Here is a 57,671-nt window from a genome sequence, read left to right as displayed (position 1 = left end):
AGGTTCCGACGATGATCCTCCGGTGACGATAGCTTGTGACAGTTGTGGTTTGTGTGAATGTTGATGCAACTGTTACGTGCGGCAATGGACGCGGGCGGGGTTCCGCAGCGGCCGTCTACGCTGTGCGGGACCGTTTCGGGATCGGCTGAGATATATCCACACACACCTCACGGGAGAGCGCCAGACTGTGTCCGACCAAGCAGCGTCCGACCGAGCAGCGTCCGACCGAGCAGCGTCCGACCGAGCAGCGTCCGACCGAGCAGCGTCCGACCGAGCAGCGTCCGACCGAGCAGCGTCCGACCGAGCAGCGTCCGACCGAGCAGCGTCCGACCGAGCAGCGTCCGACCGAGCAGCGTCCGACCGAGCAGCGTCCGACCGAGCAGCGTCCGGGGACCCCTCGATCAAGCGTTCTCGAATTCCGTCTCCAGCCGCGTCCGCTCTGAACGCCCTGTTGCGCTATGCACCTGTGCTTCTCCTGTTGTCGGTGCTCGGGCGCCTGGCCTGGACGCTGTTGAGCCCCAACGGGATGAATCTCGTCGACTTGCACGTCTACGCCGACGGTTCCGAGGCACTCCGCAGTGGCAGTCTCTACTCGTTCACGTATTCGGAAGTGACACCGGACTTTCCGTTGCCGTTCACCTATCCTCCCTTCGCCGCGCTCGTCTTCTTTCCCCTGCACTTCTTGCCGTTCCCAGTGGTCGGAGTGGGTTGGCAACTGCTCACGATCCTCGCGTTGTACGCGCTGGTCCGAATGAGCTTGGGGCTGGTGCTCGGTGACGCCGCGCGACAACCGCACTGGCGCGCGGTTGCGGTGCTGTGGACCGCGGTCGGCGTGTGGGTGGAACCAGTGCGCACCACTCTCGACTACGGGCAGATCAATGTTTTCCTCGCGTTACTCGTGATGACCGCGATCCGGAGTTCGCGGTGGTGGCTGTCCGGCCTGCTCGTCGGTGTCGCGGCCGGGATCAAACTGACTCCGGCGATCACGGGCCTCTACTTCCTGCTTCAGCGCCGATGGAAAGCCGCGGTCTTCTCGGGTGTCGCCTTCGCCGGGACGGTCGGAGTCAGTTACCTGCTGATCGGTGCGGAAGCGCGCCAGTACTTCACCCACCTGCTGGGCGATGCCGACCGGATCGGCCCGGTCGGTTCGGTATGGAATCAGTCCTTGCGCGGCGCGTTGTCCCGACTGCTGGGGTATGACGTGGAGACCGGCGGGGTCTGGTTGGTGGCCGTGGTGATTACGGTGGTTCTCGCATTCCTTGCCTGGCGGGCGATAGCCCGGGACGATCGGCTCGGCACCCTCGTCATCGTCGAGTTGCTGGGTTTGCTCGTCTCACCGATCTCGTGGTCGCACCACTGGGTGTGGGTGATCCCGATGCTGATCTGGTTGCTGCACGGACCCTTCGGGGCAATGCTCGGAAGTCGTATCCTCGCCGGCTACTGGCTGTGCACCACGCTCATCGGTGCGCCGTGGGTCCTGAGCTTCCTCCAACCCTCAATCTGGCAGATCTCTCGGCCCGGGGTGCTCTCATGGCTGGGCACCGTCAATGTCGTCGGCGCATTCGGCGTCTTTGCCTATGTGGCCTACGCCGGGCGCCGCACCAAGCGTGAGGCAGGTGCCGGCGCAGGTGCCGTCGTCATCCCGCCAGTGCGTCGATCTGAGCGGCAAGATCCAGATCCAACTGCGTGAGCCCTCCGGCGGAATGCGTGGACAGGGTGTAGGTCACCTTGCGCCACCGGATGTCGATATCGGGATGGTGGTTGGCGGCCTCGGCAGCTTCCGCGACCTTTCGGACGAGTTCGACGGCCGCAGGGAAACTTGGCGACTCGATGGTGCGGGCGAGGGAATCGCCGGTTCGCTGCCACCCGGGCAGCCCTGTGAGCGCGGCGTCTATACGTCCGTCTGACAGCAACTCGGTCATACCTCATGATGGTGCGATGCCAGTGCAACGTGCAAGGCCCGTCGGCGAAGCAGCCGAGGTGGTGGCCGCCGCGATCATTGTCGGGGGCCGGTTGTTGCTCGCCCAGCGAACTCGGCCCCCGGAACTTGCGGGACTGTGGGAACTGCCCGGCGGGAAGGCGGAGGCAGGGGAGACGGCCCGGGACGCACTGCGTCGAGAGTTACGGGAAGAACTCGGGGTGGAGGTGTCGGGTGGCGAACGGATCGGTGATGATGTGCCCCTGCCCGACGGCCGAGTGCTCCGCGCTTACCGGGTGGAGTTGGTGTCGGGAACACCTGTCGCGCTCGATCACGCAGAGCTTCGGTGGGTGGACGCCCGCGAATTGGGGGACATCGACCTCGTCGGCAACGATCGCGGGTGGGTTCCGCACCTGCTGGGGCACCTGACCGGCGCGAGTTGATTCTCAGGCGGCGCGGGCCCTCTTCAACCCCTTCTTCAGTTCTTTCTTGGACGCACCCTCGTCTTCGAGCTTCTTCATCCGCATGATCACCACCGGGCATCGGATGCAGCGCGTCTTCTTGCGGCAACACTTCTTCTTCGGGGCGAGACCAGAAACCTTGCCGGCCTTCACCTTGCCCATACTCAGCTCGACCTTCCTGACTTGGCGAAACGGCGGGATGCATCGGTTCAAACCCAGGTCGGTGTTCCCTCTGCTCCGACCCCGACTGCCGCGCGATACGGCCGAATCCAGCGTGGCGCATGTCACTTTACGCTGGTCGGGAAGCCCTCACGAAGTCGGCGATGCATGAAGTAACGGCCCGGGCGGGTAGTATTCACGTGGCCGCGATGCCTGTTACTAGGCGATTTTGCCATCGCCTCGACGAGGATTCTTGAATCGAGATGACAAGGCGGCCGCAGAAACGCCGTGCGAGGGAACTTTCGCGTGGCCGAATCAACTCAGCCAGGAGAGCCACCGCGTGACCATCACCAGCTTCCGTAACGTTGCTATCGTCGCACACGTCGACCACGGCAAGACCACCCTCGTCGACGCCATGCTGCGCCAGTCGGGGGCATTCGCGGAGCGCGCCGAACCGGTCGACCGCGTCATGGACTCCGGTGACCTCGAACGCGAGAAGGGCATCACCATCCTCGCGAAGAACACCGCCGTCCACAAGCACCACGGCGACGGCAGCGTGACGGTCATCAACGTCATCGACACTCCCGGTCACGCCGATTTCGGCGGCGAGGTCGAGCGCGGCCTGTCCATGGTCGATGGTGTCGTCCTCCTGGTCGACGCTTCCGAGGGCCCGCTTCCGCAGACCCGCTTCGTGCTCCGCAAGGCGCTCGCCGCGTCGTTGCCCGTCATCCTCGTGGTCAACAAGACCGACCGGCCCGACGCCCGCATCGAGGAGGTTGTCTCCGAGAGTCACGACCTGCTACTCGACTTGGCCTCAGACCTCGACGACGAGGCCGCGGAAGCTGCTGAGCTCGCGTTGGATCTCCCCGTGCTGTACGCCTCCGGACGTGAGGGCAAAGCATCCAAAGTTCAGCCCGAGAACGGTCACGCGCCCGACTCCGAGAATCTCGACGCCCTCTTCGACGTGCTCCTGAACTACGTGCCCGCCCCCAAAGGCAACGTCGATGCCCCGCTGCAGGCCCACGTCACCAACCTTGACGCTTCGGCGTTCCTCGGCCGGCTGGCGCTGGTCCGCATCCACAACGGCGAACTGACCAAGGGTCAGACCGTCTCCTGGTGCCGCGAAGTGGACGGTGAGCCTGTCGTCACCAAGACGAAGATCACCGAACTGCTTGCCACCGTCGGTGTCGAGCGCCAACCGGCCGAGAAGGCAGTCGCCGGCGACATCGTCGCCGTCGCAGGCTTCGCCGACATCATGATCGGTGACACCCTCGCCGATCTGGAGAACCCGGTCCCGCTGCCGCGGATCACGGTCGACCAGCCCGCCATCTCGGTGACCATCGGCACCAACACCTCGCCGCTGGTCGGCCGGGTCAGCGGACACAAGCTGACGGGCCGCATGGTGAAGTCCCGCCTCGACCAGGAACTCGTCGGCAACGTTTCGCTCAAGGTTCTCGACATCGGACGCCCCGACGCCTGGGAGGTGCAGGGCCGTGGTGAGCTGGCACTCGCCATCCTGGTCGAGCAGATGCGCCGCGAGGGCTTCGAGCTGACCGTGGGCAAACCGCAGGTGGTCACCCGTCAGGTCGACGGCAAGGTGCACGAGCCCTTCGAGGAGCTCACCATCGACAGCCCCGAGGAGTACCTGGGTGCAATCACCCAGTTGCTGGCCAGCCGGAAGGGCAAGATGGTGCAGATGGCGAACCACGGTGCCGGCTGGGTTCGGATGGAGTTCATCGTCCCGTCGCGCGGCCTCATCGGCTTTCGGACCGACTTCCTCACCGAAACCCGCGGCACCGGCATCGCCAACGCCGTGTTCCACGGCTACGCGCCGTGGGCCGGCGAGATCCGTGCCCGCCACACCGGCTCGCTCGTGTCGGACCGCACCGGTTCGGTCACCCCGTTCGCGATGATCCAGCTCGCCGACCGCGGAACCTTCTTCGTCGAGCCCGGTGCCATCACGTACGAGGGCATGGTCGTGGGTATCAATCCGCGCCAAGAGGACCTCGACATCAACGTGACCCGGGAGAAGAAGCTGACCAATATGCGGCAGTCGTCCGCAGACGTGATGGAGACGCTCGCCAAGCCCATCAAGCTCGAACTCGAGGGCGCGATGGAGTTCTGCGCCGGCGACGAGTGCGTCGAGGTCACCCCGCAGGTCGTGCGCGTGCGCAAGGTGCACCTGTCGGCCACCGACCGCGCCCGCGAGCGTTCGCGCTCGAAGGCCCGTGACAAGGCGGCTCTGTAGGCCGTACGTCCGGCTGTGCAAGACATAGCCGGACGAATGTACCTTCGGTCGGTCGGCGACCGAATGTACCTTCGGTCGAGGGCTTCCGGAGCCTTCCGGAATTTCGAGAGGAAAGGCGGCGCGGTGGCTGTTGGGGGTCGACTCGCAGGAATTGAGGTGGTTCGGAGCCGAAGGCCGGGCCTTACCGGGCATCGCTCGACACGTGGGAACGGTCTGGGAGCGACCGCGATGCTGCTGGCAGTCTCGGCGACGCTAGTGGTGTCTTGCACCGCCGATCCGCCCCCACCCGTGCAGAGCACCGGCAGCCTCAGTCCGACGGTGTCGCCGACGGAGCGGCGGCCCATTATCGTGGCCATCGACGACGTAGGCAACGGATTCAACCCGCACCTCCTGTCGGATCAGTCGCCGGCCAACGCCGCGGTCAGTGCGTTGGTATTGCCGAGCCCGTTCCGTCCGGTGCCGGACCCCGCGCGTCCGGGGGGCAACAACTGGGTTCCGGACACCTCCCTTCTGATCTCCGCGGACGTGATGTCGCTGGAGCCGTTCACCATCACATACCAGTTGCGGAACGCAGCGCAGTGGTCCGACGGCGCCCCCATCGCGGCCGAGGACTTCCACTACCTGTGGCAGCAGATGATCAGTGCCCCCGGTGTGGTCGATCCCGCCGGTTACGAGTTGATCGAAGACATCAGGTCTTCCGGTGGTGGCAAGACGGTCAATGTGGTGATGAACGCTCCGTACCCCGCGTGGCGCGAGCTTTTCACCGATCTTCTCCCGTCGCACCTCATCAAGGACTCACCGGGTGGCTTTGCGACAGGATTGTCCGAGAACATCACCGTGTCGGGTGGGCACTTCCGCATCAAATCGATCGACCGCGGCCGCGACGAGATTCTGCTCGAACGCAACGATCGGTTCTGGGACCAACCGGCGATACCCGACCAGATCCTGATGCGGCGGGACGGAACACCGTCCCAACTTGCCGCCTCGATGCGCAAGAACGACACACAGATCGTCCAGATTCATGGCGGCACAAACGTTTCCGCGCAACTCGATGCGATCCCGACGGTGCGGACGGATTTGTCTTTCCAGCCTCGCAGCCTCGATCTCACCCTGAACGGCCGGGTGCCGGAACTCGCCGACGTGCGGGTCCGTCAGAGCCTTCTCCAATTGCTCGACACCGACCTGCTTGCGCTCGTCGGTGCAGGGAGCGAGGCGGCAGCGGTGCCCGCGCGGTCGCAGGTCTACGCCCCGTCCGATCCAGACTACGTAAACACCGCCCCGCCGCGACCGAGTCGCACGCGAGTGCTGGCCCAACTGGCAGAGTCCGGCTATGTGGCCGAAACCCCAAGGGAAACAGATAATCCCGACGGAACTGTTCCCCCACCGCACCTTCTCCGTGACGGCGTGCCCCTGACACTCGTTATTGGAACACTTGTGGGAGACGGCGCAGCGAACGCGGTGGCCAACACGGCGGCTGACCAGTTGCGCGACGCCGGTGTCGTGGTCATCGTGAAGTACCTACCAGGGGAGGAACTGTACGGGACGGCCCTGACGAACGGTGACATCGGCGCAGTTGTGGGATGGTCACGTGCCGGTTCCGACCCGGCGACGGCACTCGCCTCCCGGTACAGTTGTCCGCCCGTGGGAATCGAAGGGTCGCAGCAGAACGCGGAGACAGGCGATCTCCAGCTTGACGCGTTCGCGGCGGCGCAGGCGCCGCTGAACCTGTCGGGTGTGTGCGACCCCTCCCTTCAGCCTTCGATCGATGCCGCGCTGCGCGGAACCGGCGACGTGACGACGGCCCTCGCCGACGTCGATCCACGACTCTGGGATCTTGCTGCGGTGCTGCCGATCATGCAGGACCGTACGCTCGTCGCGGTGGGTCCTGGGGTCGCGGGAGTGTCCCTCTCGGGCGCAGTGCCGGTGGGAATCTTCAGCGATGCAGAGAACTGGAGCATTATCAACGAATGAGCGAACGACGACTTCTGCTGGTCCACGCCCATCCCGACGACGAGACCCTCACGACCGGGGGCACCATCGCGCGCTATGCGGCCGAGGGTGCCCAGGTCCACGTTCTCACCTGCACGCTTGGTGAGGAGGGTGAGGTGATCGGCGACGAGTGGGCGCAGTTGCGCGTCGATGCCTCAGATCAACTGGGTGGGTTCCGGATCGGTGAACTGGCGGCCGCGCTGTCGCATCTCGGCGCAGGGGCACCGCGATTCCTGCTGGGGGCCGGGTGCTTTCGCGATTCGGGCATGGCGGGCACGAGGGCGGCTGCCAACTCACGAGCGTTCGTCAACGCAGACAGGGACTCGATGACTGCCGCGATGGTCGCGGTCATCAGGGAACTGCGCCCGCACGTCGTCGTCACTTACGACGCCGGCGGCGGATACGGGCACCCGGACCACATCCAGGCCCACACGATCACCGCCGCCGCCGTCGAGGCAGCGGGAATTTCGCGCTACCCGGACTGCGGCGAGCCGTGGGAGGTCGCCAAGCTGTACTGGACGGTGACCGAGGCGAGTGCCCTCGAATCCGGGATCTGCCGGATCGGCAACCTCCCCGACGGCTGGCGGTTACCCGAACCCGGTGAATTGCCCAGCGTGCCCGACACCGACGTGACGACGACCATCGACGTGCGTGGCGTGCTCGACGCGAAGCGAGCCGCGCTGGCGGCACACGCAACCCAAGTGACCGTGGCCACCAGCGGTGCCGAGTACATGCTCTCCAACCGTGTGGTGCGGCCGATGCTGGAAGAGGAACATTTCGTGCTTGCGCGCGGTTCGCTCGGGGAACGGGACGACACCGGACGCGAACGCGACCTCTTCGCCGGTGTCGCCGAGGAGAGACGGTAGAGATGCAGAGTCATTCGCCTACCCTGCCGGGCTACCGGCCCGTCGACTGATCCACTATGGAAGCATGACCTCAGTCGCCGCAGCGAACCCTGGGCACCTCGATGTTCGGGGGAGGATCACGCTCGCACTGCTGGTGTTCGACGGCTTCCTTTGTGCCATCCTCTCGGTTCTCTTCCTGCCGCTATATCTCGGGGCGACGCCCTTTCCGATCAGTATCCTCGCCGCCGCGGTCGTGAATCTGGCTCTGGTGATCGCTGCGCGGTCCACGACCGGACGGGTCGGAACGGGTGCGCTGCCGCTCGCAGGGTGGGGGTTCGGTTTCCTGCTCTGCATGTTCGGGGGGCCGGGCGGCGACGCGCTTCTGCTCGTGTCGGTGTGGACGCTTCTGCTCGTGGTCGGAGCGGTGATCCCGGCGTTGGCCTACCTGTGGAAAGTCAGCGCGAAAGCCGCTGGCGGATCGGTTTCGACGACGGTGGGCGCGGGTTCACGGTAGCCGTCGGCCGTCTGCTGGAGGAGTATCGCGATGCTCCCAGAACCTCACCGGAGCCGCGTGGGTGAACAGTAGGGGAGCATGGCTGCAGTCCAGTGCGATTCATCAGTCACACTGGGAGTCCGTCACACTGGGAGAATGCCGAACGCCGAACTGTCCGGACTGACCATCGCCGTTACCGCCGAACGCCGGGCCGCCGAATTCATTACCCTCCTCGAGAGGCACGGCGCCCACGTCACCCACACGCCGGCCATTCATGTGCTGCCGCTGGTCGACGACTCTGAACTCCTGTCGCGCACGTCGGAAATCATCGCGTCACCGCCGGACGTTCTGGTCGTCAGCACCGCCGTCGGATTCCGGGGTTGGCTGGATGCGGCGCGGGCCTGGGGCGAGGAAGATGTGCTACTTACTGCCCTGCGGTCGGCCCGCATCATCACGCGCGGCCCCAAGGCGAAGGGTGCGGTCCGCGCCGCCGGCTTGCGCGAGGAATGGTCGCCAACGACGGAGTCATCCGAGGGGGTGTACGAGCACCTGGTCGCCGAAGGGGTCCGCGGGCTGCGAGTGGCCGTCCAATTGCACGGCACCATCACGGAATGGGAACCGACGACCGACCTGAGCATCAGCCTGGCCGACGCAGGGGCCGAGACGACGGCACTGTCGGTTTACCGGTGGACCAGGCCCGAGGACCAGGGGCCGATGCGGGCTTTGGTCAACCTCATCATCGGGGGTGAGCTCGACGCCGTCACGTTCACCAGTGCGCCCGCCGTGTCCTCACTGCTCGGTACCGCGAAGGACGCGGCCCTCGTCGACGATCTCCTTGACGCCCTCCGCGGTCCGGTCGCACCCGTTTGCGTCGGCCCGGTCACCGCCTCGCCGCTCACTGTCCTCGGCGTCGACACCATGCAACCTTCCCGTTCGCGGCTCGGCAGCCTGGCCAAGTACATAATCGAGGAACTCCCGAAGCGGCGGTGACGGGCGCGAACGGGTGGAAGGCACTGTGGACGTCTCAGATAGGCCGGATGAACGGTCGCCCGGACCTAGACCGTCAGCGGCGCGCCCACACGTCACCTCCGCCCGGCGTCACCGACTCGACGAGCGACCATGCCTGATCGGCGGGAAGATCGATCACCTGGTACTCGCCGGTACCCGCGGGTGTCGCAGCGATGATCGTCGCGACCCCCGCCCGGCGTTGGAAGAAAGTCTGGCGGACGGTCCACCCGATGATTCCGTCGGACTCGAGGCTGTGCCTGGCCCTGTCGAGGGAACCGCTGCGGGTGATCAGCCATCCGGGCAGCACCGCATGACCGAGCCCGCGGTACCGGTCCCACGCGAGGGCCACCCCCCCGACACCGAGAACGACTATCGCTGCCCACGCGGGCCAGAACACCGGTCGGCCCAAGATCACGACTCCCACGGCGACGACGAATGCGATCTCGGCCGGAATCAGCCCACGCAAGTAGCGGCGACGCTGCGCGACCGGGCCGTGCGGGGTGAGTGGGACCACGCTTTGGCGGTCATCGTCGATGACGGTGGACATGACCCGTTCGGCTTCCGCGCGCGGCGCCTGGGGGAGGAGGAGGGAGGACTCCCGTTTCTCGGCGCTTACGCCGGTCATGATGGCGTCGAGGCGGGCACCGCCGGCGAGTCGGAGGAGGAGTGGTTCCCTGAGGGTCGTGCCGCGCAGGCGCTGACGGTCCAGGGTGGTCTGGCGGGTCTCGAGCAGTCCGTGACTGACGTGGAGGGTGCGGCCGCTATCGGTGAGCGTCATGTTGCCGTAGGTGACGAGGTAACGGATGCAAGCCAGAGTGCTGGCCGCGATCAGGACGACAACGATACCGAGGGCGACGGCCACGGCGACCCCGGCGCGTTCCGCGGATTCGATTCCCTCGGTGATAGTTGTCGAACGCGCGATCTTGCCGACGATCCCGTATTGGAATGCCAGACCGACGATTGCCGCGATGGTCACCGCCCCGGTCACCGAAAACGGGGCGTAGCGGACCCAGCCCGGTTTCCAGTGCCCGATCTCGTCTGCCGCTGGTTCGCACATCACCGCGGTCTGTTCGACGGTGGCGGCGACCGGTTGGCGGGTGAGCAGTGCGACGCGCAGGTCGGGCACCAGGCCGGAGGAGAGGGCATTGAGTTCGAACTTCGCGGCATCGGGTTTGGATCCCACCTGCTGGCCGGTGCCGATCCGCACGATCGACAGCCCGAGCAGCCGATGCAGGACCCCAGCCTTCACGTCGACGGACCGAATCCTGTTACGGGGAATGGACAGAAGCCGCTTGCGGAACAGGCCCTGGCGCAATTGCACGTGTACCGGGCCGATCCGGTAGCTCGTCATGAACCAGCGCGAGACGCCGTAGGCAAGGAACACCGCGATCGCGAGCAGGACCCACACGTGGTTACCGCTCTGGCTGCCGATCACCAGCGATATCAGCAACACGGGCAGAAGTCTGACGATCTCGGTGACGGGGTGCACGAGGAGCATCCGCTTGTCCAGGCGAAGCCACGGTTGCTCCCGCTCCGCTGCGATGGCTGCTTCGCCCTGGGCGATCGGGGGAGCAACGCCCGGTTCCGGTGTCGCGCTCATGTGGCGTCACCGACATTGGTGCCCGCGATCTCGGTGAGCCTTGCGACGGTGTGGTCCGCTGTGTCCTGATCGAGGGCCGAGATCGTGACGGCACCGGCGGACGACGCCGTGGTCACGGTGACGGTCGCGAGTCCCAGCATGCGGTCGATGGGTCCGCGCTCGGTGTCGACGGTCTGCACCCGGGAGATGGGCGCGATGCGTCGTTCCTGAGTGAACCAACCGGTGCGGGTGTATACGGCTGTGTTGCTGATCTCCCACCGGTGCACGCGATACCGCCAGAGGGGGACGACGGTGATGTGGACGGCTGCCGAGACGAGGGTGAGCGCGAGAACGGTGACGTGTATCCAGGTGGGCCACCAGTGGAAGATGAGCGCCAGAGCTTGCGCGGCGAAGACTGGCAGCCACATCAGGGCGGCATTGATCGCCCACAGTTGCTTGGCTTTGGGGCTGGGCCGCCACGCCGGCTCCGCCATGGTGACGACGCTGGGCTCGGTCATATCTTTACTTTGGTCGTGCACAGGCATTCTGTCGAGAACCGTCCTATCGTGGGAAGAGCCCCCGCAGTAAAAGGAGCACAACAATGACGTCATTCGATGCGGCCGACTCATCGGAGGTTCCCGAGGCAGACCGTCTGGAACAGAATCTAGCTCTCGACGACGACGTTTCCGATCAGATGGAAGACGCGTCGTCGTTGGAGGTGAACGAGGCGGACGCGGCGGAGCAGAGCCGGACGGTTCCCGACGACGAAGAGTACCCCCGCGCATAGGACGAGCCACCAAGGCACCGTGGGTGGCAGCGACCATCACTTATGGCGCATGATCGCTGGGTGACCAATTCAGGTGAAGAATCCGGCCAGCCCATGATGCTCCCGATGCCGGGCGTTCCTGCGACGGCTCCGTCCGGCGCATCGGCGCACGAAGTGGCACCTTCTGCCTCAGCCATGCGGCGGGTGCTGCGGCGTGCTCGCGACGGCGTCACGTTGAACGTGGACGAGGCGACGGTTTTGCTGCAGGCTCGCGGCGACGATCTGGACGATCTGTGTTCGTCCGCCGGGAAGGTCCGCGATGCCGGACTCCTCGCAGCCGGCCGGCCCAAGGCGATCACGTATTCGCGCAAGGTGTTCATCCCTTTGACCAGGCTGTGTCGGGACAAGTGCCACTACTGCACGTTCGTGACGGTGCCGGGCAAGTTGAGAGCAGAGGGTCGCGGAGCGTATCTCGAACCGGACGAGGTGCTCGAGATTGCCCGTCAAGGCGCCGAACTGGGCTGCAAGGAAGCCCTCTTCACCCTCGGTGATCGTCCGGAGGATCGATGGCCCGAGGCGAAGCAGTGGCTGGAGGAGCGGGGGTACGATTCCACGCTCGACTATCTGCGGGCCATGTCGATCCGCGTTCTCGAGGAGACCGGACTGCTGCCGCACCTGAACCCCGGTGTGATGAGTTGGGAGGAGATCTCCCGGCTCAAGCCGGTGGCACCGTCGATGGGGATGATGCTCGAGACCATGTCCGACAGGTTGTTTACCGACAAGGGCGAGTGTCATTACGGCAGCCCCGACAAGGACCCCTCGGTGCGGTTGCGTACCCTCACCGACGCGGGTCGGTTGAGTGTGCCGTTCACGACGGGCATCCTGGTCGGTATCGGGGAGACCGTACGCGAACGTGCGGAATCGATCATGGCGATTCGGAAGTCGCACAAAGCATTCGGCCACATTCAGGAAGTGATCGTCCAGAACTTTCTGGCCAAGCCGGACACCGCGATGCGGGATTCGCCGGACGCCGGACTCGAGGAATTCCTCGCGACCATCGCCGTGTCACGGCTCCTGCTCGGCCCGGGCATGCGGATCCAATCGCCGCCGAACCTGGTGTCGAACTCCGAATGCCTGGCACTGCTGGGTGCAGGTGTCGACGACTGGGGCGGCGTGTCGCCGCTGACCCCGGACCACGTCAACCCGGAGCGGCCGTGGCCGAACCTGGCCACGCTGGCCGAGATCACCGCGGAGGGCGGATTCGAGCTCACCGAGCGTATCGCCGCGCAGCCTCAGTTCGTGCTGGCCGGCTCGCCCTGGATCGACCCGCGCGTCACCGGGCACGTGCAGGCGCTCGCCGACCCACACACCGGATTGGCCAATCCGGGTGCCTTGCCGGTGGGGCTGCCGTGGCAAGAACCGGACGAGTCGTGGGAATCGACAGGGCGGGTGGATCTGAACACCGAGATCGACACCGACGGTCGTAACACCGTGACGCGCAGCGACCTTGGTAGCGCATTCGGTGACTGGGAGACGGTCCGGGAGCAGGTGCTCGAGCTCAGTGGTCCGGTGCGGGTGGACACTGACGTCCTCGCGGCGTTGCGCAGTGCCGAGCGCGATCCGGCGGGGTGCACCGACGACGAGTACCTCGCCCTGGCCACGGCGGACGGTCCGGGGCTCGAGGCGATGGTGGCGCTCGCCGATCAACTCCGAAAGGACGTCGTCGGCGACGAGGTCACCTATGTGGTGAACCGGAACATCAACTTCACCAACATTTGCTATACCGGGTGCCGCTTCTGCGCGTTCGCTCAGCGCAAGGGTGATGCGGACGCCTTCACACTGTCGATGAAGGACGTGGCGGACAGGGCGTGGGAGGCGCATGTCGCAGGCGCGACCGAGGTGTGCATGCAGGGCGGTATCGACCCGGAACTTCCGGCCACCGGGTACGCCGATCTTGTGCGGGCGGTGAAGGAACGGGTGCCGTCGATGCACGTCCACGCGTTCAGCCCGATGGAGATCGTCAACGGCGCAGCCCGCGGTGGGCAGAGCATCCGTGACTGGTTGATGGATTTGCGCGAGGCTGGTCTCGACACTATTCCCGGCACGGCGGCGGAAATTCTCGACGACGAGGTCCGCTGGGTTCTCACCAAGGGGAAACTGCCCACCGCCACCTGGATCGAGGTGGTGACCACGGCGCACCAGGTGGGCTTGCGGTCGAGTTCGACGATGATGTACGGCCACGTTGACAATCCCAAGCATTGGGTCGGGCATCTGCGGGTTCTGAGCGGAATCCAGGACGAGACAGGCGGATTCACCGAGTTCGTTCCGCTGCCGTTCGTGCACCAGAGTTCGCCCCTGTACCTGGCGGGCGCCTCGCGTCCCGGCCCGACCATCCGGGACAACCGCGCCGTCCACGCCCTGGCTAGGATCATGTTGCACGGCAGAATTTCGAATATCCAGACCAGTTGGGTCAAACTCGGCACCACAGGTACTCAGGTGATGTTGCAAGGCGGAGCCAACGACCTCGGCGGCACCTTGATGGAAGAGACCATCTCCCGCATGGCCGGTTCCGAGCACGGATCAGAAAAGACGGTCCAGGAACTGCGGGCCATCGCCGAGGGGATCGGGCGCTCGGCGAGCGAGCGGACCACGACATACGCGCGACTGGCGGAAAGGACACCGCTCGCCCGAGCGTGACGGACGAGTAGGCGGCAGTGCCGGCCGTGCGGGGAGGCCTGGTCCGCTGACCCCCACCGCCGAGAGGTCGGCAGGGCAGGGAATAGTAATGTCTCTCGCGCGGTACAAGTGGCCTGTACCTCGCAATTCTTTGCGTCAGAAAGGCAAGGAGGCCGACAGTGCCCTACACGATTGCTGAACCGTGCGTGGATGTCTTGGACAAGGCGTGTATCGAGGAATGCCCTGTCGACTGCATTTACGAGGGCGGGCGGATGCTGTACATCCACCCCGATGAATGCGTGGATTGCGGTGCCTGCGAACCCGTTTGCCCGGTCGAAGCCATCTTCTACGAAGACGACGTCCCCGATGAGTGGAACGCCTACATCGCCGCGAATGTCGACTTCTTCGACGACCTCGGCTCTCCTGGTGGCGCGGCCAAACTGGGTAGGGTCGACTACGACCCGCCGTTCATCAAGGCTCTGCCCCCCATGAGTGAGGACTAGATATGCCCCGTATCCCGGTAGCCAGCGTTCTTCCCGATTTCCCCTGGGATTCGCTCCAGTCGGCGAAGGCGAAGGCCCTCGCCCACCCGGACGGCATCGTCAACCTGTCGGTGGGGACCCCGGTCGATCCCGTCGCGCCGATCATCCAGGAGGCGCTGGCCGCGGTCGCCGCTGTTCCGGGTTATCCGACGACGCACGGGACGGACGAGTTGCGGCGCGCGGCGACCTCGGCGCTGCGCCGACGCTACGGGATCACTGGCATCGATCCCGCGGCGGTGCTGCCGGCGATCGGCACCAAGGAACTCATCGCCTGGCTGCCTCGTCTCCTCGGACTCGGCGCCGAGGATCTGGTGGTCATTCCGGAGTTGGCGTACCCCACCTACGAGGTCGGTGCCCTGCTCGCCGGTGCCCGGGTGATCCGTGCCGACGGGCTCAACCGACTCGGACCTGAGGGCGCGTCGCTGATCTTCGTGAATTCGCCCTCCAATCCCACAGGTAAGGTGCTCGGCCTCGAGCATCTGCGCAAGGTGGTCGACTGGGCGCGACGCCGTGGTGCGATTGTGGCGTCCGACGAGTGCTACCTAGGGCTGACCTGGGAGGGTGAAGCTCTGTCGATCCTCGACGAACGGGTGAACGACGGCGATCTGACCGGACTGCTTGCGGTGCACTCGCTGTCCAAGACTTCCAATCTCGCGAGTTATCGTGCGGGATTCGTCACCGGTGATCGGGCGTTGGTGGCCGAACTTCTCGATGTGCGCAAGCACTCGGGCATGATGGTGCCGTTGCCGATCCAGTCGGCGATGACTGCCGCACTTAGCGACGACGCTCACGAGAACGAGCAGCGTGAGCGCTACCGTCGTCGCCGCGAGGTCCTTCTCGCAGCAGTGCGGGGCGCCGGATTCGCCGTCGACAATTCCGAGGCCGGGCTGTATCTGTGGGCGACCCGGGGCGAAGCCTGCCGGGACACTGTCGAATGGTTCGCCGATCGCGGAATCCTCGTGGCACCCGGCGAAATCTACGGGCCCGCCGGCCGCGCTCACGTCCGCATCGCGCTTACCGCCACCGACGAACGGATCGCGGCCGCGGCCGAACGGCTGGGCTGACGGGAGGCCCAGTCCGTCCCTCGCCAGGATCACCGAGATGATCTTCCGCGACCAGTCGGTGCTCGACAGTGTCGAACGGTCGCCGGGTGAGACCCACGCTTCAGCACGCCAGGTCGACGACCAAGAGTTCCTCGCGGTAGTGGCCGTCATCGCCTTCGCCTTCAGTAGACGGGTACGTGTACAGGCCTGATGGACTGCATCGCAGCTCGTACTCCCGCACGGTTCCCGGCAGATACTGATTCGCAACCCACCCCATACCAGCAACCGCAGGAATTCCCACGGCGATGGAAGCCATTCGAATGCGTTCGACAGTACCGACTGTGGCTGGTAACCGGCTTCGAGTCTGTCTGCCATCGGTCCTGATGGCGGGTTGGAGCACGTTCAACGCGCCGGAAACATCGATGATGCGGACAGCGGGAAGCGGTAGATCGATCGAGACAGCGACTCGAACATCGGACAGTTCGGCAACAGCGTCAACCGCGACAGGCACACCACCCTGATATCGGTGAGTGTTCTGTTCTCCGTCGAGAACTTCCGAGTACAGCCGAAACGGCATCGAGACCTGCCATCCTGTTGCCAGATCCGTCCACCATCGGCCCAGTGTCGGAGTCCAACTGAGATGCACACCGATTCGGCTGTTCAGTTGGAATGGGCTGATGTACGGCAGGACGCCGGACTTGATCACGACGGGAACCGTCACGCGGTTGCGCACGGTCATGACCGTGCGTACATCGTCAACGCATGTTCTCTATCTGTCGACGATGGACCACCTAGGGCGTCGAGTACGTCTCGAGCGCGTTCACGTGCATTCTCGTCCGTCCACCCCGAGGTCGCGGAATCGAGCATCGAGTCGACAAGGTTTCGTGCTGTCGGACACGGGCGACGCATGGCATCAGCTTCCGCGGTTGTGATGCAGTGATTGGTGAGCAGGGTCGCGATCTCTGGGGCTTCGAAGCCGTCTGTGGTCATACTCGATCCCGATGCAGTAGGGGGGAATCCGAAGGACGAAGCCTCCGGGCATCGGGTCACCGTGCAGACGAGAGTACAACGCGACCGACGACTGTCAGGCGACTATCTGGCTTCGCAGAGTCTCGGGCGCCTCGCAACCGTCCAGCCCAAACGGGACGCTGCAGGTCAGTCCCGTGGGCTTCCGCTACGACCCCTGGCGGGTGCGCTGCGTCGAGATCCGTGGGCGTGCCAAGTACGTGTTCGAGTCGCTTCGCGAGAGCCAAGCAGCGACTCGACCTCGCGGAACGAACTTTCCGGTGCGAGACCTGCGGGTTTACTACGGGTAGGGATTGGAACGCCGCCGGGGTGGTCCTGGCTGTGGCAGAACGGGGCCCCACTTGTGTTGACGACGTCAGACATGTGCAGCCCTCCTTCGGGTCGGCTGTGTGTGCGGTCTGAGCTTGAATTCTCCCGGCTTCAGCCGGGGGGAACCGCTAACAGTCTCGGGATCGATGACACCGACCAGAACGTGCATCAACTCGTCCCGAACGCCCGCGACATCTAGAAGTCGCTATGCACGCCCGCGGACTCGTCCGGCGAGTCGCAACCGGGTTGGAACCCCCGTTCAGCGCTAACCTGGGCACAGGGTTCCGCTCGGACGGGTGTCCCCCGCCTGAGGTCCGGTTCCCGGTCGCAGTTCCTCACGATCTGAGGGCAGGAGGCAGGCAGCATGGACGCCATCACCCAGGTTCCGGTTCCCACCAACGAGCCGATCCATACCTACGCGCCGGGGAGTCCCGAGCGTTCCCGAGTACGTTCCGCACTTATCGACATCGCCACGAATCCCGTCGACATTCCGCACGTGATCGGTGGAAAACACCGGCAAGGTGACGGCGACCGCGTCGACGTCGTGCAACCGCACCGGCACTCCGCGGTGCTCGGCACGCTGCGTAACGCCACGCACGACGATGCCTCGGCTGCGATCGAGGCCGCCACGGCAGCGGCACCGCAGTGGCGGTCACTTTCGTTCGACGACCGGGCCGCCGTGATCCTGCGCGCCGCCGACCTGTTGTCCGGGCCGTGGCGGGAAACGCTGGCCGCCGCGACGATGCTCGGGCAGTCCAAGTCGATCCAGCAGGCTGAGATCGACGCACCGTGCGAGCTGATCGACTTCTGGCGCTTCAATGTTCATTTCGCACGGCAGATCCTCGCCGACCAGCCGATCTCCTCACCAGGCGTGTGGAACAGGCTCGAGTATCGACCACTCGAAGGCTTCGTCTACGCCATCACGCCGTTCAATTTCAGTGCGATCGCCGGCAACCTTCCGACTGCCCCGGCGCTGATGGGCAACACGGTGATCTGGAAGCCGTCGTCAACGCAGGCCGTCGCTGCGTACTGGACCATGAAGTTACTCGAGGCGGCGGGCATGCCGCCCGGGGTCATCAACCTCCTCACCGGCGATGGGCAGGCGGTGTCGGACGTTCTACTGAGCGACCCTCGCCTCGCCGGTATCCACTTCACGGGTTCGACCCGGACGTTCCAGCATCTGTGGAGCGAGGTGGGCGCGAATATCGGTAGGTATCAAGGCTATCCCCGGTTGGTAGGGGAGACCGGCGGCAAGGACTTCGTGGTCGCGCATGCCTCGGCGAACGAAAGCGTGCTACGGACGGCGCTGATCCGAGGTGCCTTCGAGTATCAGGGCCAGAAGTGTTCGGCCGCATCGCGCGCGTACGTCCCGAAGTCGTTGTGGCGGAGGATGCGCGACACGTTCGCAGCAGAGGTCGATGCCCTCGCCTACGGGGACGTGACGGATTTCGGGAATTTCGGCGGAGCGCTCATCGACCGGCGGGCCTACGAGAAGAATGTCGCGGCCATCGAACGCGCACGTGGCACGACAGGAATCGATGTCGCAGTGGGCGGCAAATACGACGACGGCGTCGGTTGGTTCGTCCGTCCCACCGTGTTCCTTGCCGACGACCCCGCGGAGGAGGCGATGACCACTGAGTACTTCGGGCCGATCCTCACGGTGCACGTCTACGACGACTCGGTTCCGAACGCGTTCGAGGACGTACTCTCGACGGTCGACTCCGCGACCCCCTATGCGTTAACGGGTGCGATCATCGCCGATGATCGCCAGGCCGTCGACCGGGCCATGTCGGCGCTCCGGTTCGCAGCCGGAAACTTCTACGTCAATGACAAGCCCACCGGTGCCGTCGTCGGGCAGCAACCGTTCGGTGGTGCGCGCGCGTCCGGCACGAACGACAAAGCCGGGTCCAAACTCAACCTTCTTCGGTGGGTGTCCGCACGCACCATCAAGGAGACGTTCGTTCCTGCGATCGATCATCGCTATCCACACATGGGGTCGGAATGAAAGCGCCGTCGGCCCTGGCGAATCCGCTCCGTCCTGCGATCCTCGCTGCGGCCCGGTCAAGCAGCGTCAAACGTGCCATCACCCGTGCACCCGTCACGCGGAAACTCGTCGATCGGTTTGTGGCCGGCGAGAGTCGGGAAGCGGCGGTGGAGTGCGTCCGCGAAATTCTCGCATCGGGCCGGTCCGTGTCGATCGATTTCCTCGGTGAAGATACTCGCGATGCGGCCGGAGCACAGGCCATGATGGACGAATATCTGAAACTCGTCGCCGATCTCGGGACTCTGCCAGAAGCGGCGGTGGGGCCGGGTGTTCGCCGACTCGAAGTGTCGCTGAAGTTGTCGGCGCTCGGGCAGGCACTCGCCGACGACGGCCCTAGGGTCGCCATCGAAAACGCTCGCACGATCTGCGCCGCCGCGGAGGTTGCGGGTGTCTGGGTGACCGTGGACGCGGAGGATCACACCACCACCGATTCGACCCTGGCGATCGTCCGTGCACTCCGCTGCGACTTTCCGTGGCTGGGAGCGGTCTTGCAGTCGTATCTGCGACGCACCGAGGACGACTGCCGCGACTTCGCCGGGCCGGGTTCACGGATCAGGCTGTGCAAAGGCGCGTACCGCGAACCCGAGTCCGTGGCCTTCCAGAACCGCGCCGCCGTGGACGCGTCGTACCTGCGGTGCCTCGACATCCTGATGGCCGGGTCCGGTTACCCCATGGTGGCCTCCCACGATCCTGCGGTCATCGCCGCGGTCGCTCCTCTGGTCGCACGCACGGGTCGCGCGGCCACCGGGTACGAGCACCAGATGCTGTTCGGGATCCGGGATGTCGAGCAGCGTCGTCTCGCCAACGAGGACAAGCAAGTTCGTGTGTACGTACCGTACGGACATCAGTGGTACCCCTACTTCATGCGCCGACTGGCCGAGCGCCCCTCGAACCTGCGGTTCTTCCTCCGCTCGGTGGTCACTCGAGACTGACCGACCCGTGCCGGCGCGACAATCTGCCGGGTCCGCGCCGTTGTAGAGTTTCTCGGTGACCACTTCTGGTGAGGGATGGACCAGCGCGGTCCTCTTTGCGGTGGTCATCCTGCTCTTCTCATTGCTGGGTTGGACACGGGTCGGCAAGATGCAATTGACTCGTCCGCCTCGTACCGCCGTTGTGCTGTGGCTGTTGATCGCCGTGCCCTCGCTGGTGCAATTGATCTTTCCGGCGATACTCGACGCCCTGGAAAGGGATCCCAATCTGATTCGGGACCATCAGTGGTGGCGGGTCCTGACGTCGGTGGCGGTGCAGGACGGCGGACTGGTCGGAATCGTTGTGAATCTCGCGGTTCTGGCCTGGGTGGCACCGCTCGCCGTCCGGGTCTGGGGTGGATTCAGGGCGGTCGTGTTGTTCGTGGCGAGCCAGATCATCTTCGGCCTGTTCACCGCATTTGTATTCCCCTCGCCCGGCGCGGGGAACTCGGGTGCCACGCTCGCCCTGGCCGCATCCCTTGCCGGCCTGGTGGTGATGCAGTCGAAGCAAAAGAGGGCCCTTGCAGTCAGCACTGGGATCGTGCTGGCAGGTGTTCTGCTGGTCGCAGTCGGCGACGCACACGGACTGGCAGTGCTGACGGGGACGCTGCTCGGTGCGGCGCTCGCCACCGTCAGTCCACCACCGGCCGACTCGAGTGGCCGCTACCGGCCTCTGTGAGAGGCTGTGGATGTGCTGCTTCGATCTCTGAATCGCCAGGCCGTCGCCCGCGGCGACGACATTCCCGATGCCGTCCGGATAGGCGACACGACTTTGTCACGCGGCGATGTGCTGGCCGCGGCCACCTCCGTGGCCGAACGCGTCTCTCACGCAGATCGTGTCGCGATCCTCGCGACACCCAGCGTCACCACCGTCCTCGCCGTTGTGGGCTGCCTCATCGCAGGTGTGACCGCGGTCCCGGTTCCGCCCGATTCCGGTCCCGCCGAACTGGAGCACATCCTGCGGGACTCCGGTTCGCAGGCGTGGCTCGGTGAGGCGCCCGCCGATTCAGCGGGCCTACCTGTAGTCCCGGTCCGGGTTCATGCCCGGTCCTGGCACAGTTACCCAGAACCGCCTGATTCAGCGACCGCGTTCGTTCTCTACACCTCCGGGACGACGGGTCCACCGAAGGGGGTCCTGATCAGCAGGAAGGCCATCGCCACCAATCTCGACGCGCTCGCGGAGGCATGGCAATGGACCAGCGACGATACGCTGGTGCACGGACTTCCGCTGTTCCACCTTCATGGACTCGTCCTGGGTGTGCTCGGTCCCCTGCGAATCGGCAGCCGTCTCGTCCATACCGTCAAACCCAGCCCCGCGGCGTACGCCGCGGCGCGCGGAACAATGTACTTCGGTGTTCCGACGGTGTGGAGTCGGATCGCCGACGACCCCGACTCGGCGTGCGCGCTATCGGGCGCGCGACTGCTCGTGTCGGGTAGTGCTCCGTTGCCTGTGCCGGTGTTCGAGAAGATACGCGAACTGACCGGGCTCGCACCTATCGAGCGCTACGGCATGAGCGAGACGATGCTGACGCTCAGTACGCGGGCGGACGGAGAGCGTCGCCCGGGCTGGGTCGGTGTGCCGGTGCGCGGCGTTGAGACCCGACTGCGGGACGAGCATGGCGGCGACGTCCCCCACGACGGCGAATCGATCGGCGGACTGCAGGTACGGGGTTCGATGTTTTTCGACGGGTATCTCGGGCGTCCCGAGGCGACCGCAGCGTCGTTCACCGAGGATGGCTACTTCGAGACCGGGGACGTCGCCGTCATCGACCCGGACGGGTTCCACCGCATCGTAGGCCGCGCTTCGACGGATCTCATCAAGTCGGGCGGATTCCGGATCGGTGCTGGCGAGGTGGAGGCGTCCCTGCTGGGCCACCCGAGTGTGCGGGAGGCGGCCGTGGTCGGAGTCCCCGACCCAGACCTCGGCCAGCGACTCGTCGGCTTCGTGGTGGGGGAGAACATCTCGGAACCCGACCTGATCGAGCACGTGGCAGCCGAATTGTCCGTGCACAAGCGACCCCGCGAGATCCGGGTGGTGGAGTCGCTGCCTCGCAATGCACTCGGGAAGGTGCAGAAGAAGCTACTTCTCTGACATCGGTAAGGTGGCGTTCGAAACAGGCCCAACACGGATTGGCAGGCACACAGTGAGTGTCGAGAGCATTGTTCAGAGCACCCGGATCGTCCTGGCATCGCGTCCTGATGGCGTCCCCACCACCGACAACTTCCGGCTCGAGGCCGTGAATCTGCCCGACCCGGCCGATGGTCAGGTGCTGATCCGCATCATCTATCTGTCGCTCGATCCGTACATGCGGGGGCGGATGAGCAGCGCCGAATCATATGCCGATCCCGTCGAAATCGGCGAGGTCATGGTGGGCGGCACCGTCGGACAGGTGATCGACTCGCGGCACCCGGGCTTCGAATCCGGGGACTACGTCCTCGCCTACGCGGGATGGCAGTCGCATGCGGTGGTCGACGGCAAGCTACTCCGCAAACTCGCCCCCGCCGCGGCGCCGTTGTCGACCGCCGTCGGTGTCCTCGGCATGCCGGGCTTCACCGCGTACTCCGGTTTGCTGAAGATCGGGCAACCACGGGAAGGTGAGACCGTGGTCGTTGCGGCCGCCAGTGGTCCGGTCGGTTCGGCAGTCGGGCAGATAGCGAAGCTGAAGGGCGCCCGGGCGGTCGGGATCGCGGGCGGTCCGGAGAAGTGCGCCTACCTTCTCGACGAACTGGGTTTCGACGCTGCCGTCGATCACAAGGCCCCCGACTTCGCTGAACAGCTGGGCGCCGCGGTTCCGGACGGAATCGACGTCTACTTCGAGAACGTCGGGGGTGCGGTGGCCGCAGCGGTACTGCCACTACTGAAACTGTACGCACGGGTTCCCGTGTGTGGGCTGATTGCGCAGTACAACGACAGCACTGCTCCCGAAGGACCGGATCGGTTGCCCGGATTCTTCAGCCGAGTTCTGGTCAAGAGTCTCACGATCCGAGGATTCATCCAGGGCGAATTCGTTTCCGAAATGTACGAGGATTTCCTGCGCGACGTGTCGGGGTGGATCAAGGAGGGCCGATTCGAGTACCGAGAGGACTTCGTCGACGGAATCGAAAATGCACCAACAGCTTTCATTGGCCTACTCCAGGGTAAGAACTTCGGCAAGATGCTGGTGCGGGTCGCGGAGGAGGGCTGACTCGTCGTCGGTTGGGTACACGAATTCGGGAGAGCCATCGACCCTAGCGCAACCGGGGCACCCGTTCGGGCGATGTGTTCGCAATCGGGTAGCGGTTTGCAAGGACATGGAGCCCCGAGATCTTCTGTATCCCCCATTAGGAAGGCGCTGTTGCCGTGAGACAGCGCACCGCGAAGAAGATGAGTCTCCACGCCAACACATTGGATTACAGCTCGTCGACTCGGGGGCCAGACTCGGGGGCGCACGGCCCGGGCGCTGACGGCCCGGACGTTCCGCTCGCCGGATCGGCGCGTATTGGATACCAGATTTGCTCGCATACAGTACCCTTCGACGGCTCGAACTTGCGCAGTGGACTGTTAGTTGCCATACAGCGAAAGGGGATCGTCTGTGGTCGATCATAATTCGGTGTCCGGATTCGGAATAAAGGTGGCCGGTCAACCGGCATCTCAGCCGTTGCGGGACTTTCGTTCTCTCGCTCGGCACCTGGTCTCTCTGTATGCCACTGAGGTCGCGCCGCCAGGGTCGGTGCCGGTATCAGTGGAGGGTAAGCAGTCCGAGAGCGACGTCACCGAGGTGACGGCTCACTGTCTGCGCCTGGGTATCCAGATGCTGGACACCCGTACGACCCCCAGCGAGGAGGAAGTGGATCCGCTCCGGACCTTTGCGGGCCAGTGGGCGCGGGAAGGGGTGCCGCTCAAATCTGTGCTGCGTGTCTACCACGAGGGAATACGCCGAGGGTGGGACATGGTGGTGTCGAAGGCGCGGGCGGAGGATCTGGCAGATGTGGTGGCGGGCTCGATCCTTTTGCTGGGCCTGGTCGAGAGTGTGACCGTCGCTGCTACATCCAGCTACGTGGCCGAAGTCGAGGCATTGACGAGTGAACGAAACTCTGCCGCGCAGACGATGGTTACGACCCTGCTGAATGGTCGCAACCCCGTCTCGCTGTCGCGTGAGTCCGGGATCAAGTTGGTCGAGAACTATGTGGTGATGGGGCTGTCGGTGCCTCCCTACCGGGAGGACGCGTCCTCCCAGATGCCGGAGTCGGTGGCGGTTCGCCGCCGGACACGCCGCATGCAAGCTGCCGTCTCGGACGCGTGCGGCGGCGCGCCTCTGGCGCTGCTGGGTGGGGAGGGGGGAACCGTCCTACTTGACGGGAGTCTGTCGGAGGAGGAACTGCGCAACATCGTGTGCAGACTCAGCGAAGCCGCCGAGGCGGATGTTACAGCGGCAGTGGCGCCCACCCGGATCGATCGCATTCCATCGGCAGCGGACGAGGCGCAAGAACTCCTCAGCCTGGTCAGGCATTTGGGCCGGCCGGCAGGCCTGTACCGGATGGAAGATCTTGCGCTCGAATTCCAGATCACCCGGCAGGGTTCGGGAAGAACGCATCTGGCAAGCCTCCTCACGCCACTCTACGGCTCGCCCGAACTCATCGAGACCCTCGACGTGCACATCGGTAACGATTTGAACCGCCAACGTACGGCCAGGCAGTTGCACGTCCATGCGAACACAGTCGACTACCGACTGAAACGGGTGGCGCAACTGACCGGGTTCGATCCGACGCGGCCATCAGGGCTGCGGCAGATTCAGGCTGCGCTGACCGCCCGGCGACTCGAGGGAGCGCGGCACCGGCAACAGTCGTAGCCCCCCGCGCTGTACGTTGCGCCGCTTCTCCCACTGCAAATGTGCGAAAAATTTTACCGCACAGCAAAAACCGATTGTGTGTTATCGAGAAGATGCCGTTCTGGATGTCCCGTCGAGATTTCGTCGTGGGCACCGACCCTGTCGGATCGGTTCTCCCGGTTTACTAGCCAATCATCGGCCGTTCATGCTTTGGTGGAAGGTGAGGTGGAACCCGTCGGAGGAGCGAGGTTATGACCATGTCATTCAGAGGTGTCGCCAATCTCGATATTCGTGACTCGATTCCGGACTGGGGTCCGTACGAGCAACCGAAAGCCGAACCGGGTTCGCCGAACATTCTTTACGTCGTGCTCGACGACGTGGGTTTCGGCGCACTCGGCTGCTACGGCGGACCGATCGAGACCCCCAACATCGACCGGATTGCAGGGAACGGACTGCGCTACGGACAGTGGCACACCACTGCGCTGTGTTCCCCGACCCGCTCCTGCCTGCTCACCGGCCGGAACCACACCACCAATGGCATGGGCTGCATCAGCGAGGCCTCCAGTGGTTTCCCCGGCTCGAACGGGCACATCCCACCCGAATGCGCCACCCTGGCCGAGATCCTGGTGGATCACGGATTCAGCACCGCGATGGTCGGTAAGTGGCACCTGTGTGCCCAGGACGAAATGAATCTGGCGTCCACCAAGCGGAACTGGCCGGTCGGCCGTGGTTTCGAGCGCTTTTACGGTTTCCTCGGCGGCGAGACCAACCAGTGGAATCCCGACCTGGTTCACGACAACCACTCCGTGGAGCAGCCTTCCACCCCGGAGGAGGGCTATCACTTCGGCGTCGACATCACAGACAAGGCTCTCGAGTACCTCGGGGACGTGAAAGCGATTGCTCCGGAACGTCCGGTGTTCCTGTACTACGCTCCGGGATGCGCGCATGCCCCCCACCAGGTACCCGCCGAATGGTCGGACCGGTACCGGGGCAGGTTCGATGCGGGCTATGAAGTAATGCGTGAGCAGATCCTTGCCAGGCAGAAGGAAATGGGCCTGGTCCCCCAGAACACCGGACTACCTCCGCTCAACCCGATCGGAACCTTCGATACCCGCAGTGGTCCAGACGGCCAGCCGTTCCCGCCCCTGGACTTCACCCGCCCCTGGGACACTCTCTCCGAGGACGAGCAGCGCCTCTTCGCGCGGATGGCCGAAGTGTACGCGGGCTTCCTCTCTCACTGTGACGACCAGATCGGCCGCCTCCTGTCCTATCTCGAAGACATCGAGCAACTCGACAACACCATCATCGTGGTGGTCGCCGACAACGGTGCCAGCGGCGAGGGCGGGCCGAACGGGTCGGTCAACGAGAACAAGATGTTCAACGGCGTTCCCGACGACTTGGACGAGAATCTGGCTCAGCTGGACGAACTCGGCAGCGTCGAGACGTACAACCACTACCCGAATGGGTGGGCGATGGCCTTCTGTGCTCCCTTCAAGATGTGGAAGCGATACACATACAACGGCGGCACCTGCGATCCATGCGTCATCTCCTGGCCGGCCGGGATCGAGGCCAGAGGTGAGACCCGCGACCAGTACCACCACGCCGTAGACCTGGTTCCGACACTTCTCGACTGCCTCGGCATCGAACTTCCGGAGACCGTGAAGGGGTATACCCAACACCCGCTTCAGGGAGTGAGCATGCGCTACAGCTTCGACGCAGGCATGATTCCGACCGCCAAGCGCACCCAGTTCTACTCGATGCTCGGCAGCCGGGGTATCTGGCACGATGGCTGGAAGGCTGTCACGACCCACCCCACGCTGAGTGGGTGGAGCAACTTCAGCGACGATGTGTGGGAGCTGTACCACACGGATGTGGACCGCGCCGAACTATACGACCTCGCCGCAGAGGAACCAGGCAGGCTGGCAGAGCTCATCGGACTGTGGTTCCACGAGGCCGGCGCCAACCAGGCTTACCCGCTCGACGACCGTGCACCCGTCGAGATCCTCACCGCCCCGCGCCCACAGCAGGTGGCGCCGAGGAACCGCTACGTCTACCGTCCGGGCGGCGCCGCGGTGCCCGAATCCGTTGCGGTCAGCGTCCGTAATCGTTCCTACTCGATCGGGGCGCTCGTCGACCTTCCCGAACCGGATGCGCTCGTCGACCTTCTCGACCAGGGTCCGTCCGGTGTGCTGTTCGCCCAAGGCGGACGGTTCGGGGGACACGCGCTCTATGTCAAGGACGACCGATTGCACTATGTGTATAACTTCCTGGGCATGGAACAGCAGATCGTCGCCGCGGACGAGGATCTGCCGACCGGCGAAAATCTCATACTGGCCGCGTCGTTCGACAAGAACGGTGAGGATCCACCAGGTACCGCACGTGGGGTCCTGGCCCTTTATCACGGCGACCGCAAGGTCGGTGAGGGCCTGATCACGACTCAGCCCGGCCCGTTCGGTCTCGCCGGTGCGGGACTCACTGTGGGCCGTGGCGGAGCCGATGCCGTCACCGACGACTACTCCGGAGAGGCACCCGGGACGTTCACCGGCGGCACGTTGAAGCGAGTGGTGATCGACGTCAGCGGCGAACCGTTCGTCGACCTCGAACGCGAAGCAGCAGCCATGCTCTCGCGGGAGTAGCGCCCCCGTATCTAGGCTCCGTCGTGATCTAGGCTCCGTCGTGATCGCACCCGACTGGCAGCGTCAGCGAGGAGAGTGAGCGATGACCGGTGACACGGGAGAGGGGCAGTTCCGCCAGTTGACGACTCCCCGGTCTGCGGCGGTCGCGGGCATCCTCTTTGCTGCACTCTTCGCGACCAGCCTGGTCCTACTCAGGACAGCGCTTCCCGCAGACCCCCATGCGGATCCCGCCTGGGTGGGACGCGGTGGATCCAGAATAAGTGCCGCGCTGGTGCTGGCGCCCTTCGCCGGCATAGCGTTCCTGTGGTTCATCGGCGTCGTTCGCGATCGGTTCGGGCAACTCGAGGACCGATTCTTCTCCACAGTTTTCCTTGGCAGCGGACTACTGTTCCTGGCCAGCGTATTCGTCTCGATGGCGGTCGCCGGCGGCGTCTTGGCCGTCGGCCGGCAGTCGGACATTCCTCAGGGCGACATCGTGTACTTCGGACGTGAGGTGATGCTGCAGATCAACAATGTGTACGCGGTACGCATGGCCGGGGTCTTCATGATCTCGTTGGGAACGATTTGGCTTCGTACAGGTCTGATGCCCCGGTGGCTTGCGGTGACCACGTATATCCTTGCGCTGACGCTTCTGCTGATCGTGAGCCTCAGTCTGTGGGTGACTCTGGTATTTCCGGCGTGGGTGTTGATGATCAGCATCTACATCCTGGTCGGCCGTCGCCACGAATCGCGCCAACGGGGCTGAAAGCGCGCAGGCAACCGGGGCCGCTCACGAGGCGGCGGCGACACGGACCGCTCACGAGGCGGCGGCGGGAAAGGTTTCTACGGCGATATTCTCCCGGACAGGAACTCTCACCATGGATACAGTCAGATTCTTCGAGGTGGCGACGCAATCCTTCGAAGTGCTCGGTGTTCTGTCGATGGTTCTCGGGTTCCTGTTCGCGTTCATCCTGGCCGCGCGCGCCTGGAAGCGCACAAGTGATGGTGCTCAGGCATTCAAGACTTTGCGGGAGTCACTTGGGGGAGCGATCCTGCTTGGTCTGGAACTACTCGTCGCGGCCGACATCGTCAAGACGGTCACGTCGACGCCCTCGCTGACGGATGCGGCTGTCCTCGGCGTGATCGTGCTGATTCGAACCGTGCTGAGCCTGTCCATCGAAATCGAGATCGAGGGTGTTGCACCGTGGAAGAAGGCGTTGGTCACCGGGCCGCAGGTGCTTGCCCGTGCGGCCCGGAAACCGCTCCCCCCGGAGTCGGATCCAAGTCGGTGAGGATCAGGTGCCGCTAGAGATCAGCGGCCTTGTCCGAGAAGAGGTCACACCGTTGCGGGAGAGCGGCGCAGTCGCCTGTTCAGGAATCCCAATCCTGCGATGATCAGGAACAGGATGCTCGTCGAGAGCAACTGTGTCCGAGCGTTGGAGTCGAAGAGCATCAGTATGATGAAACCACTGAGCATCGCGAGCGTGACGTAGCTGAGCCAAGGGAACAGCCACATCCGCAAGGTCAGTTTTCCCTCGCGTTCGAGGCGGGGACGAAGCCTCAGGTGCGAGATGATGATGAAGAGCCAGATGAACAGAAGTGCCGAGCCTACGGCGTTGAGAAGGATTCCCAGAAGTTGATCGGGCAGCAACCCGTTGAGCACCACGCTGACGAGGCCGAATACTACCGACAGCAGCACCGCTTTGACCGGTACACCGGACTTCGAGATCTGGGTCATGAATGCCGGGCCGTCGCCCCGCCGAGACAGCGAGTACACCATCCGGGACGTGCCGTAGATTTGGGCGTTGAACGCCGACAGCAGAGCGATCACGACGACCAGTTCCATGAACCCGGCCACGTAGCAGGTTTGCCTGGTTGAGGACGGCGACGAACGGCCCGCTCCCCTGGTCCGCGGTGTTCCAGGGGAGGACGAGGACCATGATCGAGATCGAGCCGATGTAGAAGACGCTGATACGCCACACGACGCTGCGCACCGCAATGCCGATAGAGCGCTCGGGATCCTCGGACTCGGCGGCCGCGATGGTCACGATCTCGATACCGCCGAAGGCGAACGCCACCACCAGCAACCCCGCGGCGATACCGGCGATGCCTTCAGGCATGAACCCGCCGTTGCCGAGGAGGTTCGTCGTGCCGACCGGTTCGGTATCAGGGAGCAGTCCGAACACCAGCAGCACGCCGATCACCAGGAACCCGACGATCACGGCGACCTTGATTGCGGCGAACCAGAACTCGAACTCACCGAAGTTGGCGACCTTCGCCAGGTTGACCACGGCGAAGAAGACCACGAAGACGAGGGCGATCGTCCACTGCGGTACTTCGGGTAACCACCCGGTCACGATGGCCGAGGCGCCGGTGATCTCGGCACCGAGCACCATGATCAGCAAGCACCAGTACAGCCAGCCCATGACGAATCCGGCCCAGTCGCCGATGCCGATCCGCGCATAGTGCGAGAAGGATCCACTGGCGGGGATGGCGGCACCCATCTCGCCGAGCATGCGCATCACGAAGACGACGATGATGCCGGCGAGAACGTACGAGATGAGGATTGCCGGCCCGGCTGTCGCGATGCCGACACCCGAACCGAGAAACAGTCCGGCACCGATGGCGGAGCCGAGGCCCATCATCGTGAGGTGCCGTACCTTCAGTCCGCTGCCCAGTGCGTCGGCCGACTTGGTTGTCGTGTCAGGCGTTTGTGTGCTGTCCACGGGGAGTCAGTCGTTCGCGTGTAGAACTGTGTTGAGTTTCACTCCGGTGCCCTTCCTTGGAACGACCTCGACTGTGCCCGACACGGAGTTGCGGCGCAAGAGCAAGTTTGACTGACCGTTGAGTTCTTTGGCCTTGACTACGGTGCCGTCCGGCCCGGTGACTTTGGTGCCCGCCGTCACGTACAGGCCGGCTTCGAGGACGCAGTCGTCGCCCAGAGAAATGCCGAGGCCGGAATTGGCGCCGAGCAGGCAGCGCTCGCCGACGGAGATGATCTCCTTGCCGCCACCGGAAAGGGTGCCCATGATCGAGGCGCCGCCGCCCACGTCGGATCCGTCGCCTACGACGACGCCCGCGGAGATGCGGCCCTCGACCATGGAGTTGCCGAGCGTGCCCGCGTTGAAGTTGACGAAGCCCTCGTGCATCACGGTGGTGCCGCTCGCCAGGTGGGCGCCGAGGCGCACGCGGTCCGCGTCGGCGATGCGGACGCCGGACGGCACGACGTAGTCGACCATCCGCGGAAACTTGTCGACACTGAGCACGGTTACCGCGCCACGGATACGGAGGCGGGAACGCGCCTTCTCGAAACCTTCGACCGCGCATGGGCCGAAGTTGGTCCACACCACGTTGGGCAACAGTCCGAACAGGCCGTCGAGGTTGATGGCGTGCGGCGTTACGAGTCGGTGCGACAGGAGGTGAAGGCGCAGGTAAGCATCATGGACATCGGCCGGGGGTTCGGACATGTCGGTGATGGTGGTGCGAACCACGATCTGATCCACTTCACGCGCCGCGTCGGGTCCGGCGAGTAGTGCCAGATCTGAGGGGATGTCACCACCCTCGATCCGGACGGTGCCGGCCTCGTCGAAGTCACCCAACTCCGGCGCTGGGAACCAGGTGTCGAGGACCGTGCCGCCGACTGTCACGTTGGCGATGCCTACTGCGGATGCTCCCTGTGTACTCACAACAACACAGGCTACTGTGTCGTGAATCGGCCATTTTCCGGCAGTCGTCGTCGATTCGTGCTTGGTTCGACGACCCGGCGGTTGAGGGAGGTGCGCGATGATCTGCGCGGCACGGAAATTCACCGGGAAAGGATTCTGAGGATGCGAATTCCACAGTTCGATCGATTCACCACGGGAGGCCTACGGTTTGCGGCCGCGGGCGCACTCCTCGCCGGAGCGGTGTCGGTAGTGGCGCCGCAGACCGCGTCGGCCGCGCCGGTGTGCCCGGGTGCCGGCCAGGCGCCAATTCTCGTGGGCCAGGTACCAGGAGCGGCACTCGAGGGCGTAGCGGTGGATGAGGACGGGCGTCTCTACACGACCGACCTCTTGAGTGGGCGAGTCTTCCGACTCGATGCCCCGGGCGCTCCCGCGGTGCCGGTCGCGACCGTCCCTGATGGCGGCGCGGGCGCGCTGGCCTGGGCCTCGGACGGTTCTCTGCTTGTGGGTTACGGAGCCGACGCCCGCGTCGCGCTCGGCGACATCACGCGCCCGGGCGCGGTTGCGAAGTTCGACCCGGCGACGGGTGAACTGACCCCGTTCGCTTCCGGTCTCAGCGCCGCCGACGGTCTGGCCGTAGCGGCAGACGGAGTCACCTACGCCACCAACGACTTTGCCACGCAGATCGGCAGGATCTTCCCCGACGGCACTGTCCAACCCGACTGGGCCACACTGCCGAGCGCCAACGGTGCGGTTCTCAGTTCCGACGACCGCTACCTCTACATGTCGAGGACGTTCGTGAACCCCGGCGTGAGCCGGATCCCCCTTGCGAACCCGGGGGCACCCGAGGACTTGCTCACGCTCAGCGGATTCGATGTGCTCGCCGCGCCCGACGGACTCGCGCTCGATTCCCAGGACCGGCCCGTCGTGCCCGCGAACGCAAAGGGTGAGATCTGGCGACTCGACGCTCCCGGACAGTACTGCGTGCTCGCGTCGGGTCTGCCGACGTCGAGCATGGTCATCTACGGGCGGGGGTCCGACGGGTTCTCTGCAGGACGGCTCTTCCGTATCGGATTCGACGGCGCCATCTACGAGATCCCCGGCGGCTTCGATGGCTGATCGCGACCATTTGCCCGAGGCTGACCGATGAGTGATCTCGACCTCCGTGCCGATCCTGTCGACCTCACTGCTGCGCTGGTGGACATCCCGAGTGTCTCGCGCGACGAGTCGGCGATCGCCGATGCAGTCGAGTCGGCGTTGCGGGATCAGACCACCGGCTTCGAGATCATCCGCAACGGCAACGCCGTGCTGGCTCGAACCGACCGTGGATTGCCGGGCCGGGTGATGCTTGCCGGGCATCTCGACACCGTGCCGATCGCCGACAACGTGCCATCCCGTCGTGAGGGCGGACTCCTGCACGGGTGCGGGACGGTCGACATGAAGTCGGGCGACGCGGTGTTCCTGCATCTCGCGGCCACCGTCGAGAACCCCGTGCACGACCTCACCCTGGTGTTCTACGACTGCGAGGAGATCGCCGCGGTCCACAACGGACTCGGAAGAATCGAACGCGAGATCCCCGACTGGCTACAAGCGGACGTCGCGATCCTGGGGGAGCCGACGGGAGGCCTTATCGAAGCGGGGTGCCAGGGTACCCTGCGTGTCACCCTGACGACGCGCGGCACCCGTGCGCATTCCGCGAGATCTTGGTTGGGCGACAACGCTGTTCACCGATTCGCTCCGGTCCTGCAGCGACTGTCGGAGTACACCGCGCGCTCGGTGGATATCGACGGTTGCGTGTACCGGGAAGGCCTGTCCGCCGTCCGGATCGCCGGCGGCGTCGCCGGCAACGTCGTGCCGGATGCGGCGGAGGTGGATGTGAACTTCCGCTTCGCGCCCGACCGTAGTATCGAGCAGGCCGTCGATCACGTGCGAGGAGTATTCGCCGGACTCGAATTAGGTTTCGAGGTCACGGACCTCTCGCCGGGTGCTCTGCCCGGGTTGGGTGATCCCGCCGCTGCGACGCTGATCGAAGCAGCGGGCGGCCAGTTCCGGGCGAAGTACGGTTGGACGGACGTCTCGCGGTTCTCCGCTCTGGGTATCGCGGCCGTCAACTATGGTCCTGGCGACCCGAACCTGGCGCACAAGCGCGACGAGCACGTCCCTGTCCAGCAAATCACCGATGTGGCGACGGTTCTTCGTTCCTACCTGACCGCGCCAGTCTGACACCGGCGACCCGATAGCCTGGGGTGCATGGCACCCGAGGAGAAGTCTCACGCCCGGAAGTCTTCATCCGTGAAGCATCGAGGTCCGGTGCAATTGAGGCGCGCCCGTAAGGACGAGGGCACCACCACCGACGAGAGGTTGCTCGACGAGCGCGATCCGACCGACTGGGTGCATACCGACCCCTGGCGCGTTTTGCGGATCCAGAGCGAGTTCATCGAAGGTTTCGGTACGCTCGCCGAGGTCCCGCGGGCGGTCGCGGTCTTCGGTTCCGCACGCACGCCGGTCGACCACCCGGACTACGCAGCGGGCAGGGCACTGGGTGCAAGCCTTGCCAAGGCTGGGTACGCCGTCATCACCGGCGGCGGCCCCGGTGCCATGGAGGCCGCCAACCGAGGCGCCAGCGAATCTGGTGGCTACTCCATTGGCCTGGGTATCGAATTGCCGTTCGAGGAAGGGCTCAACGAATGGGTCGACCTCGGCATCAACTTCCGATACTTCTTCGCTCGAAAGACGATGTTCGTGAAGTACTCGCAAGCTTTTATCTGTCTCCCTGGCGGGTTCGGGACGCTCGACGAGTTGTTCGAGGCATTGACTCTGGTGCAGACGCGCAAGGTCACCCGGTTTCCGATCATCCTGTTCGGCCAGGAATACTGGTCCCCGCTCGTGGACTGGATTCGAGGCACCCTCGAGCGCAGCGGGAAGATCTCGCAAGAGGACGTCGATCTACTGCACGTCACAGACGACATAGAGGAAGCCGTACAGATCGTCGTGAAGGCGCAGCAGGGCGTTGACGAGGCCGTACTGATGGGCACGGAGGACAAGTAGTGAACCCGGAAGATATTTCGCTGCAACCATTTTCGGTGTGTGTCTATTGCGCCTCCGGCCCCGTCGACGAGTGGTTTCTGGAACTCGCGGGCCAGGTGGGTACCGAAATCGGTAAGCGTGGTTGGCAACTGGTCTCCGGCGGTGGCAACGTCTCGATGATGGGCGCGGTGGCCCAAGCCGCCCGCGCCGAGGGCGCGATGACTGTCGGGGTTATCCCGAAGGCTCTGGTGCACTTCGAGGTCGCCGACGTTGATGCCGACGAATTGTTGGTCACGGACACCATGCGCGAGCGCAAGATGATCATGGAGGACAGGGCGGACGCCTTCGTTGCGCTCCCCGGCGGCATCGGCACCCTCGAAGAACTCTTCGAGACGTGGACCGCAGGGTATCTCGGAATACACGAGAAGCCCATCGTCCTCCTCGATCCGCAGGGGCACTACAACGGTCTGCTGAACTGGCTCGACGGACTCCGGGGCGGCGGATTCGTGTCGCAGCACGCCCTGGACAGACTGCTCGTCCGGACCGACGTCGGGGCCGCGCTCGACGCCTGCGCACCCTGAGGCAGGGTAGCGGATCGGGTCGTGACGCTGGCTTATTACCATGCAGTAGGGTGATCTGACTCATACTGCGGTCCTGAGGGGGATGTCATGCGTTCTGAAGCGCGTTCCACGATCAGCCTGGTCGATCTCGCCCGGCGGTTGCCGGCCATGATCCCGGAGTTGCCGAGCATGGCGAAGGCCGTCCGCGGACTGATCCGGACTCCCGATGCGAAGGAGTCGATTGGGCTCGTGTTCCAGGACGCTGCCGCCGCACATCCGCGCCGTACGTTCTTGAGGTTCGAGGGCAAGTCGCTGAGCTACCGGGCCGCCAACGTCCGGGTGAACCGCTACGCTCACGTGCTTGCCGATCTCGGGGTGTCCCGGGGCGACGTTGTCGGGATCCTGGGTAAGAACTCACCCGAGACACTCCTCATCGCCCTGGCTGTGGTCAAACTCGGTGCCGCGGCGGGAATGCTGAATCACAACCAGCGCGGGGACGTGCTCGCACACAGTATTTCGCTGCTCGACAGCGAAGTGCTCGTGGTGTCCGAGGCATGCGGTGAAGCGATGGACTCGCTCGATGGTCCTCCCGGCTCGTCCTCGGTGCTGTACTACGAAGATCTGGACCTACTCGCGGAGACCGCCGGGGTGGACAACCCCGAGGTGTGCAAACAGATCCAGGCAAGGGAGAGCGCCTTCTACATCTTCACCTCCGGCACCACGGGATTGCCCAAGGCCAGCCGGATGAGTCACTACCGGTGGCTCAAGAGCATGGCCGGACTCGGCAGCATGGGAGTACGACTGCGGTCCGACGACACCCTCTACTGCTGCCTGCCGCTCTATCACAACAACGCACTGACCGTGTCGCTGTCTGCGGTGCTTGCGTCGGGTGCGACACTCGCGGTGGGCAAGCAGTTCTCGGCGTCCAAGTTTTGGGCCGACGTGGAACTGAACCAGGCGACCGCATTCACCTATATCGGTGAGTTGTGCCGCTACTTGCTGAACCAGCCCGAGAGGCTCGGCGACCGCCACAATTCGGTCCGGCTGGTGGTCGGGAACGGGCTCCGTCCGGAAATCTGGTCCGAGTTCACCACTCGATTCGGGATCTCGCGGGTGGCCGAGTTCTATGGCGCCAGCGAGTGCAACATCGCGTTCGTGAACGCCCTGAACGTCGACAGGACGGCAGGGATCTGCCCGCTGCCGCACGCGGTGGTCGAGTACGACGAGGAGAACGGGTCGCCCAGGCGGCACTCCGACGGCAGGCTTCGAAAGGTGCGGACCGGCGAGGTCGGGTTGTTGCTGGCGAAGGTCACCGATCGGACGCCGTTCGACGGGTACACGGACGCTGAGGCCACCGACAAGAAACTCGTCCGCGACGCCTTCGACGCAGGCGACTGCTGGTTCGACACCGGAGACCTGGTTCGCCGCCAGGGATGGTCGCACGTCGCATTCGTCGACAGACTCGGCGACACATTCCGCTGGAAGGGGGAGAACGTCGCGACCACCGAGGTCGAGGGCGTCCTTCTCGCTCACCCCGCGGTCGAGAACGCCGCCGTCTACGGAGTCGAGATTCCAGGGGCCGACGGCCGCGCCGGAATGGCCGCAGTGATGCTGCACGAGAACGAGACGTTCGACGGTGTGGATGTGGCGGCGCTCCTGTTCCGCCGACTGCCGTCGTACGCGGTGCCGCTCTTCGTCCGTATCGTCGCGTCGTTGGAACAGACGTCGACGTTCAAGAGCCGAAAAGTGGAACTGCGCAAGGAAGGTTACGACATCGAGGACACCGAGACGTTGCACGTGCTGTCAGGGCGTCGTGAAGGCTACCGGCAGTCGTACGAAGGCTACGTCGACGAGGTGGTGAAGGGGGCGCTCCCCAAGGGCTGATGCGGCACCCGGCGGTGACCGACGAGGGCTGATGCGGCACCCGGCGGTGGCCGACGGGTCGGGATACCAGCTGCGTGCCAATATTGGGGCATGGCCGAGAGACACCCACCGCCCGAACTCGACTGTCCACCGTCCACGCTCTGCGGGCGACCCGTGGCGGTCGATCGTGCACTCGTGATGGCCATCGTGAACCGGACACCCGACTCGTTCTACGACCGCGGTGCCACGTTCACCGATTCCGCCGCGATGACGGCGGTCGAGCGTGCAGTGGCGGAGGGCGCCGACCTCGTCGACATCGGCGGTGTGAAGGCGGGACCCGGCGATGTAGTCGACTCGGCCGAAGAGACCCGGCGAGTGGTGCCGTTCGTGGCCGCGATCCGCGAGCGATTTCCGGAGTTGCTCATCAGCGTCGATACCTGGCGCAGCGACGTTGCCCGGCTGGCGCGCGCCGAGGGCGCAGACCTGATTAACGACACATGGGCGGGTGCCGATCCGGCGCTGGTTGAGGTGGCCGCCGAAACGGGCGCGGGCATCGTCTGCTCGCACACTGGGGGAGCCGTCCCACGGACCCGTCCGTTTCGCGTGCGTTACCCCGACATCGTCGCCGCCGTGCTTGAGGACGTAGTGGCGGCGGCCGAGAATGCGGCCAGTCTGGGAGTGCCTGCCGACTCGATTCTCATCGATCCGACCCACGATTTCGGGAAGAACACGTATCACGGACTCGAGTTGTTGCGCCGAGTAGGAGATCTTGTGAACACGGGTTGGCCGGTGCTCATGGCCCTGAGTAACAAGGACTTCGTCGGGGAGACTCTGGGTGTCGATCTCGTCGAGCGGCTGGAGGGCACATTGGCAGCGACTGCAATGGCCGCCGCCGGAGGCGCCCGCGTCTTCCGTGTGCACGAGGTTGCCCCGACGCGCCGGGTGGTGGACATGGTGGCCGCGATTCAAGGCAGGCGCCCACCGCTGCGCACGGTGCGGGGGTTGGCATGACCGGCATGGGAGCACAAGCGGGCCGCACGATGCTGGCAGGGGAGCGAACTCCTCTCACCTGGGCGGCGGCGAACAGTTGGGATCAGCCTTCCTGGAGCATCGCCGAACTCGAGCGAGCGAAGGCAGGACGGACGGTGTCGGTGGTCCTGCCTGCGCTCGACGAGGAGGACACGGTTGCCGGGGTGGTTGACACCGTTCACCCGTTGCTCGGGGGCCTCGTCGACGAGTTGATCGTGCTCGACTCCGGTTCGACGGATCTGACGGCGGAACGTGCGCGAGCGGCGGGCGCGACCGTGATCAGCCGGGAACAGGCGGTGCCGACGTTCCCGCCGGTGGAAGGCAAGGGCGAGGTGTTGTGGCGATCTGTCGCCGCGTGCACCGGCGACCTGATCGTCTTTGTCGACGCGGATCTGATCAACCCTGATCCGGCGTTCGTTCCGAAGCTTCTCGGACCGCTGCTGACCGTCGACGGTATCCACCTCGTGAAGGGCTACTACCGCCGTCCCCTCCGACTGGGTGGTACGGAGGACGCCAACGGCGGCGGGCGCGTTACCGAGTTGGTGGCGCGCCCGATGCTGGCGTCTCTGCGGCCCGAGTTGACGAGCGTGCTGCAGCCCCTGGGCGGTGAGTACGCGGGTACTCGGGAGTTGCTGTCATCGATTCCTTTCGCCCCCGGCTACGGCGTTGAGATCGGACTGCTACTCGACACCTACCACCGCTTGGGTCTCGGCGCGATCGGCCAGGTCAACCTCGGTGTGCGCAAGCACCGCAACCGTCCGCTGTCCGAACTCGGGGTGATGAGCAGGCAGATCATCGGCACGATGATGCGCCGCTGCGGTGTACCGGACTCCGGTGCGGGTCTGACCCAGTTCTCGGTGGACGGCGACTCCTTCATCCCGACGACGACGGAGGTCGCGCTGGCTGACCGTCCGCCGATGAATACGGTGCGCCCCTGACCCCGTCGCTGTGCGACCTGGTTGTTGCCGCGCGACCACTGCTCGTCGACGTTGTCGGATGCTCGTGACAGGATCGGAGCATGGTGACAGCCCTGCTCTATCTGCTTGTGATGGCGTTGGTCGGTGCGATGCTGTTTCTCGCAGCAAGTGCAGTCTTCGGTCGTTCCGAGGAACTCGAGCCGCTCCCGCCGGGCACCACGCTCACGGCCCTGCCCGCCGAGGGCGTGACGGGTGCCGACGTCGAGGCGTTGCGATTCCAGCAGACTCTGCGGGGGTACAAGGCGAGCGAGGTCGACTGGGCGCTGTCGCAGCTTGGCCACGAAATCGATTCGCTGCGTGAGCAGTTGGCGACGATCGCCGACCGATCTGATCGTCCGGGTGACGCGCAGTGACGGGATCCGACGGTCGCGTGCGGTGCGGGTGGGCCATCGATACGGACGGTTCTCGGCTGTACCGCGACTACCATGACGACGAGTGGGGTCGCCCTCTGCACGGACGTGACGAGTTGTATGAGCGATTGTGCCTCGAAGCATTCCAGTCGGGACTGTCGTGGATCACGATCCTGCGTAAACGTGCCGCGTTCCGTGCCGCGTTCGCTGGTTTCGATCCGGAGGCCGTCGCGCGGTACACGGAAGCGGACGTGGAGCGACTGCTCGCGGACGCGTCGATCGTGCGGAACCGGGCGAAGATCGAAGCTTCGGTGACCAACGCGCGGGCGGTTCTGGAGTTGTCGGACACCGACCTGGACACCCTACTGTGGTCGTTCGCTCCACCGCCGCGCACAAGCAGGCTTGCGACCATGAACAATGTGCCGGCCACGACTGAGGAGTCCGCATCGATGGCGAAGGAATTGAAGCGCCGAGGCTTCAAGTTCGTGGGTCCTACAACTGCCTATGCGCTCATGCAGGCGACCGGGATGGTCGACGACCATGTGGCCGACTGCTGGGTCCCGACCACTCGCTGAACTGACGTGGATCCGGCTAATCGTGACTCAGGTTACCGATATTCCGGTCCATAGGGAAGAATGGACATCACAAGCCTCGCCGAGTGTTGGCGGGGTACCAACATTTGTCGAGGCGCAAGTAGCAGCGCAGATCTGGAGGGAGCAGAGGATGGCGGCCATGAAGCCCCGGACCGGAGACGGTCCCCTCGAAGCAACCAAAGAGGGACGAGGAATCGTCATGCGGGTTCCCCTCGAAGGTGGTGGACGTCTGGTTGTCGAGCTCACCCCAGAGGAAGCTGCTGCACTCGGTGAAGAGCTCAAGGGCGTCACTAGCTAGCCGAGTACGGAAAACCTCGCGGGACAGGCCCCGTCGCCGTTCTCGGCGCGGGGCCTGTGCCGTGTCCGAAACCGAGAGGTGAACGTTCGTGCTGTCCGACGTGACCGATCTGCTGGCCTGCCCTCAGTGCCAGGCGCGCGTGGAACTGGACGAGGGCGCCATCCTCTGCGACATCGGCCACAGCTTCGACGTGGCCCGTCAGGGCTACGTGAGTCTGATGACAGGGGCCGGCGGTAAGTTCGACGGAGACAGCACCGAAATGATTGCCGCACGTGCGGACTTCCTCGGCAGCGGCAGATTCGACCCGTTAATGGACGCTGTGGCCGGCGCGGTTGCGTCGGGTGCAGAACCGGACGGAGATCTTCGGATCATGGAGATCGGCGCGGGTACGGGTCACTATCTGGCGAGGGTTCTCGATGCCGTCCCGTCCGGTCGTGGAATCGGACTCGACGTGTCGAAGTATGCGGCTCGCCGGATCGCCCGGGCGCATCCGCGCGCGGGAGCGGTGGTTGCAGACGCGTGGCAGCACCTGCCGGTACGCGACCATGTGCTCAGCCATGTGTTGTGTGTGTTCGCGCCGCGCAACGCCGACGAGGCGCACCGGGTGCTGTCGCAGCGTGGCTCCCTGGTGGTGCTCACTCCCACGGATCGACACCTCGGTGAGTTGGTGGAACTTCTCGGCATGGTCCGTGTAGACGACCGAAAGGTCGAGCGACTCGGGGCGGCGATGTCCGGGAGGTTCGAGCGCACCGCCCACGTGGCGGCGGAGTACCCGATGTCGTTGTCGCACCTGGACGTGACGCGCCTGGTCGGGATGGGACCGTCCGCGCGGCACCTCACCCCGGACCGCGTCGCGGCCTCGATCGCGGCGTTGCCGCAGCAGTCTCCGGTTACTGCGTCGGTGACGGTGGCCACCTACACCCGGCTCTGAACGGCTCTGACGGCTCCGAGGGCGACGCTCAGCGGCGGGACAATGCGTCTTGGTAGACGTCGAGGGTTTGCTGCGCGACAGCTGCCCAGGAGAAGTCGGCGATCGCTCGCGCACGCCCGGCTTGGCCCATGGCTGTGGCGGTGGCGACATCGGAGGCAATTGCGTTGACCGCCTCGGCAAGCGACTGTTCGAACGCCTCGGGTTCATAGGAGTTGTAGTGCACCAGACGGCCGGTGACGCCATCCTGCACCACCTCGGGGATGCCGCCGACGTCGGACGCCACGACCGCGGTCTCACAGGCCATGGCCTCGAGGTTTACGATGCCCAGCGGTTCGTATACCGACGGGCAGACGAAAACAGTTGCAGCCGACAGCAGTTCCCGCACCTGTTCGGTGGGGAGCATTTCCCGGACCCAGAACACGTTGCCGCGATGTGCGGCGAGGTCGGCGACCGCACTCTCCGTCTCGGCGGCGATCTCGGGGGTGTCGGGTGCGCCTGCACACAGGACCAACTGGATGTCGGGCGAGAAATGGTGTGTGGCGGCGATCAGGTGGCTGACGCCCTTCTGCCGGGTGATGCGCCCGACGAATGCCACCACCGGTTTGCCTGGATCGATGCCGATCCTCGCCAGGGTGGACTGCCCCGCGGCTGCAGGCCCGGCATGCCAGACGGATGTGTCGATTCCGTTGCGCACCACGTGAACCCGGCACGGGTCGATAAATGGATATGCGTCGAGGACGTCGAGTCGCATCCCCGCGCTCACGGCGATCACGGCGTCGGCGTGTTCCATCGCGTTGCGTTCGGACCACGAGGAGATGCGGTAGCCACCGCCGAGTTGTTCGGCCTTCCATGGTCTTCGCGGTTCGAGGGAGTGTGCGGTGAGGACGTGGGGCACGTCGTACAGCGCGGCCGCCAGGTGACCGGCCAGGCCGGTATACCAAGTGTGGGAGTGCACGACGTCGGCGCCGACTGCGGCATCGGCCATGTGCAACTCGGCGGACAAAGTCGCGATTGCGGGATTGGCACTCGTCAGCGCCGGATCCGGTGCGTGTACCGCTGCATCGGCGCGTGGAGCACCCATACAGTGCACGTCCACCTTGCACAATTGCTTCAACTGAGCAATCAGTTCGGTGACGTGCACACCCGCACCGCCATAGATCTCCGGTGGATATTCCTTGGTCATCATTGCCACCCGCACGCGCTCAACGTTACCGTCCGAGCTGATTCCCGCCACCGCTCGCGAACAGCGTGGGACTCCGGAGAAACATTGACTGGGTGCTTTGCTGGCGGGAGATGGGGTCGCCGGATAGGTTGGCAGGGTGAGGAGCCAGCCACATGTGCTTGGAATCGTGCTCGCCGGCGGCGAGGGCAAACGTCTCTATCCGCTGACGGCGGACAGAGCGAAGCCTGCGGTGCCGTTCGGAGGCGCCTACCGCTTGATCGATTTCGTGCTCAGTAATTTGGTCAATGCGGGGTATCTCCGTCTGTGCGTTCTGACCCAGTACAAGTCGCACTCGTTGGACCGCCACATTTCTCAGACGTGGCGTCTGTCCGGGTTCGCGGGGGAGTACATCACTCCCGTTCCCGCGCAGCAGCGTCTTGGACCGCGTTGGTACACCGGCAGTGCCGACGCGATCCTGCAATCGCTGAACCTCGTGTACGACGAGGACCCCGAGTACATCGTTGTGTTCGGCGCCGACCATGTGTATCGGATGGACCCTGAGCAAATGGTTCGGCACCACATCGATTCGGGTGCCGGAGTGACGGTGGCCGGCATCCGCGTCCCGCGCAGCGAGGCGTTTGCGTTCGGGTGCATAGACAGCGACGAATCCGGCCGTATCGTCCAGTTCCTCGAGAAGCCGGCCCATCCGCCGGGAACCCCGGATGACCCCAATGCGACGTTCGCGTCGATGGGTAACTACGTGTTCACCACCAAGGTGCTCGTCGACGCCATCAGGGCCGACTCGGAGAACTCCGACTCCGACCACGACATGGGCGGCGACATCATTCCTGCGCTCGTCGAGGCGGGCGCCGCGTCGGTATACGACTTCAAAGACAACGTTGTCCCCGGGGCCACCGATCGCGACCGAGGGTACTGGCGGGACGTGGGAACGCTCGACGCGTTCTACGACGCCCACATGGACCTCGTCTCGGTCCATCCGATCTTCAACCTGTATAACCGTCGCTGGCCGATCCGCGGTGCGGCCGAGAACCTGGCGCCCGCCAAGTTCGTGAAGGGCGGACTCGCTCAGGAATCGGTGGTCGGGGCCGGGTGCATCCTGTCCGCGGCGACCGTGCGCAACTCCGTTCTCAGCTCCAACGTCATGATCGACGACGGTGCCACCGTGGAGGGCAGCGTCCTCATGCCGGGTGTGCGCATAGGCAAGGGGGCGGTGGTGCGCCGCGCCATCCTCGACAAGAATGTGGTCGTCGGCGACGGCGAGATCATCGGCGTCGACCTCGAGCGCGACAGGCAACGCTTCGCGATCAGCAACGGCGGAGTCGTAGCCATCGGCAAGGGTGTGTGGATCTAGTTCGAGAGTCTCGGGGCCTGACGCGCAGAGCTTGGACGCTCAGAGCTTGGACGCGCAGAGCATGCCGTCGCCGATCGGCAGGAACACACGAATCAACTGCTCGTCCCCGGCAAGAGCCTTGGCGGCCTCTCGGACCGCGACGGTCGTGGCGTCACGCATGCTCGGATCCACCACGCGACCTCCGTGTAGGGCGTTGTGCAGCACGATGACGCCGCCTGGACGCAGGAGTCGGACGCCCTCGCGCACGTAGTGCGGGTGGTCGACGGGTGCGCCGTCCACGAAGACCAGATCGTATGCTTCGTCGGCGAGTCGCGGCAGGACGTCGAGTGCCCGGCCGTTGATGAGCCGGGTCCGGGCTGCGGCGATTTCGTTGGCCCGGAACGACTGCTTCGCAGCCCGCTGGTGTTCGGGCTCGCTATCGATCGTGGTGAGGACGCCGTCCTCGCGCATACCGCGGAGTAGCCACAAGCTGCTCACACCGGCGCCGGTTCCGATCTCGACGACCGTCTTGGCGTCCAGCATGCGGGCGAACAAGGCGAGAGCAGCGCCGACCGCTGGAGGCACCGGTGCGGCGCCGAGGTCGTCCGCCCGTTCCCTGGCCGCACTCAGGGCCTCGTCTTCACCGACAGCCCCTTCGGCGTGGGTGAGTATCCGTTCGGCGTTAGTCTGCACGCTCATGAGGCTATCGGGTCTCGTCATCACCTATGCGAGGCGCGCTCGACGATAATGCGGCGACCACTTTGTCCGAATTCTCAGGAGTATCTCAGCCTGCTCACACGGCACGCATATCGCAATGGGACAGAGTGGGTCGGACGTCAGACCAGTAAGGCCACCTGACGGGGAGATCGCGCTGACCGAGCAGAACTCCGAGAGTTTGGGAACAAATCCCGGCCTCGGTGCGTTAACGCTCACACAACGTCCTGCGATCTGCGGTCCTGAGTAGAAGGATCCTTCTGATTCGAATGAACAACCACACGATGGTTCCAGCCGAGAACAACACCGATCAGCAGGTGTCGAACGCCGAGCTGACAGGCACCGCAGTGTTCGACGCCACCGGCGAAGAGTCGGCGATGCCGTCGTGGGACGAACTCGTCCGCGAACACGGCGACCGCGTCTACCGATTGGCCTACCGGTTGTCCGGCGATGCTCAGGACGCTGAGGATCTCACTCAGGACACGTTCATCCGGGTGTTTCGTTCTCTGTCCGACTACCAGCCCGGGACGTTCGAGGGCTGGTTGCACCGCATCACCACCAATCTGTTCCTCGACATGGTCCGACGACGCAACCGGATCCGCATGGAAGCACTGCCAGAGGACTACGACCGGGTTCCCTCCGACCGCCCGAACCCTGAGGAGATCTACCACGACGCCCGCCTCGACGCGGATCTGCAGGCAGCACTCGACTCGTTGGCGCCGGAGTTTCGCGCCGCGGTCGTACTGTGTGACATCGAAGGTCTGTCATATGAGGAGATCGGTGCCACACTGGGTGTGAAACTCGGAACCGTACGTAGCCGGATCCACCGTGGCAGGCAGGCTCTGCGTGATCATCTAGCGGTGAACGGAAGGGTTGACTCCGATCAGATCGGCGTCGGGTAGCTATCAGGAGGGACGAATGACGCAGGGGCACGTATCTCGCCAATTCGGCTCCACTGAGCACTTGGCGAGTGAGGCGATTGCCGCCTACGTCGACGGCGAACTCGGCATGTCCGCCTATCTCCGCGCAGCCCACCATCTGTCGATCTGCCCGGAGTGTGTGTTCGATGTCGATGCTCAGCAGCAGGCGCGACGTGCACTGCGCGGTGGCGGCGACGTCGCAATGCCCTCGGGCCTCCTGGGTCTGCTGAGTCAGATTCCCACTCAGGGTGATCCCGGCGACAATTCCCCGTTCGACGGACACACTCTCGACGCGCCGGTCACGAGCCAGTATTCGATCACGAGCCGTCTCTGGTCTCGGCGTTGGCGCCGTTGAGCGCATTCCGGGCAAGGGCGGCGGTATTCGCGTTCGCCGAGTCATCGGTGATACTGGGGCATGTGACTGACGCACATGAGGGGGGCACGACAGCGTGACGGCGGATTACAGGAATTCGGATTCCGGTGCGGCTGGGTCCGAGGCTCCCACAGCGGAAACCTCAGGCGCTTTGCGCCCGCACGACGCACCCCGGCTCGATCCCCGACCCGTCTATAGGCCGAGAATCGAGGCAGCGTTCAGTCGGGTGTTCGGCCGCCCCGGCGGCGTCACCGGCTCCTTCGCTCCGCCGGATGTCAGACGTACGGACGAACCCCGCGTCCAGATCGGTCCGCCCGACCCCCTGCTCGCCGAGGCCTTCGGTCGTCCCGAGGGCGATACCGACACTATCCAGCGCGATCCCCGCGGCGTGGCCGCGCCCCGGGTGGACACGGCTCCGCCCACCGATCCCTGGCGTGATCCCGAAGCGGGGGTGGAACTCGGCTCGCCCGCACTTCACACCGAGGAGCGTTCGCGGCCGGTCGCTTCCGTCATCAGCGCGCGGGAAGTCTTGTTCGGCGGCAAGGTCGCGCCGAAGGCACTCGTCGTACTGGGCGCAGTCGCACTGGCTATCGGTCTCGTTGGTGGTCTTCTCGCCGCCGTGGTCACGGCCGATCGCAGTTCGCTCACCAGTCGGAGCGTCACTCTCGTTCAGGGCGGCGGCGAGGACCTCGGACAGTCCGCAGTCGCGCGGGTCGCGGATGCTGTCCTGCCTGCCGTGGTATCCATCCAGGTGGCGATCGGTGATCAGGGCAGTACCGGTTCGGGTGTCGTCATCGACGGCGCCGGCTACATCGTCACCAACAATCACGTCATCTCCGCTGCGGCCACTGCGCCCGACGGTGGCAAGATTCAGGTGATCTTCTCGGACGGGACCAAAGTAGAGGCGCAGATCGTCGGCCGCGACCCTAAGACGGATCTGGCTGTTCTCAAGGTCTCCGCCGACAACCTGACGGTCGCGCAACTCGGCAAGTCCGGCGATGTGCAGGTAGGTGAGGATGTCGTCGCCGTCGGATCGCCTCTCGGACTCAGCAAGACCGTCACCCGCGGCATCGTCAGCGCCCTGCACCGGCCGCTGCGACTGTCCGGCGAGGGTTCCGACACGAACGCCGTGATCGACGCCGTCCAGACGGACGCCGCCATCAACCACGGCAACTCTGGTGGCGCGCTCGTGGACGACACGGGCCGGGTGATCGGCATCAACACGGCCATGCTCAGCGAGTCGGGAGGATCAGTCGGCCTCGGCTTTGCGATTCCCATCGACGACGTGACAACCGTCGCGCAGACCCTCATTCGAGATGGGCAGATGCATCACCCGGAAATCGGGGTCAACGCCCGTACCGTGGTCAACGACAACACCAGCGGCGCCCAGGTGGCCAACGTGCACACGGGCAGCCCGGCCGCGCAGGCAAGGATCGTCGAGAACGACGTGATCATCAAGGTCGGCGACCGTATGGTCACCAGTGCCGACGAACTCGTCGTCGCCATCAACCTGCAGACGATCGGCGAGCCCGTCACGGTTCAACTGATCCGGCAAGGCAGAACCGTGGACGTTGACGTCACCCCGGTTTCCGATTGAAACGAGAGGCTGTTGTGAAATTTAGATCGCTTTTTCCCCTGGGCACGAACCCTACCGGCACAGTAAGCTGACCACGTGTTCGGCAACATTGGTTGGGGCGAGTTCATGGTCCTCTTCGTCGCAGCTCTGGTCATCTTGGGACCGGAGCGGCTTCCGGGTGCGGTCACTTGGGTAACGAGATCGCTGAAGCAGGTCCGTGAGTATGCGACCGGCGCAAGCCAGCAACTCAAGGATGAACTCGGTCCGGAATTCGACGACCTCCGCAAGCCGCTGGCAGATCTCAATCAGCTACGTGGGATGTCGCCGCGTACCGTCATCACCAAACATCTCCTCGACGGTGACGATTCGATCTTGACCGGCAACTTCGACAAGCCGAGTGGCGGCACGATCAAGAAGACTCCCGGGACCAAGGCCGTGAGCGCCGACCCCTCCACTCCCACCGCCCCGCAGAACAAGCCGCTGACGGCAGGCGAGCGCCCCCCTATCGACCTCGACGCCACCTAGGTCAGAGACGCCATCTAGGTCAGCGCCGCGTAGGTCAGAGGTGGCGGGTGGTGTCGATCCCCAACGACATTCCGGCAAGTCCGCGCTTGCGCACGGCCAGTTTGTCCGCGACCTCGCGTAGTGCCGTCGCGGCCGGAGAATCCGGATGGCCGAGAACGATGGGAAGTCCACCGTCTCCGCCCTCACGGACCGCTTGCTCCAATGGGATCTGGCCGAGAAGCGGCACCTTCGCGCCGACGGCTTTTGTGAGGCGGTCGGCGACAGCCTGCCCGCCGCCGGAACCGAAGATGTCCATCCGAGTACCGTCCGGCAGATCCATCCACGACATGTTCTCCACGACGCCGACGATGCGCTGACGGGTCTGCAGTGCGATGGCGCCCGCGCGCTCGGCCACCTCGGCCGCTGCTTGCTGCGGGGTGGTGACGACGAGGATCTCCGCGCCCGGGATCAGTTGCGCGACGGAGATCGCGACGTCGCCGGTGCCGGGGGGCAGGTCGAGCAGCAGGATGTCGAGGTCGCCCCAGAAGACATCGGCGAGGAACTGTTGCAGCGCTCGGTGCAGCATCGGTCCACGCCACACAACCGGGGTATTGCCTTGCGTGAACTGGGCGATGGAGATCATCTTCACATCGTGTCCGACGGGAGGCATGATCATTCGTTCCACCTGCGTGGGCTTGGCGTCGGTGCCGAGCATGCGAGGTACGGAGTGTCCGTAGATGTCGGCGTCGAGCACGCCGACCGACAGTCCGCGGGAGGCCAGTGCGACGGCGACGTTGACGGTGATGCTCGACTTGCCGACGCCACCCTTGCCGGACGCGACCGCGTATACGCGGGTCAGCGAGCCTGGTTGAGCGAAGGGGATCACAGGTTCGGCCGAGTCCCCGCGCAGCGATTTCCGGAGTTCGGTGCGCTGTTCGTCGCTCATCACGTCGAGTTCGACGCGGATAGCGCCCGCTCCGGGAACGTCCGCCACTGCTTTGGTGACGCGGTCGGTGATCTCGGTCCGCATCGGACAGCCTGCGGTGGTCAGGTAGATCGCGATGTCGACGCTGTCGTCGTCGGCGATGTCGATGCTCTTGACCATCCCGAGTTCGGTGATCGGCTTCCGGATTTCGGGATCCTGGACGCGCGACAGTGCGCTACGTACAGAGGACTCGCTCAGGACTGACATGTATCAATGGTAAGGATGAATGCTCAGTGGATGCTCGGCAGGTCCGAGGCCACGGGAGTGATACCGCTCGCGTATCCGGCGGACCAGGCCAATACGTTCGCTACGTAGGCGGACGAGTTGTTGTAGCGGTACACAGCCTCGGCTGCCTGAATCGGATCGCGAACGTCCAATTCGCCGTCGCACAGGTACTTGCCAGTGGTGAGGGCGGAATCGAACAGGTTCTGCGGATCTGCGACGCCGTCACCGTTGCCGTCGGCAGCGTAGCGAGTCCACGTCTCGGGCAGGAACTGTGTCGGTCCGACCGCTCGGTCGTAGTCAGGATCGCCGTCCAGTGCGCCGCCGTCGGTGTCGGGGATGACGCTGTTTCCGGCGAGCGAACCGTCGAGAAGCGGGCCGAGGACGGGAACGAGCATGTCGCCGTTGTGGTCGGTCTCGCCGTCGTAGGCATGGGTGGACTCGACGCGCCCGATTCCTGCGATGAGTGTCCAATACATGTTGCAACCGGGTTGTCCGACCGCGAGAACGCGCTCCGCGTTCTGGTATGCCGCAACGTTGACGACCGGGATGCCGAGGGCGCCCTGTGCGACGCTCGTCGGCAGTGGAGGAGTGGCCTGTACGGGCGGTGATGCCACCGGGGCCGGGGTCTGCTCCACCGTGAACACGGATTCGGCGGCCGCCTCACCGGTGGTGCTCCCAGTGGTGGCGGCGTCGGCAGGGTGGGGGATGGCCTGTGCCGACCCGGACACGGAACTCTTGGTGCGGAACGGGAACTCCGGTGCGGCGCCTGTTGCGGTGGCAGCGGTGACAAGCCCGACGGGGACGAGCACGGTGAGCGAGATGACCGAGTTGCGACGGTTCCGGGAATCCGCCTTCTTGTTGTGCCGTCCCATTCGAGTGCCTCCTGCGACCCCGTCAGGGGTGTTCCGTTCGATTTGCGGAACCGAGGCTACCCGATCTGATATCAAATTGTTATCTAACCGTGATTAGAGGGTTTGCGCGTGGGGAAGGACTTCTTCGGCGCGGTCCGACGGTTGAGTTCCTGAGTGGGATGAACTACCGGGGTGCCCCGGAGGCGGCGGCGGGGGCGGGAACCACGAGTTCGGGGGAAGCGGGTGCAGGTTCGGTCGGCGGACAAAAAATCAGACATGGCAACTGCGGCAGCACGGGAAGGCCGGGAAACCCGGGATTCAGGAGCGCAGGAGGAGGCGGCGTTGGAGGAGGGGCGGAATCGGGTGTGGACGGCGTCGTCGCGAGATCGTCGGCGAGATCAGATTCCTCCGCGGCAATGTCGGTCAGTTGACCCGGAGACGGAGTTTGACCGTTCTTGTAGGCGTTCGACCAGGTGATGACATCTGACACGTAGGCGGCCGAGTTGTTGTAGCGGAGCACCGCCCCAGCCTTCTGACGTGCATCGCGGAGGTCGAGTCCACCCGAGCACAGGTACCGGCCCGCCGCCAGCGAAGAGTCGAACACGTTGTTGGGATCGCTCACACCATCCGCGTTCCCGTCCGACGCGTACTTGGCCCACGTTGACGGAATGAACTGCATCGGACCGACTGCACGATCGTGCAGAGGATCCCCGTCCATGGCACCGCCGTCGGTGTCGCGGATGACCGCGTTTCCGGCCAGTCGTCCGTCGAGAACAGGCCCCAGGATCGGGGTGAGTGTGGTGCCGATCGAGTCGGTCCGGCCGCCCCCGGCATGGCCCGATTCGACGCGGCCGATACCCGCCAGCAGATGCCAAGGCAGCCCGCAACGCGGAATCTCCGCCATCATCACGAGTTCGGCGGCCCGGTAGGCGTTGAGTTCGATCTCCGGTATGCCGAGGGCACTCAGGATAACGGGCGCCGCGATGAGCCCTGAACCGAACGCGGAGTTGGGCGAGACGGGGCTTGTCGCGATTGGTACAGGCGGCGGGGGGGCTGCGCGTTGTGACCTAACGACCCGAGGCGTCGGTGCCAGCAGTCTCGACGGCGGGAGGTACGCGGCGTGTTGTGCGGTTCCGAGCGTGTCTGTGGCCGACGTGACAGCCATCCTTCCGACGGAGGACACCAGGACGGTCGTGCCTGTCCGCGAGTCGTCGATCGAAGAACTGCCGGACGAAGAACCGAGAGTGGCGACAGCGCCCGCCGTGAGGACTGCCAGCATCAACGGTCCACGAATCCGCACTCGACCACCCCCTGCGGCGCTGTTCGCCTGCACGCGTCTTACATTCGAGAAGATGTGAGTGACGTTACCTATGCGTGATTGTCGCTGCCGGAGTTTGCGTGGACTGGCAGACGCTCATTGGCGTCGGTTGCGGATGGCGTCATCGTCGGCCAGCAGGATCCTGATCTCGTCGAGTTCGCGCCTCAGGTAGTCGCGGGTGGCGACCTCGCCGATTGCGATGCGCAGGGCGGCAAGTTCCCGCGCCAGGAACTCGGTGTCCGCCTTCGTCTGTTCGGCTCGTGAGCGGTCTTCCTCGAGGGAGACGCGGTCGCGGTTCTCCTGGCGGTTCTGGGCCAGCAGGATCAACGGAGCGGCGTAGGCGGCCTGGGTGGAGAAGGCCAGGTTCAGAAGGATGAACGGGTACGGGTCCCACTGCAGGTTGATGGCGAAGATGTTGAGGGCCACCCAAATAATGACGATTATCGTCTGGATCATCAGGTAGCGTCCGGTGCCCAGGAAGCGTGCGAACCTCTCGCTGGCTCGACCGACCGCCTCGACGTCGTAGGTGAGCCGGAAGCGGTGAGTTCCGCGGGGCGTGTCGAGGCGCTGCCGGTCGGAAAGGTTGCGGGCTGCCGCGCTGGGTGCCTTCTCGCTCATTGGTCGATCTCCTCTTCTCGCCAGTCCTCTGGGAGGAGATGGTCCAGGACGTCGTCGACGGTGACTGCGCCGATCAAGTGGCCCTCGTCGTCGACGACCGGCCCGCACACAAGGTTGTAGCTCGCGAAATACCGCGTGACCGAGGCCAGCGAGTCGTCAGCCGCGAGGCGGGGCAGGCCTGTGTCGAGCAAGCCACCGACCAGGCTGGCCGGTGGCTCCCGCAGAAGTTTCTGCAGGTGGACGCAGCCGAGATAGCGGCCCGTCGGCGTGGCGGTCGGCGGCCGGACCACGAACACCATGCTCGCCAGCGCGGGGGTGACGTCGGAATTGCGGGCCCGTGCCAGAGCCTCCGCCACAGTGGTGGAAGCGGTCAGTACCACGGGTTCGGGGGTCATCAGGCCACCGGCCGTGTCGGGTGAGTGCTCGAGAAGCCGGCGGACCGGTTCGGAGTCCTGCGGGTCCATCAACTGCAGCAGCGACTCGGCTTCAGGTTCGGGTAGTTCGCCGAGGAGGTCGGCGGCGTCGTCGGGATCCATGGCCTCGAGGAGGTCGGCGGCCCGTTCCACCTCGAGGTGCATGAGTAGATCGGTCTGATCGTCGGCGGGCAGTTCCTGGACCACGTCGGCGAGTCGTTCGTCGTCGAGGGCGACCGCGAGTTCGTGCCTGCGCTTGTCGGGCAGTTCGCGCATCGCGTTGGCCACATCTACCGGCCGCATGTCCTCGTATTGCAGCAGCAGTGCCGCGACGCCCTGCCCCGGCATCGACAGATCCGTCGGGGTGAGCCCCTGTACGTGCTGCCAATCCACGATATGGATGGCCGTGCGCCTGCCGAGACGCCCTCGGTGCCTGCGTACGGCTACTTTCGACACCACCCAGTCGCGGCTGCGGGTGAGTTCGATTCCGAGGTCGACCACAACAGTGTCGGCTCCATGCAGTTCCTCCATGTCCGGGTCGTCCACGCGCACGCGGGAATCGAGTACCTGCGCGAGCACTAGAACCTCACCCGGACGCTGAGTGAACCGCCGCAGGCTGACGTTGCCCGTCGTAAGTGTCACCGAACCCGGTTCGACCGCCGTGACGCGCAGCATGGGAACGAAGATGCGTTTGCGCGTGAATAATTCGATGACCAGTCCGAGTACCCGGGGTTGCTGACGGCCGATGCGGGCGGTGACGACTACGTCCCGCACCCGGCCGATCGACTCGCCGTCGGGGCCGAGCACCACCAGGCCGGCCAGCCTGGCTGCAAATACCTTGTTCGCAGCTGCCATGATTGTCAGGCTAATTCCTCGAACGGAGATTCCGGCAATCGAGCACCTGTGAAAGTGGAGGATCGTCTGTCATGAGTTCTGTGTACAGGCCACGGCGATCGGTTCTCGCGGTTCCGGGCAGCAGTCGCAAGATGATCGACAAAGCCAAGGGGTTACCCGCGGACGAGATCTTTCTCGACCTGGAGGACGCGGTGGCGCCGCTCGCCAAGCAGGAGGCCCGCGCCACGGTGGCCGATGCCCTCGCCGAGGACGGGTGGGGAGACCAGATCAAGGTGGTGCGGGTCAACGACTGGACTACCGAGTGGACCTACGCCGACGTCGTAGAGGTCGTCGGGCGCGCCGGTGCCGACCTCGACGCAATCCTCTTGCCAAAAGTGCCGGACGCCAGCCATGTTCAGGCTCTTGACCTGTTGCTGACCCAAATCGAGAAGGCCAACGGACTCGAGGTCGGTCGGATCGGCATCGAGCCCCAGATCGAAAATGCGATCGGGCTCACCAACATCGACGCGATCGCGACGGCAAGCCCGCGCGTGCAGACCCTGGTGTTCGGTCCGGCCGATTTCATGGCGAGCATCAACATGCGCACACTCGTCGTCGGTGAGCAACCGGACGGGTACGACCGAGGTGATGCCTACCACCACATCTTGATGACGATTCTGCTGGCTGCCCGCGCGCACCGAGTGCAGGCCATCGACGGTCCCTACCTGCAGATTCGTGACATCGAGGCATTCCGGCGCTCGGCCCAGCGCACCGCAGCACTTGGCTTCGACGGAAAGTGGGTGCTGCATCCCACTCAGATCGAGGCCGCCAACGAAGTGTTCAGCCCCCGACAGGGCGACTACGACCGGGCTGAACTGATCCTGGACGCGTACGAGTTCCACACTTCCGCGGCCGGTGGCGGTCGCGGCGCGGTGATGCTCGGTGACGAGATGATCGACGAGGCGAGCAGGAAGATGGCGCTTGTGATCTCCGCCAAGGGACGCGCAGCGGGGATGAAGAGGAACACGGATTTCGTACGGCCTGACGCGGGCTAGCCGCGGCAGGCAGAATGGTTCTCACAGGACCGGTCCTGAAAGAATTACACAAGGAGATCAGGCTACGATGACGAATCCACTCGGACAGTCCAGCGGGGCGCGGCGTGGGGCACTGCCGGAACCCCCCACAGGCTGGCCCATCGGTTCGTACCCAACGTACGCGGAGGCGCAGCGCGCCGTCGACTACCTCTCCGATCAGGAGTTCTCGGTAGAGGACGTCACCATCGTCGGTGTGAACCTCATGCAGGTCGAGCGCGTCCTCGGGCGTCTTACCTGGGCGAAAGTTATTGGTGGAGGCATTGTTTCGGGCGCATGGCTTGGCGTGTTCTTCGGTCTGCTGCTGGGCATCGTCACGGGCGGGTTCGTGGCGCCGCTGGCAGTGGGCATTGTCGGCGGCATCATCTTCGGGCTGATCTCCACCTTGATCCCGTATGCGGCGACGCGGGGGACCCGGGACTTCGCGTCCACGATGCAACTGGTCGCGGGGCGTTACGACGTGCTGTGCGAGCCGAAGTCGGCAGAGACCGCCAGGGACATGCTGGCCAGGCTGGCGCTCTGATCTGCACCGTTACAACGCACTGTCGTTCTCTCGTATGGGGGTGGTGTTCGCGCCGCCGAGGCCACTGACAGTGCCCCATTCGGCGGCGAGAACGGTCGCGTGGACCTCATCTTCTTCCTCGTGGGAGGGGGTGCGGATCAGGCGGGTGATGCCGAAGAGTGGGAGCAGACCGGCCAGTGCGGAGGCAACCGCGCCGACGATGAACGCGATGACATAGGCGGATTCGGTAGGGATGTCGGTTCCGGTCAGGGTGATGCCGGCGAGAAGGGTCGCCAGCAGGGCGCTGGCGAATGAACTGCCCACGGATCGGGCGATGGAGTTGATGCTGTTCGCGACGCCGGTCTCTTCCTGGCGGACCTCCGCGACAAGCAGCGACGGAAGCGACGCGTACGCCAGACTGATGTACGTATTGACCAGCAGGACTGCGGTGATCACTTCCCAGGTGCGGTCGTGGGCGAGAATGAACAGCGTGAACCCGGCAACGCCGATGACGCTCGCGGCAATGAGGACAACCCGGGAACCGAAGCGGTGGATCAGCCTTCCGCTGAGAATCGATGCGATCACCCCGCTGATAGCACCCGGGAGCAGGTACACGGCGGCGGCCTCGAGTACTGTGGCCCCGAATCCGTATCCCGCGATTTCGCGTGGGGTCTGCACGAAATACGAACTGCCCAGAAACATCACGAACAGCGACATGCCGACGACGAGCGCGGCGAGGTGGGTGACGAGCACCGGCGGGCTGGTAAGCAGTCGGGGCGCAACGAGCGGATCTGCGGTCTCGCGTTCATAGAGGAACCAGCCGACGAGGACCAGGATTCCGGCGAGGCCGCTGCCGATTGTGACCGGCGAGGCCCAGCCCCAGGTGCCGCCTTCGGCGAGCGGCAGCAGAACGAGAACGAGGCCGACGGCTAGGCCGACCGCGCCGATCCAGTCGATGGAACCCGCGCCGCTGCGCGGTCGTCGGGGGATCGCGAACCAGACGAGGACGAGTCCGACCGCAGTGATGGCGGAGGAGAGCCAGAAGACCCGGTGGAAGTCGGCTCCGTCGGAGACCAGAACGCCGGTGAGGACAATACCGAAGCACCCGCCGAAACCGAGAGTGCCGGAGAGTATCCCCATTGCACCGGTCAGCTTTGCCGGGGGGAGTTCGTCACGCAGGACGGCGATGCCGATGGGGAACAGTGCGAACGAGACTCCCTGCAGCACGCGGGCAAAAATCAGCACACCCATGGACGTCGAGAGCGCGCCAATGACCGACCCCAACAGCGCAACCGTGAGCACACCGAGCAGGACCGGTCGTTTGCCGTGCAGATCCGCGAGCCGGCCCAGGACGGGCGTCGCGGTGGCGGCGGCGAGGAGGTTTGCGGTGAGGAGCCATCCCACCGCGGTGGGGCCGACCCCGAGCTGCGTTCCGATGGTCCCGACGATCGGCACCACCAGCGTCTGGAGAACGGCGACAATCATTACGGCGAAGCACATGACGGGTAGGAGCCCTTTGGCCGCGGGTTTCGATCCGATGGCCAATGGGTCCTCCTGTAGTGGGTTCTGAACGTCGTGCCAGGGCAACACGGTACTGGGGCGAACTAACGAAGGGTGGTAGCGGTGGGGTCTGGGCGCATGTCAAACCGGGCGTTGGGGCGCGCGACGCCGGCACACCAGTCGTTGCTCACTCGTTCGGGAGGGTAACTGTCTGCCGATCTGCGTCGGTAGCTGACGTGGGATCGGGGACGGAAGTTGGCTGAGCATGAGTGCGTCACCGCAGCACTCGACATGCTGGCGCATTCTTGCGCTACCCACACTCCGTGGCAACGCGGAACGAACGAGAATTCGAACGGGTTGTTTGCGGCAGTATCTGCGCAAGAATGCTGACCTGCGCGCTTTCACCCAGGGCGACCTGGACATGATCACGGCTAGACTCAATAGTCGACCTCGCCGGGAACTCGACGTCGCTCGGATCGTGAAGTATTGGGTGAGTACAGTTTCGGGCCGAATGCGACATTGCCCCGCGTCATCTGACGATCTGTGAATGCGGAATCTCGAATTCAATCGCTACCCGTTTATGGGCATTTCTGGCTGTTCACGATTCAGAGTGCGTTGATTCGTTCCTGAAGCTGTCCGGAGTGGATCAGTGACCGCAAGATGTGGTGGTCGAGGTTGCGGAATCCTAGGGCGATACCACGCAGGTGTTCGAGGCGCCCGTTGATGGCCTCGACGGGTCCGTTGGAGACGCCGACGTCGAAGTAGGCGAGGATCTCGTGGCGGCGTCGCCACAGGCTGCGGCCGAGCTGGGCGAGTTCTTCGAGTCCTTTCGGCAGCCCGGTTCGGATTCGTGTGAGGCACTTGAACATCGTCAGCTTCCCGGCGCGGCGGTTCGGGCTGTCGTAGGCGGCGATGAGGTCCTGATAGCACCAGGCGGTGACCTCGACCGCGACGTGCGCGTCATCGGCCGCGAGGGTCGCGGCGAGCTTCGTCCTCTGTTGTCGGTGAGCAGCCCGCTTCGGGTCAGCAGAATCCGGCGGATCCCGTACAGCGGATCACCGGACCGGCCCCGATGCCCGCACGTGTCCTGCTGGATCCGTTGCCGGCACACGGTGAGTTTCTCGGCGGCCAGGTGCACCACATGGAACGGGTCCAAAACCGCCCGCGCCGCGGGCAGCGACGTCGCTGTGGCGGTGCGGTAGCCGGTGAACCCGTCCATCACCACCACCCGCACCCGGTCCCGGAACCGCTGGTCACGGGCGTCGAGCCAGCCGGTGAGCACGGCCGCGGAGCGCCCTGCCACCATGTCGAGCAACCGGGCCGGGCCGGTGCCGTCGATCACCGCCGGTCAGGTCGACGGTACCGGTCACGAACCCGGGATCGCCGCGGCCGCGGCAATGTTTCCACTTGTGCTCATCGACCCCCAGATGGCGCACATCGTCGAGGTGACCGGGCCGGTCGAAGACGATCCCGCGGGTCAGCGACACCGCCAACGCGTTCACCGTATTCCACCCCAGCCCGAGCGCTCGGGCGACCGCGGACACCGACATCTTGTCGATCGCGAGACGTTGCAGAATCCAGCGGGCACACCGCCGAGTCGTCGTAGCCGTCGGGGCGGCGACCCGGTCGATGCGCTGCCGGAAGACCCTCACCTCACAGTCATCGTTGACGTAGGTGAACCGGGGCAGGCGCACCCGCAGCCGGGTCGGATGCCCCACCACCGGCAGATCCGTCAACACCCGGTCGACGTGATCGCGCAGTCGCCCTGCCTGACCGCACACCGGGCACGTCGGATCCGTCTCGACCGGCCGGTATTCGATGTGGGTCATAGCCTCGGCGATCGCGGCGCCGGTGATCGTCACCCCCAACTCGACGGTGCGGCAGATGGTGTCGGCGACAAGGCCGGTAGTGTCAGTGATGGGTCCTGCGGTGGTCTCGGATGCGGTA

52 protein-coding genes and 2 pseudogenes are annotated in these 57,671 nt (G+C 64.9%); 38 read left to right on the top strand and 16 right to left on the bottom strand.

Annotated features, from left to right (window positions below):
- Positions 1-400: 400 nt before the first annotated feature.
- Complete coding sequence (locus RM2_RS06475; protein WP_072688141.1) at positions 401-1,690, top strand: mannosyltransferase; 1,290 nt, start codon at positions 401-403, stop codon at positions 1,688-1,690.
- On the opposite strand, the gene RM2_RS06470 is transcribed toward RM2_RS06475, so the two are convergent.
- Positions 1,638-1,922, bottom strand: a complete 285-nt coding sequence (locus tag RM2_RS06470; RefSeq protein WP_072688019.1) for a 4a-hydroxytetrahydrobiopterin dehydratase — start codon at positions 1,920-1,922, stop codon at positions 1,638-1,640. The genes RM2_RS06475 and RM2_RS06470 overlap by 53 nt on opposite strands.
- A gap of 16 nt (positions 1,923-1,938) precedes the next feature.
- On the opposite strand from RM2_RS06470, the gene RM2_RS06465 reads away from it, so the two are divergent.
- Complete coding sequence (locus tag RM2_RS06465) at positions 1,939-2,361, top strand: (deoxy)nucleoside triphosphate pyrophosphohydrolase (RefSeq protein ID WP_072688018.1); 423 nt, start codon at positions 1,939-1,941, stop codon at positions 2,359-2,361.
- A gap of 3 nt (positions 2,362-2,364) precedes the next feature.
- On the opposite strand, the gene RM2_RS24400 is transcribed toward RM2_RS06465, so the two are convergent.
- Positions 2,365-2,541 (bottom strand): hypothetical protein, encoded by a 177-nt coding sequence (locus tag RM2_RS24400; RefSeq protein WP_169846682.1) that lies wholly within the window; start codon positions 2,539-2,541, stop codon positions 2,365-2,367.
- A 337-nt stretch (positions 2,542-2,878) separates the two neighbouring features.
- Between RM2_RS24400 and typA the strand changes: the two genes are divergently transcribed.
- From typA to RM2_RS06440, 5 genes are all read left to right on the top strand, one after another.
- Complete coding sequence (gene typA, locus RM2_RS06460) at positions 2,879-4,786, top strand: translational GTPase TypA (protein ID WP_072688017.1); 1,908 nt, start codon at positions 2,879-2,881, stop codon at positions 4,784-4,786.
- A gap of 123 nt (positions 4,787-4,909) precedes the next feature.
- Complete coding sequence (locus tag RM2_RS06455) at positions 4,910-6,757, top strand: ABC transporter family substrate-binding protein (RefSeq protein WP_281250401.1); 1,848 nt, start codon at positions 4,910-4,912, stop codon at positions 6,755-6,757.
- Positions 6,754-7,641 (top strand): N-acetyl-1-D-myo-inositol-2-amino-2-deoxy-alpha-D-glucopyranoside deacetylase, encoded by an 888-nt coding sequence (gene mshB / locus RM2_RS06450; protein WP_072688015.1) that lies wholly within the window; start codon positions 6,754-6,756, stop codon positions 7,639-7,641. Before RM2_RS06455 ends, mshB begins: the two co-directional genes overlap by 4 nt.
- A gap of 64 nt (positions 7,642-7,705) precedes the next feature.
- A complete protein-coding gene (locus tag RM2_RS06445) occupies positions 7,706-8,134 on the top strand; it encodes a hypothetical protein (RefSeq protein WP_072688014.1) in 429 nt (142 codons plus the stop codon).
- Between the two features lie 135 nt (positions 8,135-8,269).
- A complete protein-coding gene (locus RM2_RS06440) occupies positions 8,270-9,103 on the top strand; it encodes a uroporphyrinogen-III synthase (RefSeq protein WP_072688013.1) in 834 nt (277 codons plus the stop codon).
- Between the two features lie 73 nt (positions 9,104-9,176).
- Here RM2_RS06440 and RM2_RS06435 read toward each other — a convergent pair whose 3' ends face one another.
- Together RM2_RS06435 and RM2_RS06430 are read right to left on the bottom strand one after the other, a co-directional pair.
- Complete coding sequence (locus tag RM2_RS06435) at positions 9,177-10,721, bottom strand: PH domain-containing protein (RefSeq protein ID WP_072688012.1); 1,545 nt, start codon at positions 10,719-10,721, stop codon at positions 9,177-9,179.
- Entirely contained in the window at positions 10,718-11,218 is a 501-nt protein-coding gene (locus RM2_RS06430; protein ID WP_072688011.1) for a PH domain-containing protein, read from the bottom strand. Before RM2_RS06430 ends, RM2_RS06435 begins: the two co-directional genes overlap by 4 nt.
- 83 nt (positions 11,219-11,301) lie before the next feature.
- On the opposite strand from RM2_RS06430, the gene RM2_RS06425 reads away from it, so the two are divergent.
- The 4 genes from RM2_RS06425 to dapC all read left to right on the top strand — a co-directional run bounded on the left by RM2_RS06425 (position 11,302) and on the right by dapC (position 15,748).
- Complete coding sequence (locus RM2_RS06425) at positions 11,302-11,487, top strand: Rv3202a family protein (protein ID WP_072688010.1); 186 nt, start codon at positions 11,302-11,304, stop codon at positions 11,485-11,487.
- Between the two features lie 42 nt (positions 11,488-11,529).
- Positions 11,530-14,163: a bifunctional FO biosynthesis protein CofGH gene (locus RM2_RS06420; protein WP_072688009.1), complete on the top strand. Its 2,634-nt coding sequence runs from the start codon at positions 11,530-11,532 to the stop codon at positions 14,161-14,163.
- A gap of 158 nt (positions 14,164-14,321) precedes the next feature.
- On the top strand, positions 14,322-14,645 hold the full coding sequence (fdxA, locus tag RM2_RS06415; RefSeq protein WP_072688008.1) for a ferredoxin: 324 nt from the start codon (positions 14,322-14,324) through the stop codon (positions 14,643-14,645).
- Between the two features lie 2 nt (positions 14,646-14,647).
- Positions 14,648-15,748 (top strand): succinyldiaminopimelate transaminase, encoded by a 1,101-nt coding sequence (dapC, locus tag RM2_RS06410; RefSeq protein WP_072688007.1) that lies wholly within the window; start codon positions 14,648-14,650, stop codon positions 15,746-15,748.
- A 100-nt stretch (positions 15,749-15,848) separates the two neighbouring features.
- On the opposite strand, the gene RM2_RS06405 is transcribed toward dapC, so the two are convergent.
- The gene (locus RM2_RS06405) at positions 15,849-16,466 is read right to left on the bottom strand and encodes a hypothetical protein (RefSeq protein ID WP_072688006.1); all 618 of its coding nucleotides are present in this window, start codon (positions 16,464-16,466) and stop codon (positions 15,849-15,851) included.
- A gap of 960 nt (positions 16,467-17,426) precedes the next feature.
- Between RM2_RS06405 and pruA the strand changes: the two genes are divergently transcribed.
- The 9 genes from pruA (at position 17,427) to RM2_RS06350 (ending at position 28,789) form a co-directional block, all read left to right on the top strand.
- A complete protein-coding gene (pruA, locus tag RM2_RS06390; RefSeq protein ID WP_072688003.1) occupies positions 17,427-19,067 on the top strand; it encodes an L-glutamate gamma-semialdehyde dehydrogenase in 1,641 nt (546 codons plus the stop codon).
- Positions 19,064-20,038: a proline dehydrogenase family protein gene (locus tag RM2_RS06385; RefSeq protein ID WP_072688002.1), complete on the top strand. Its 975-nt coding sequence runs from the start codon at positions 19,064-19,066 to the stop codon at positions 20,036-20,038. Before pruA ends, RM2_RS06385 begins: the two co-directional genes overlap by 4 nt.
- Before the next feature lie 55 nt (positions 20,039-20,093).
- Positions 20,094-20,753 carry a rhomboid family intramembrane serine protease gene (locus RM2_RS06380; RefSeq protein ID WP_072688001.1) on the top strand — a complete coding sequence of 220 codons (660 nt, stop codon included), beginning with the start codon at positions 20,094-20,096 and terminating at the stop codon, positions 20,751-20,753.
- A 12-nt stretch (positions 20,754-20,765) separates the two neighbouring features.
- Positions 20,766-22,166 (top strand): acyl-CoA synthetase, encoded by a 1,401-nt coding sequence (locus tag RM2_RS06375; RefSeq protein ID WP_072688140.1) that lies wholly within the window; start codon positions 20,766-20,768, stop codon positions 22,164-22,166.
- 52 nt (positions 22,167-22,218) lie between these two features.
- Positions 22,219-23,259 (top strand): NADPH-dependent curcumin/dihydrocurcumin reductase, encoded by a 1,041-nt coding sequence (curA, locus tag RM2_RS06370; RefSeq protein WP_072688000.1) that lies wholly within the window; start codon positions 22,219-22,221, stop codon positions 23,257-23,259.
- Between the two features lie 387 nt (positions 23,260-23,646).
- A complete protein-coding gene (locus RM2_RS06365; RefSeq protein WP_072687999.1) occupies positions 23,647-24,903 on the top strand; it encodes a PucR family transcriptional regulator in 1,257 nt (418 codons plus the stop codon).
- A gap of 230 nt (positions 24,904-25,133) precedes the next feature.
- Positions 25,134-27,518, top strand: coding sequence for an arylsulfatase (locus RM2_RS06360; RefSeq protein WP_072687998.1), 2,385 nt, complete (start codon positions 25,134-25,136; stop codon positions 27,516-27,518).
- Positions 27,519-27,600: 82 nt separating this feature from the next.
- Positions 27,601-28,263 (top strand): hypothetical protein, encoded by a 663-nt coding sequence (locus RM2_RS06355; protein WP_072687997.1) that lies wholly within the window; start codon positions 27,601-27,603, stop codon positions 28,261-28,263.
- Between the two features lie 112 nt (positions 28,264-28,375).
- Positions 28,376-28,789, top strand: coding sequence for a DUF1622 domain-containing protein (locus tag RM2_RS06350; RefSeq protein WP_072687996.1), 414 nt, complete (start codon positions 28,376-28,378; stop codon positions 28,787-28,789).
- A gap of 44 nt (positions 28,790-28,833) precedes the next feature.
- Here the strand turns inward: RM2_RS06350 and RM2_RS06345 are convergent.
- Together RM2_RS06345 and dapD are read right to left on the bottom strand one after the other, a co-directional pair.
- Positions 28,834-30,223 (bottom strand): annotated as a pseudogene (locus tag RM2_RS06345) (amino acid permease).
- Positions 30,224-30,229: 6 nt separating this feature from the next.
- On the bottom strand, positions 30,230-31,183 hold the full coding sequence (dapD, locus tag RM2_RS06340) for a 2,3,4,5-tetrahydropyridine-2,6-dicarboxylate N-succinyltransferase (RefSeq protein WP_072688139.1): 954 nt from the start codon (positions 31,181-31,183) through the stop codon (positions 30,230-30,232).
- A gap of 141 nt (positions 31,184-31,324) precedes the next feature.
- On the opposite strand from dapD, the gene RM2_RS06335 reads away from it, so the two are divergent.
- From RM2_RS06335 to RM2_RS06285, 11 genes are all read left to right on the top strand, one after another.
- Positions 31,325-32,278 (top strand): SMP-30/gluconolactonase/LRE family protein, encoded by a 954-nt coding sequence (locus RM2_RS06335; protein ID WP_072687995.1) that lies wholly within the window; start codon positions 31,325-31,327, stop codon positions 32,276-32,278.
- A 27-nt stretch (positions 32,279-32,305) separates the two neighbouring features.
- Positions 32,306-33,382, top strand: a complete 1,077-nt coding sequence (gene dapE, locus RM2_RS06330) for a succinyl-diaminopimelate desuccinylase (protein ID WP_072687994.1) — start codon at positions 32,306-32,308, stop codon at positions 33,380-33,382.
- Between the two features lie 27 nt (positions 33,383-33,409).
- Positions 33,410-34,207, top strand: coding sequence for an LOG family protein (locus RM2_RS06325; RefSeq protein ID WP_072687993.1), 798 nt, complete (start codon positions 33,410-33,412; stop codon positions 34,205-34,207).
- On the top strand, positions 34,207-34,767 hold the full coding sequence (gene log / locus RM2_RS06320; protein WP_072687992.1) for a cytokinin riboside 5'-monophosphate phosphoribohydrolase: 561 nt from the start codon (positions 34,207-34,209) through the stop codon (positions 34,765-34,767). The genes RM2_RS06325 and log overlap by 1 nt, the downstream gene beginning before the upstream one ends.
- 87 nt (positions 34,768-34,854) lie before the next feature.
- Positions 34,855-36,630: a long-chain-acyl-CoA synthetase gene (locus tag RM2_RS06315; protein WP_072687991.1), complete on the top strand. Its 1,776-nt coding sequence runs from the start codon at positions 34,855-34,857 to the stop codon at positions 36,628-36,630.
- A 90-nt stretch (positions 36,631-36,720) separates the two neighbouring features.
- On the top strand, positions 36,721-37,620 hold the full coding sequence (gene folP / locus RM2_RS06310) for a dihydropteroate synthase (RefSeq protein WP_072687990.1): 900 nt from the start codon (positions 36,721-36,723) through the stop codon (positions 37,618-37,620).
- A 5-nt stretch (positions 37,621-37,625) separates the two neighbouring features.
- Positions 37,626-38,576, top strand: coding sequence for a glucosyl-3-phosphoglycerate synthase (locus RM2_RS06305; protein WP_072688138.1), 951 nt, complete (start codon positions 37,626-37,628; stop codon positions 38,574-38,576).
- An 80-nt stretch (positions 38,577-38,656) separates the two neighbouring features.
- Positions 38,657-38,968 (top strand): DivIVA domain-containing protein, encoded by a 312-nt coding sequence (locus RM2_RS06300; RefSeq protein ID WP_072687989.1) that lies wholly within the window; start codon positions 38,657-38,659, stop codon positions 38,966-38,968.
- Positions 38,965-39,540 carry a DNA-3-methyladenine glycosylase I gene (locus RM2_RS06295; RefSeq protein WP_072687988.1) on the top strand — a complete coding sequence of 192 codons (576 nt, stop codon included), beginning with the start codon at positions 38,965-38,967 and terminating at the stop codon, positions 39,538-39,540. The genes RM2_RS06300 and RM2_RS06295 overlap by 4 nt, the downstream gene beginning before the upstream one ends.
- Positions 39,541-39,688: 148 nt before the next feature.
- Entirely contained in the window at positions 39,689-39,856 is a 168-nt protein-coding gene (locus RM2_RS06290; RefSeq protein ID WP_003936084.1) for a DUF3117 domain-containing protein, read from the top strand.
- Positions 39,857-39,944: 88 nt separating this feature from the next.
- Positions 39,945-40,787, top strand: coding sequence for a putative RNA methyltransferase (locus RM2_RS06285; RefSeq protein ID WP_072687987.1), 843 nt, complete (start codon positions 39,945-39,947; stop codon positions 40,785-40,787).
- Positions 40,788-40,815: 28 nt separating this feature from the next.
- On the opposite strand, the gene glgA is transcribed toward RM2_RS06285, so the two are convergent.
- The gene (gene glgA / locus RM2_RS06280) at positions 40,816-41,985 is read right to left on the bottom strand and encodes a glycogen synthase (RefSeq protein WP_072688137.1); all 1,170 of its coding nucleotides are present in this window, start codon (positions 41,983-41,985) and stop codon (positions 40,816-40,818) included.
- Between the two features lie 121 nt (positions 41,986-42,106).
- Between glgA and glgC the strand changes: the two genes are divergently transcribed.
- Positions 42,107-43,321 carry a glucose-1-phosphate adenylyltransferase gene (gene glgC / locus RM2_RS06275; RefSeq protein ID WP_072687986.1) on the top strand — a complete coding sequence of 405 codons (1,215 nt, stop codon included), beginning with the start codon at positions 42,107-42,109 and terminating at the stop codon, positions 43,319-43,321.
- Between the two features lie 39 nt (positions 43,322-43,360).
- On the opposite strand, the gene RM2_RS06270 is transcribed toward glgC, so the two are convergent.
- Positions 43,361-43,999 (bottom strand): O-methyltransferase, encoded by a 639-nt coding sequence (locus RM2_RS06270; protein ID WP_072687985.1) that lies wholly within the window; start codon positions 43,997-43,999, stop codon positions 43,361-43,363.
- 284 nt (positions 44,000-44,283) lie between these two features.
- Here RM2_RS06270 and sigE point away from each other — a divergent pair, with 284 nt between their 5' ends.
- From sigE to tatB, 4 genes are all read left to right on the top strand, one after another.
- The gene (sigE, locus tag RM2_RS06265; RefSeq protein ID WP_072687984.1) at positions 44,284-44,916 is read left to right on the top strand and encodes an RNA polymerase sigma factor SigE; all 633 of its coding nucleotides are present in this window, start codon (positions 44,284-44,286) and stop codon (positions 44,914-44,916) included.
- A 16-nt stretch (positions 44,917-44,932) separates the two neighbouring features.
- Positions 44,933-45,289, top strand: coding sequence for a zf-HC2 domain-containing protein (locus tag RM2_RS06260; protein WP_072687983.1), 357 nt, complete (start codon positions 44,933-44,935; stop codon positions 45,287-45,289).
- A gap of 94 nt (positions 45,290-45,383) precedes the next feature.
- A complete protein-coding gene (locus tag RM2_RS06255) occupies positions 45,384-46,904 on the top strand; it encodes a S1C family serine protease (RefSeq protein ID WP_072687982.1) in 1,521 nt (506 codons plus the stop codon).
- Between the two features lie 75 nt (positions 46,905-46,979).
- The gene (gene tatB, locus RM2_RS06250) at positions 46,980-47,408 is read left to right on the top strand and encodes a Sec-independent protein translocase protein TatB (RefSeq protein WP_072687981.1); all 429 of its coding nucleotides are present in this window, start codon (positions 46,980-46,982) and stop codon (positions 47,406-47,408) included.
- Positions 47,409-47,442: 34 nt separating this feature from the next.
- On the opposite strand, the gene RM2_RS06245 is transcribed toward tatB, so the two are convergent.
- The 5 genes from RM2_RS06245 to RM2_RS06225 form a co-directional block, all read right to left on the bottom strand.
- Positions 47,443-48,579: an Mrp/NBP35 family ATP-binding protein gene (locus RM2_RS06245; RefSeq protein WP_072687980.1), complete on the bottom strand. Its 1,137-nt coding sequence runs from the start codon at positions 48,577-48,579 to the stop codon at positions 47,443-47,445.
- Between the two features lie 23 nt (positions 48,580-48,602).
- Positions 48,603-49,469 (bottom strand): lytic transglycosylase domain-containing protein, encoded by an 867-nt coding sequence (locus RM2_RS06240; RefSeq protein ID WP_072687979.1) that lies wholly within the window; start codon positions 49,467-49,469, stop codon positions 48,603-48,605.
- Positions 49,470-49,632: 163 nt separating this feature from the next.
- Positions 49,633-50,748: a lytic transglycosylase domain-containing protein gene (locus RM2_RS06235; protein WP_072688136.1), complete on the bottom strand. Its 1,116-nt coding sequence runs from the start codon at positions 50,746-50,748 to the stop codon at positions 49,633-49,635.
- Between the two features lie 114 nt (positions 50,749-50,862).
- A complete protein-coding gene (locus tag RM2_RS06230) occupies positions 50,863-51,384 on the bottom strand; it encodes a DUF1003 domain-containing protein (RefSeq protein ID WP_072687978.1) in 522 nt (173 codons plus the stop codon).
- Complete coding sequence (locus RM2_RS06225) at positions 51,381-52,652, bottom strand: magnesium transporter MgtE N-terminal domain-containing protein (protein WP_072687977.1); 1,272 nt, start codon at positions 52,650-52,652, stop codon at positions 51,381-51,383. The genes RM2_RS06230 and RM2_RS06225 overlap by 4 nt, the downstream gene beginning before the upstream one ends.
- 71 nt (positions 52,653-52,723) lie before the next feature.
- Here RM2_RS06225 and RM2_RS06220 point away from each other — a divergent pair, with 71 nt between their 5' ends.
- Both RM2_RS06220 and RM2_RS06215 read left to right on the top strand, forming a co-directional pair.
- On the top strand, positions 52,724-53,686 hold the full coding sequence (locus RM2_RS06220; protein WP_072687976.1) for an HpcH/HpaI aldolase/citrate lyase family protein: 963 nt from the start codon (positions 52,724-52,726) through the stop codon (positions 53,684-53,686).
- Between the two features lie 67 nt (positions 53,687-53,753).
- Positions 53,754-54,245, top strand: coding sequence for a general stress protein (locus RM2_RS06215; RefSeq protein WP_072687975.1), 492 nt, complete (start codon positions 53,754-53,756; stop codon positions 54,243-54,245).
- Between the two features lie 9 nt (positions 54,246-54,254).
- Here RM2_RS06215 and RM2_RS06210 read toward each other — a convergent pair whose 3' ends face one another.
- Entirely contained in the window at positions 54,255-55,769 is a 1,515-nt protein-coding gene (locus tag RM2_RS06210; RefSeq protein WP_072688135.1) for an MFS transporter, read from the bottom strand.
- A gap of 560 nt (positions 55,770-56,329) precedes the next feature.
- Positions 56,330-57,643: pseudogene (locus RM2_RS06205) on the bottom strand (ISL3 family transposase).
- Positions 57,644-57,671: the final 28 nt, after the last annotated feature.

The organism is Rhodococcus marinonascens NBRC 14363, assembly GCF_001894885.1.
Lineage (GTDB): Bacteria > Actinomycetota > Actinomycetes > Mycobacteriales > Mycobacteriaceae > Rhodococcus_F > Rhodococcus_F marinonascens.
This window is presented reverse-complemented; position numbering and strand designations above follow the sequence as displayed.

Excerpts from the sequence above, each read along its gene's own strand:
- folP (WP_072687990.1), top strand. The coding sequence starts at position 36,721 with ATGGCCGAGAGACACCCACCGCCCGAACTCGACTGTCCACCGTCCACG.
- RM2_RS06470 (WP_072688019.1), bottom strand. The coding sequence starts at position 1,922 with ATGACCGAGTTGCTGTCAGACGGACGTATAGACGCCGCGCTCACAGGG.
- pruA (WP_072688003.1), top strand. The coding sequence starts at position 17,427 with ATGGACGCCATCACCCAGGTTCCGGTTCCCACCAACGAGCCGATCCAT.
- RM2_RS06405 (WP_072688006.1), bottom strand. The coding sequence starts at position 16,466 with ATGACCGTGCGCAACCGCGTGACGGTTCCCGTCGTGATCAAGTCCGGC.
- RM2_RS06240 (WP_072687979.1), bottom strand. The coding sequence starts at position 49,469 with ATGGGACGGCACAACAAGAAGGCGGATTCCCGGAACCGTCGCAACTCG.
- RM2_RS06465 (WP_072688018.1), top strand. The coding sequence starts at position 1,939 with ATGCCAGTGCAACGTGCAAGGCCCGTCGGCGAAGCAGCCGAGGTGGTG.
- RM2_RS06290 (WP_003936084.1), top strand. The coding sequence starts at position 39,689 with ATGGCGGCCATGAAGCCCCGGACCGGAGACGGTCCCCTCGAAGCAACC.
- dapE (WP_072687994.1), top strand. The coding sequence starts at position 32,306 with ATGAGTGATCTCGACCTCCGTGCCGATCCTGTCGACCTCACTGCTGCG.
- RM2_RS06245 (WP_072687980.1), bottom strand. The coding sequence starts at position 48,579 with ATGTCAGTCCTGAGCGAGTCCTCTGTACGTAGCGCACTGTCGCGCGTC.
- dapC (WP_072688007.1), top strand. The coding sequence starts at position 14,648 with ATGCCCCGTATCCCGGTAGCCAGCGTTCTTCCCGATTTCCCCTGGGAT.
- RM2_RS06385 (WP_072688002.1), top strand. The coding sequence starts at position 19,064 with ATGAAAGCGCCGTCGGCCCTGGCGAATCCGCTCCGTCCTGCGATCCTC.
- RM2_RS06325 (WP_072687993.1), top strand. The coding sequence starts at position 33,410 with ATGGCACCCGAGGAGAAGTCTCACGCCCGGAAGTCTTCATCCGTGAAG.
- RM2_RS06445 (WP_072688014.1), top strand. The coding sequence starts at position 7,706 with ATGACCTCAGTCGCCGCAGCGAACCCTGGGCACCTCGATGTTCGGGGG.
- RM2_RS06260 (WP_072687983.1), top strand. The coding sequence starts at position 44,933 with ATGACGCAGGGGCACGTATCTCGCCAATTCGGCTCCACTGAGCACTTG.
- RM2_RS06335 (WP_072687995.1), top strand. The coding sequence starts at position 31,325 with ATGCGAATTCCACAGTTCGATCGATTCACCACGGGAGGCCTACGGTTT.
- RM2_RS06355 (WP_072687997.1), top strand. The coding sequence starts at position 27,601 with ATGACCGGTGACACGGGAGAGGGGCAGTTCCGCCAGTTGACGACTCCC.
- RM2_RS06425 (WP_072688010.1), top strand. The coding sequence starts at position 11,302 with ATGACGTCATTCGATGCGGCCGACTCATCGGAGGTTCCCGAGGCAGAC.
- RM2_RS06225 (WP_072687977.1), bottom strand. The coding sequence starts at position 52,652 with ATGGCAGCTGCGAACAAGGTATTTGCAGCCAGGCTGGCCGGCCTGGTG.
- RM2_RS06435 (WP_072688012.1), bottom strand. The coding sequence starts at position 10,721 with ATGAGCGCGACACCGGAACCGGGCGTTGCTCCCCCGATCGCCCAGGGC.
- RM2_RS24400 (WP_169846682.1), bottom strand. The coding sequence starts at position 2,541 with ATGGGCAAGGTGAAGGCCGGCAAGGTTTCTGGTCTCGCCCCGAAGAAG.
- RM2_RS06315 (WP_072687991.1), top strand. The coding sequence starts at position 34,855 with ATGCGTTCTGAAGCGCGTTCCACGATCAGCCTGGTCGATCTCGCCCGG.
- sigE (WP_072687984.1), top strand. The coding sequence starts at position 44,284 with ATGAACAACCACACGATGGTTCCAGCCGAGAACAACACCGATCAGCAG.
- RM2_RS06215 (WP_072687975.1), top strand. The coding sequence starts at position 53,754 with ATGACGAATCCACTCGGACAGTCCAGCGGGGCGCGGCGTGGGGCACTG.
- RM2_RS06270 (WP_072687985.1), bottom strand. The coding sequence starts at position 43,999 with ATGAGCGTGCAGACTAACGCCGAACGGATACTCACCCACGCCGAAGGG.
- RM2_RS06360 (WP_072687998.1), top strand. The coding sequence starts at position 25,134 with ATGACCATGTCATTCAGAGGTGTCGCCAATCTCGATATTCGTGACTCG.
- mshB (WP_072688015.1), top strand. The coding sequence starts at position 6,754 with ATGAGCGAACGACGACTTCTGCTGGTCCACGCCCATCCCGACGACGAG.
- RM2_RS06300 (WP_072687989.1), top strand. The coding sequence starts at position 38,657 with ATGGTGACAGCCCTGCTCTATCTGCTTGTGATGGCGTTGGTCGGTGCG.
- RM2_RS06220 (WP_072687976.1), top strand. The coding sequence starts at position 52,724 with ATGAGTTCTGTGTACAGGCCACGGCGATCGGTTCTCGCGGTTCCGGGC.
- RM2_RS06440 (WP_072688013.1), top strand. The coding sequence starts at position 8,270 with ATGCCGAACGCCGAACTGTCCGGACTGACCATCGCCGTTACCGCCGAA.
- RM2_RS06230 (WP_072687978.1), bottom strand. The coding sequence starts at position 51,384 with ATGAGCGAGAAGGCACCCAGCGCGGCAGCCCGCAACCTTTCCGACCGG.
- RM2_RS06350 (WP_072687996.1), top strand. The coding sequence starts at position 28,376 with ATGGATACAGTCAGATTCTTCGAGGTGGCGACGCAATCCTTCGAAGTG.
- RM2_RS06430 (WP_072688011.1), bottom strand. The coding sequence starts at position 11,218 with ATGACCGAGCCCAGCGTCGTCACCATGGCGGAGCCGGCGTGGCGGCCC.
- RM2_RS06305 (WP_072688138.1), top strand. The coding sequence starts at position 37,626 with ATGGGAGCACAAGCGGGCCGCACGATGCTGGCAGGGGAGCGAACTCCT.
- RM2_RS06420 (WP_072688009.1), top strand. The coding sequence starts at position 11,530 with ATGGCGCATGATCGCTGGGTGACCAATTCAGGTGAAGAATCCGGCCAG.